This is a genomic window from Streptomyces sp. NPDC006332 (assembly GCF_040612855.1).
GTDB lineage: Bacteria > Actinomycetota > Actinomycetes > Streptomycetales > Streptomycetaceae > Streptomyces.
Genome location: NZ_JBEXRA010000029.1, coordinates 57,172 through 114,842, shown reverse-complemented (window position 1 = coordinate 114,842; position 57,671 = coordinate 57,172). Strand labels below are relative to the sequence as shown.

Annotated in this window: 43 protein-coding genes, 1 pseudogene and 1 riboswitch (1 of these 45 running past the window's edge); of the genes and pseudogenes, 21 read left to right on the top strand and 23 right to left on the bottom strand. The window is 71.3% G+C overall.

All coding sequences use genetic code 11. The features are described from left to right. The 6 genes from ABZ027_RS25195 to ABZ027_RS25170 all read right to left on the bottom strand — a co-directional run. A protein-coding gene (locus ABZ027_RS25195; protein WP_356772044.1) for an MFS transporter crosses the window boundary here: on the bottom strand, positions 1-1,439 show its 5' portion. It extends 64 nt beyond the left edge of the window; 1,439 of the gene's 1,503 nt are visible here — the first part of the coding sequence; it begins with the start codon at positions 1,437-1,439; its stop codon lies off the left edge, out of view. A gap of 159 nt (positions 1,440-1,598) precedes the next feature. Further along, entirely contained in the window at positions 1,599-4,415 is a 2,817-nt protein-coding gene (locus tag ABZ027_RS25190) for an NHLP bacteriocin export ABC transporter permease/ATPase subunit (protein ID WP_356772042.1), read from the bottom strand. A gap of 1 nt (position 4,416) precedes the next feature. Next, complete coding sequence (locus ABZ027_RS25185; protein ID WP_356772040.1) at positions 4,417-6,639, bottom strand: NHLP family bacteriocin export ABC transporter peptidase/permease/ATPase subunit; 2,223 nt, start codon at positions 6,637-6,639, stop codon at positions 4,417-4,419. Continuing rightward, on the bottom strand, positions 6,636-7,442 hold the full coding sequence (locus ABZ027_RS25180) for an HlyD family efflux transporter periplasmic adaptor subunit (RefSeq protein ID WP_356772038.1): 807 nt from the start codon (positions 7,440-7,442) through the stop codon (positions 6,636-6,638). Before ABZ027_RS25180 ends, ABZ027_RS25185 begins: the two co-directional genes overlap by 4 nt. 121 nt (positions 7,443-7,563) lie before the next feature. Next, positions 7,564-7,779, bottom strand: a complete 216-nt coding sequence (locus ABZ027_RS25175; protein ID WP_356772036.1) for a type A2 lantipeptide — start codon at positions 7,777-7,779, stop codon at positions 7,564-7,566. 558 nt (positions 7,780-8,337) lie between these two features. Beyond that, the gene (locus ABZ027_RS25170) at positions 8,338-8,730 is read right to left on the bottom strand and encodes a thioesterase (protein ID WP_356772034.1); all 393 of its coding nucleotides are present in this window, start codon (positions 8,728-8,730) and stop codon (positions 8,338-8,340) included. Positions 8,731-8,920: 190 nt separating this feature from the next. Between ABZ027_RS25170 and ABZ027_RS25165 the strand changes: the two genes are divergently transcribed. Continuing rightward, entirely contained in the window at positions 8,921-10,381 is a 1,461-nt protein-coding gene (locus tag ABZ027_RS25165; protein WP_356772033.1) for a S1 family peptidase, read from the top strand. Between the two features lie 298 nt (positions 10,382-10,679). Here ABZ027_RS25165 and ABZ027_RS25160 read toward each other — a convergent pair whose 3' ends face one another. Then, positions 10,680-12,833 carry a SpoIIE family protein phosphatase gene (locus tag ABZ027_RS25160; RefSeq protein ID WP_356772031.1) on the bottom strand — a complete coding sequence of 718 codons (2,154 nt, stop codon included), beginning with the start codon at positions 12,831-12,833 and terminating at the stop codon, positions 10,680-10,682. Positions 12,834-13,130: 297 nt separating this feature from the next. Here ABZ027_RS25160 and ABZ027_RS25155 point away from each other — a divergent pair. Beyond that, positions 13,131-13,685 (top strand): annotated as a pseudogene (locus ABZ027_RS25155) (response regulator transcription factor); the annotation flags it as partial. Here the strand turns inward: ABZ027_RS25155 and ABZ027_RS25150 are convergent. From ABZ027_RS25150 to lanKC, 4 genes are all read right to left on the bottom strand, one after another. After that, positions 13,608-15,548, bottom strand: a complete 1,941-nt coding sequence (locus ABZ027_RS25150) for an ABC transporter ATP-binding protein (protein WP_356772029.1) — start codon at positions 15,546-15,548, stop codon at positions 13,608-13,610. The pseudogene ABZ027_RS25155 and the gene ABZ027_RS25150 overlap by 78 nt on opposite strands. Next, on the bottom strand, positions 15,545-17,338 hold the full coding sequence (locus ABZ027_RS25145) for an ABC transporter ATP-binding protein (RefSeq protein WP_356772027.1): 1,794 nt from the start codon (positions 17,336-17,338) through the stop codon (positions 15,545-15,547). The genes ABZ027_RS25150 and ABZ027_RS25145 overlap by 4 nt, the downstream gene beginning before the upstream one ends. 164 nt (positions 17,339-17,502) lie before the next feature. Beyond that, positions 17,503-17,619 (bottom strand): SapB/AmfS family lanthipeptide, encoded by a 117-nt coding sequence (locus tag ABZ027_RS25140; protein WP_356772025.1) that lies wholly within the window; start codon positions 17,617-17,619, stop codon positions 17,503-17,505. A 41-nt stretch (positions 17,620-17,660) separates the two neighbouring features. Next, positions 17,661-20,357, bottom strand: coding sequence for a class III lanthionine synthetase LanKC (gene lanKC / locus ABZ027_RS25135; RefSeq protein WP_356772023.1), 2,697 nt, complete (start codon positions 20,355-20,357; stop codon positions 17,661-17,663). A gap of 189 nt (positions 20,358-20,546) precedes the next feature. On the opposite strand from lanKC, the gene ABZ027_RS25130 reads away from it, so the two are divergent. From ABZ027_RS25130 to ABZ027_RS25105, 6 genes are all read left to right on the top strand, one after another. Beyond that, positions 20,547-23,012: a SpoIIE family protein phosphatase gene (locus ABZ027_RS25130; RefSeq protein ID WP_356772021.1), complete on the top strand. Its 2,466-nt coding sequence runs from the start codon at positions 20,547-20,549 to the stop codon at positions 23,010-23,012. A 193-nt stretch (positions 23,013-23,205) separates the two neighbouring features. After that, entirely contained in the window at positions 23,206-23,385 is a 180-nt protein-coding gene (locus ABZ027_RS25125; RefSeq protein ID WP_356772017.1) for a hypothetical protein, read from the top strand. A gap of 96 nt (positions 23,386-23,481) precedes the next feature. Next, on the top strand, positions 23,482-24,549 hold the full coding sequence (locus tag ABZ027_RS25120) for a glucose-1-phosphate thymidylyltransferase (protein ID WP_356772015.1): 1,068 nt from the start codon (positions 23,482-23,484) through the stop codon (positions 24,547-24,549). Beyond that, complete coding sequence (gene rfbB / locus ABZ027_RS25115) at positions 24,546-25,523, top strand: dTDP-glucose 4,6-dehydratase (protein ID WP_356772013.1); 978 nt, start codon at positions 24,546-24,548, stop codon at positions 25,521-25,523. The genes ABZ027_RS25120 and rfbB overlap by 4 nt, the downstream gene beginning before the upstream one ends. Continuing rightward, positions 25,520-26,395: a dTDP-4-dehydrorhamnose reductase gene (rfbD, locus tag ABZ027_RS25110; RefSeq protein WP_356772011.1), complete on the top strand. Its 876-nt coding sequence runs from the start codon at positions 25,520-25,522 to the stop codon at positions 26,393-26,395. Before rfbB ends, rfbD begins: the two co-directional genes overlap by 4 nt. Beyond that, the gene (locus ABZ027_RS25105; RefSeq protein WP_356772010.1) at positions 26,392-27,195 is read left to right on the top strand and encodes a class I SAM-dependent methyltransferase; all 804 of its coding nucleotides are present in this window, start codon (positions 26,392-26,394) and stop codon (positions 27,193-27,195) included. The genes rfbD and ABZ027_RS25105 overlap by 4 nt, the downstream gene beginning before the upstream one ends. A 188-nt stretch (positions 27,196-27,383) precedes the next feature. Here the strand turns inward: ABZ027_RS25105 and ABZ027_RS25100 are convergent, their stop codons facing one another. Further along, complete coding sequence (locus tag ABZ027_RS25100; protein WP_356772008.1) at positions 27,384-29,327, bottom strand: glycosyltransferase; 1,944 nt, start codon at positions 29,325-29,327, stop codon at positions 27,384-27,386. 247 nt (positions 29,328-29,574) lie between these two features. Here ABZ027_RS25100 and ABZ027_RS25095 point away from each other — a divergent pair, with 247 nt between their 5' ends. The 3 genes from ABZ027_RS25095 to ABZ027_RS25085 all read left to right on the top strand — a co-directional run bounded on the left by ABZ027_RS25095 (position 29,575) and on the right by ABZ027_RS25085 (position 34,146). Then, entirely contained in the window at positions 29,575-30,075 is a 501-nt protein-coding gene (locus ABZ027_RS25095; protein WP_356772006.1) for a metallophosphoesterase, read from the top strand. A gap of 147 nt (positions 30,076-30,222) precedes the next feature. Then, the gene (locus ABZ027_RS25090; protein ID WP_356772004.1) at positions 30,223-32,193 is read left to right on the top strand and encodes a translation factor GTPase family protein; all 1,971 of its coding nucleotides are present in this window, start codon (positions 30,223-30,225) and stop codon (positions 32,191-32,193) included. 87 nt (positions 32,194-32,280) lie between these two features. After that, positions 32,281-34,146: a cellulase family glycosylhydrolase gene (locus ABZ027_RS25085; RefSeq protein ID WP_356772002.1), complete on the top strand. Its 1,866-nt coding sequence runs from the start codon at positions 32,281-32,283 to the stop codon at positions 34,144-34,146. On the opposite strand, the gene ABZ027_RS25080 is transcribed toward ABZ027_RS25085, so the two are convergent. Then, positions 34,139-35,395 carry a YncE family protein gene (locus ABZ027_RS25080; RefSeq protein ID WP_356772000.1) on the bottom strand — a complete coding sequence of 419 codons (1,257 nt, stop codon included), beginning with the start codon at positions 35,393-35,395 and terminating at the stop codon, positions 34,139-34,141. The genes ABZ027_RS25085 and ABZ027_RS25080 overlap by 8 nt on opposite strands. A 191-nt stretch (positions 35,396-35,586) precedes the next feature. Here ABZ027_RS25080 and ABZ027_RS25075 point away from each other — a divergent pair, with 191 nt between their 5' ends. After that, on the top strand, positions 35,587-36,249 hold the full coding sequence (locus ABZ027_RS25075; RefSeq protein ID WP_356771998.1) for a TetR/AcrR family transcriptional regulator: 663 nt from the start codon (positions 35,587-35,589) through the stop codon (positions 36,247-36,249). Positions 36,250-36,334: 85 nt separating this feature from the next. Here ABZ027_RS25075 and ABZ027_RS25070 read toward each other — a convergent pair whose 3' ends face one another. From ABZ027_RS25070 to ABZ027_RS25060, 3 genes are all read right to left on the bottom strand, one after another. After that, the gene (locus ABZ027_RS25070) at positions 36,335-37,183 is read right to left on the bottom strand and encodes a bifunctional 5,10-methylenetetrahydrofolate dehydrogenase/5,10-methenyltetrahydrofolate cyclohydrolase (RefSeq protein WP_356771996.1); all 849 of its coding nucleotides are present in this window, start codon (positions 37,181-37,183) and stop codon (positions 36,335-36,337) included. A gap of 20 nt (positions 37,184-37,203) precedes the next feature. Then, a riboswitch (ZMP/ZTP riboswitch) is annotated at positions 37,204-37,284 on the bottom strand. A gap of 18 nt (positions 37,285-37,302) precedes the next feature. After that, complete coding sequence (locus tag ABZ027_RS25065) at positions 37,303-37,668, bottom strand: nuclear transport factor 2 family protein (protein ID WP_356771994.1); 366 nt, start codon at positions 37,666-37,668, stop codon at positions 37,303-37,305. Positions 37,669-37,861: 193 nt separating this feature from the next. Continuing rightward, entirely contained in the window at positions 37,862-39,616 is a 1,755-nt protein-coding gene (locus tag ABZ027_RS25060) for an ABC transporter ATP-binding protein (protein WP_356771992.1), read from the bottom strand. Between the two features lie 149 nt (positions 39,617-39,765). Between ABZ027_RS25060 and ABZ027_RS25055 the strand changes: the two genes are divergently transcribed. The 4 genes from ABZ027_RS25055 to ABZ027_RS25040 all read left to right on the top strand — a co-directional run bounded on the left by ABZ027_RS25055 (position 39,766) and on the right by ABZ027_RS25040 (position 43,375). Further along, positions 39,766-40,854 (top strand): S-(hydroxymethyl)mycothiol dehydrogenase, encoded by a 1,089-nt coding sequence (locus tag ABZ027_RS25055; RefSeq protein WP_356771990.1) that lies wholly within the window; start codon positions 39,766-39,768, stop codon positions 40,852-40,854. Next, entirely contained in the window at positions 40,854-41,483 is a 630-nt protein-coding gene (locus tag ABZ027_RS25050; protein WP_356771988.1) for an MBL fold metallo-hydrolase, read from the top strand. Before ABZ027_RS25055 ends, ABZ027_RS25050 begins: the two co-directional genes overlap by 1 nt. 127 nt (positions 41,484-41,610) lie before the next feature. Beyond that, positions 41,611-42,525 (top strand): SDR family oxidoreductase, encoded by a 915-nt coding sequence (locus tag ABZ027_RS25045; RefSeq protein ID WP_356771986.1) that lies wholly within the window; start codon positions 41,611-41,613, stop codon positions 42,523-42,525. A gap of 154 nt (positions 42,526-42,679) precedes the next feature. After that, the gene (locus tag ABZ027_RS25040) at positions 42,680-43,375 is read left to right on the top strand and encodes a L,D-transpeptidase (RefSeq protein ID WP_356771984.1); all 696 of its coding nucleotides are present in this window, start codon (positions 42,680-42,682) and stop codon (positions 43,373-43,375) included. A gap of 88 nt (positions 43,376-43,463) precedes the next feature. Here the strand turns inward: ABZ027_RS25040 and ABZ027_RS25035 are convergent, their stop codons facing one another. The 4 genes from ABZ027_RS25035 to ABZ027_RS25020 are packed head-to-tail and all read right to left on the bottom strand — an operon-like array spanning position 43,464 to position 47,968. Beyond that, complete coding sequence (locus ABZ027_RS25035; protein ID WP_356771982.1) at positions 43,464-44,663, bottom strand: Gfo/Idh/MocA family oxidoreductase; 1,200 nt, start codon at positions 44,661-44,663, stop codon at positions 43,464-43,466. A 38-nt stretch (positions 44,664-44,701) separates the two neighbouring features. Continuing rightward, positions 44,702-46,045 (bottom strand): sugar ABC transporter substrate-binding protein, encoded by a 1,344-nt coding sequence (locus tag ABZ027_RS25030; protein WP_356771980.1) that lies wholly within the window; start codon positions 46,043-46,045, stop codon positions 44,702-44,704. 10 nt (positions 46,046-46,055) lie between these two features. Then, complete coding sequence (locus ABZ027_RS25025; RefSeq protein ID WP_356771978.1) at positions 46,056-46,985, bottom strand: carbohydrate ABC transporter permease; 930 nt, start codon at positions 46,983-46,985, stop codon at positions 46,056-46,058. A gap of 17 nt (positions 46,986-47,002) precedes the next feature. Then, positions 47,003-47,968 (bottom strand): sugar ABC transporter permease, encoded by a 966-nt coding sequence (locus tag ABZ027_RS25020; protein WP_356771976.1) that lies wholly within the window; start codon positions 47,966-47,968, stop codon positions 47,003-47,005. Positions 47,969-48,139: 171 nt separating this feature from the next. Between ABZ027_RS25020 and ABZ027_RS25015 the strand changes: the two genes are divergently transcribed. The 3 genes from ABZ027_RS25015 to ABZ027_RS25005 all read left to right on the top strand — a co-directional run bounded on the left by ABZ027_RS25015 (position 48,140) and on the right by ABZ027_RS25005 (position 50,506). Continuing rightward, positions 48,140-49,300, top strand: a complete 1,161-nt coding sequence (locus ABZ027_RS25015; protein ID WP_356771974.1) for an ROK family transcriptional regulator — start codon at positions 48,140-48,142, stop codon at positions 49,298-49,300. 113 nt (positions 49,301-49,413) lie between these two features. Next, entirely contained in the window at positions 49,414-49,575 is a 162-nt protein-coding gene (locus ABZ027_RS25010; RefSeq protein ID WP_356772064.1) for a hypothetical protein, read from the top strand. A 94-nt stretch (positions 49,576-49,669) separates the two neighbouring features. Further along, positions 49,670-50,506 carry a DMT family transporter gene (locus tag ABZ027_RS25005; protein ID WP_356771972.1) on the top strand — a complete coding sequence of 279 codons (837 nt, stop codon included), beginning with the start codon at positions 49,670-49,672 and terminating at the stop codon, positions 50,504-50,506. Between the two features lie 23 nt (positions 50,507-50,529). Here ABZ027_RS25005 and ABZ027_RS25000 read toward each other — a convergent pair whose 3' ends face one another. After that, positions 50,530-51,882 (bottom strand): S1 family peptidase, encoded by a 1,353-nt coding sequence (locus ABZ027_RS25000; protein WP_356771970.1) that lies wholly within the window; start codon positions 51,880-51,882, stop codon positions 50,530-50,532. Between the two features lie 91 nt (positions 51,883-51,973). Next, positions 51,974-52,969 (bottom strand): hypothetical protein, encoded by a 996-nt coding sequence (locus tag ABZ027_RS24995; RefSeq protein WP_356772062.1) that lies wholly within the window; start codon positions 52,967-52,969, stop codon positions 51,974-51,976. Between the two features lie 60 nt (positions 52,970-53,029). Between ABZ027_RS24995 and ABZ027_RS24990 the strand changes: the two genes are divergently transcribed. Together ABZ027_RS24990 and ABZ027_RS24985 are read left to right on the top strand one after the other, a co-directional pair. After that, a complete protein-coding gene (locus ABZ027_RS24990) occupies positions 53,030-54,214 on the top strand; it encodes an aminotransferase class I/II-fold pyridoxal phosphate-dependent enzyme (protein WP_356771968.1) in 1,185 nt (394 codons plus the stop codon). Positions 54,215-54,253: 39 nt separating this feature from the next. Beyond that, the gene (locus tag ABZ027_RS24985) at positions 54,254-54,640 is read left to right on the top strand and encodes a PPOX class F420-dependent oxidoreductase (RefSeq protein WP_356771966.1); all 387 of its coding nucleotides are present in this window, start codon (positions 54,254-54,256) and stop codon (positions 54,638-54,640) included. Positions 54,641-54,683: 43 nt separating this feature from the next. Here ABZ027_RS24985 and ABZ027_RS24980 read toward each other — a convergent pair whose 3' ends face one another. After that, positions 54,684-57,485 carry a hypothetical protein gene (locus tag ABZ027_RS24980; RefSeq protein WP_356771964.1) on the bottom strand — a complete coding sequence of 934 codons (2,802 nt, stop codon included), beginning with the start codon at positions 57,483-57,485 and terminating at the stop codon, positions 54,684-54,686. Between the last annotated feature and the right edge of the window lie 186 nt (positions 57,486-57,671).

Below are 57,671 nucleotides of genomic sequence, written 5' to 3'. Positions count from 1 at the left end.
CCCGCGATGAGCGCACCGGCGGCGAAGAAGCCCGCCGACCACCAGAAGGCGGTGGTGTAGCTCTCGATCGTCGCCTGGGCCCGCACCAGCTTGTCGGCCGGGTTCTTCCCGGCCAGGTAGTCGGCGGCGGCGCTGGCGGCCAGTGTGTTCAGCAGTGCCGTGCCGATCGAACCGCCCACCTGCTGCATGGCGTTGACCGTGGCGGAGGCGACGCCCGCGTCCTCGGCCCTTACTCCGCCGGTGGCCATCTGCATGGCCGGCGGCATCACCAGGCCGAGACCGATGCCGGTCACGATGAGCTGCGGCAGCACCGCGCTGGTGTAGGACGAGCCGACACCGATCCCGGTCAGCCACGCCATGCCGACGCCGGCGATCGCGAAGCCCAGCGGAATGACCGCCTTGGGCCCGATCCGCGGCACCAGCATCGTGGTGCCGACCTGCGAGGCCACCATCAGCGCGGCCACCATCGGCAGGAACGCCACACCGGTCTTGGTGGGACTGAAGCCCAGGTTCAGCTGGAGGTAGTAGGTGAGGAAGAGGAACACGCCGAACATGCCCGCGCCGGAGATCAGCACGGCGAAGAAGGAGGCCGCGCGGTTGCGGTCCAGCAGGATGCGCAGCGGCAGCAGCGGGTGCGCGGCACGGGTCTGCCACCAGGCGAACGCGGCAAGCAGCACACCGCCGGCGATCAGGAAACCCCAGGTGGCGGGCGAGTCCCAGTCGTGCGTCTCGGCGTTGGAGAAGCCGTAGACCAGGGAGAACAGACCGGCGGCGACCAGAACGGTGCCCGGCACGTCCAGCTTGGCGTTCGAGGCGTCGCGCTTGTTGGACAGCAGGACCCAGCCGCCCGCGAAGGCGAGGACGGCGATGACGACGTTGACGTACAGCGTCCAGCGCCAGTCGAGGGTGTCGGTCAGGACGCCGCCGAGCAGCAGGCCCACCGCGCCGCCCGCGCCGGCGATGGCACCGTAGACGCTGAACGCCTTGGCGCGCTCGCGGGCGTCGGTGAACGTGGTGTTCAGCAGGGAGAGCGCGGCGGGCGCGAGGAGTGCGCCGAAGGCACCCTGCAGGGCGCGAGCCGTGACCAGCATCTCGAAGTTGGTCGCGGCGCCGCCGACCGCGGAGACCGCCGCGAAACCGACGATGCCGATGAGGAAGGCCGGCTTGCGGCCGAACAGGTCGGCTATGCGTCCGCCGAGCAGCAGCAGTGAGGCGAAGGCCAGCGCGTACGCGGTGACGATCCACTGCCGGTTGCCGTCGGAGAACCCGAGGTCGGCCTGTGCGGACGGCAGTGCGATGTTCACGATGGTGGCGTCCAGGACCACCATCAGCTGGGCCAGGGCGATGACCGCGAGGATCCACCACTTCTTCGACGAGGCGCCGTCCGGCGCAGTCGCGGCGCCCTCCGCGCTTCTTTCAGTCAGCGTTTTCTGTGACATCGGGGAACCCACACTCCAGGGAAGTTGGTCAAGATGACAGGCACGTAAACGAAACTGTTTCGTACACCTGGAGAGTAGAGCACTTCCAGCGAAACGGCAACGTTTCGCTGCAAGGGGGGAAGCTCGGCCGTGTCCGCCTCGGTCCCGACGCCTGACGCGTCAGGCCATCTGGCGGCGCACCAGCTCGTGCAGCCGACCGCCGGTGTCCGCGAGGAGCTGGGCGGGCGGGCCCTGCTGGGCGACCTTGCCGTCCTCCATCACGATCACGCGGTCGGCGTCCATGACGGTCGACAGGCGGTGCGCGATGACGACGCGGGTGGCGTTCAGGGCCTTGGTGCTCTCGATGACCGTGCGCTGGGTCTCGTTGTCGAGGGCGCTGGTCGCCTCGTCGAAGAAGAGGATGCGTGGACGGCGGATCAGTGCCTGCGCGATCATGAGGCGTTGCCGCTGGCCGCCGGAGACCGCGCCGCTGCCCGAGACGATCGTGTGCAGGCCCATCGGCATCCGCTTGATGTCCTCGGCGAGCCCCGCCATCTCGGCCGCCGCCATCGCCTCCTCCGGCGTGTACGGCTCGGTGCCGCAGATCACGTCCAGGATCGAGCCGGTGAACGGCTGCGCGTGCTGGAGCACCACCCCGCACTGCCGGCGTACGGCGGACTGGTCGAGCGCGGCCAGGTCCTGACCGTCGTACAGCACACTGCCCAAGACCGGCGGGTCGAAGCCGATCAGCAGCCTGAGCAGGGTCGACTTGCCGCAGCCGCTCGGGCCGACGACCGCCACGAACTCACCGGGCCGGATGTCGAACGAGACGTCGTCCAGGACCAGCGGACCGTCGTCCGAGTAGCGGAACGACAGCCGGCGGGCCTCGATGCCCCCCGAGAGCGTGCCGGGCCGGGTGCTGGCCGTACGCACCTCGGGCGTGGCCTCCAGGACCGGCTTGATCTCCTCGAACAGCGGCAGCGCGGCCACCGCCGAGACGAAGGAGCCGGTCAGCTGGGTGACGGCCGTCAGCAGCATCGTCACCGAGGTGTTGAAGGTGAGGAACGCGGACGCCGACATCACCCCGCGCGCCGGGCCCGCCAGCAGCATGAACATCAGCAGGGTGCACAGCGGCAGGTACACCGCGCCCATCACCGTGGTGAGGTTCTTGATGCGCCCCACCTTCTGCTGGAGTTCCCGGCTGCGCGCGAACTCCGACGCCCAAGCCGCGTAGGCGTAGTTCTCGGCCGCCGCCACCCTGAGCTTCGGCAGGCCGCGCAGGGTCTGGAAGGCCTGGTTGTTCAGCTTGTTGCCGAGCACCACCAGCCGCCGCTGCCACCGCACCTGCCACAGCCCGAGCCCCAGGAACACCGCGGCGATGACGACGAGCATGCCGATCGCCGCGAACGCCATCGAGGCGCTGTACCAGAACAGCAGCCCCAGGTTCATCGCGCCCACGGTCACCGACTGGGCGAGCACCGGACCGATGCCCGCCATCATCCTGCGCATCGCGCTGATGCCCATGGCGGCGCTCGCCAGCTCGCCCGTGGAGCGCTCGGTGAAGAACTTCGTCGGCAGCCTCAGCAGCCGGTCCCACACCGCCGGTTGCAGCGTGGACTCGATCCGGCCCTCCAGGCGGAGGATCGTCAGGTTCTCCAGCAGCATGAAGGCCGCCGCCACCACACTGCTGACCATCACGGCGAGGCAGACCTGCACGATCAGCGCGGTCTGCGCCTTCGGCACGAACTCGCCCAGCACCTTGCCGGTCGCGATCGGCACCAGCGCACCGATCGCGACCGTCACCAGACCGCTGATCAGCAGGTTCCGCAGGTCGCCGCCGGTGCCGCGCATGCTGAAACGCAGCAGCCCGAGCGGCGTCAGCGGCCGGTCGGGCAGCGGACGGTAGAACATCACCGCACGCGGTTCGAACTCCTCCGCGTTCGCCTTCTCGATCGGCGTCTCCCGGCCGGTCGCCGGATGGACGGCCACGTACCCGCCGCGCCGCCACAGCAGCGCGACCGGCGCGCCGGACAGGGCCCGGTGGCCCACCAGCGGGCCGACGTTGTCGTGCCACCACCGCCCGTCCAGCCGGACGGCCCTGGTGCGCACGCGGGACGCGATCGCGACCCGTTCGACCGGGTCGAGACGGTCGCTCTCGGTGCCGGACTGCGCCGGCTCGGCGAGCGTGATCCCGGCCGCCTCGGCGACCAGCTTGCACGCGGCGTGACTGGCGTCCGCGTCGGCTGCCGTGGTGCGTCGGTCGGACCGCTTGCCGATCGACGCCAGCAGCGTCCGGTCGGCCTGCGCGCGGACCGCCTCACCGGCCTTGATCCCGGCCGCCGTGCGGGTCTCGTGGGTGTGCTCCAGCTGCTCGATCCAGCGATCCAGCGTGGTCAGCAGCCGGTACTGCTGATCGACCATGCTCTGCCACACCGCAGGGTCCATCAGCAGGTCGGCGGCCGCCTCGGCGCCGTACAGCGAGCCGTACTGCACACTGCCCGGCGGGACCTGCATCCAGAACACGTCGTCATCCGTGAGCGCGGCGGCCCGTTCGGTGGCCATCGGCGCCTGGAAGAGGATCGACAGGCTGCGGCCGACGCCCAGGGCGAGGGCGTACTCCAGCGGGCTCGTCGTCGGCGGCACGTACTGCGGGTTGCCGTACTCGTCATAGGACCAGGTCTCGGTGTTCGCGGGCTGGTACAGCTCGCGCAGACCGATCCGGCGCACCACACAGTCCCTGAGCGGCCGCGCCACCAGGGTGTGCTCGGGCCCGGCCACCGGACCCAGCAGAAGTGAGCCCGCCTCCAGGCGGCCCAGGTGGTGCCAGTGGCCCTGCTCGTCGGCGTCCACCGCGAACAGGTCGACGGCGCCGGCCGCCACCAGCCACAACACCTGCGGCCCCTCCAGATCGAGGCGGCTCAAGCCGGTGCAGTCCAGGGGCGCGCCCATGGACCCGAGCGCGCCCAGAACGAGGTCCGGCTCGTGTGCGGTCGTCATCTCACCGCTCCCTGACCAGCTCGGCGTACGCGCCACCGCGCGCCACCAGCTCCTCGTGCCGCCCGCGCTCCACGATCGTGCCGTGCTGCAGTACGACGATCTCGTCGCTGTCGCGCACGGTGCTGAGCCGGTGCGCGATCACCACACAGGCACAGCCACGCCTGCGCAGGTTGTCCATCACGATCAGCTCGGTCTCCGCGTCCAGCGCGCTGGTCACCTCGTCGAGCACCAGGATGCTGGGCCGGCGCACCAACGCCCGCGCGATCTCCAGGCGTTGCCGCTGACCGCCGGAGAAGTTGCGCCCGTCCTGCTCGACCTTGCTGTGGATGCCGCCCGGTCGCCGCACCACGACGTCGTACAGGGCGGCGTCCCGCAGCGCGTCCTCCACCGCGTCGTCCGGGATCGACGGGTCCCACAGCGCCACGTTGTCGCGGACCGAGCCCTCGAAGAGGAACACGTCCTGGTCGACGAAGGAGACGGACGCCGCGAGCGCCCCGCGCGGAATGTCGTCCAGACGCTGCCCGTCGATGCGGATCACGCCCTCCCATGGGGTGTACAGGCCCGAGATCAGCCGGGACACCGTCGACTTACCGCTGCCCGAACCGCCGACCAGCGCGACCTGCCGGCCCGGGCCCACGGTCAGGTCGAAGCCGGACAGCAGGGGCTTGTCCAGCGGGTTGTAGCCGAAGCTGATGTTCTCCAGCTCCACATGGCCCTGCAGACGGCGCGTCGACTCGCCGCCGCCGGGACGGCCGTAGAGCGGATCGGCCTGGAAGTTCTCCACGTCCTTCAACCGGGCCACGTCGGCGGCGAAGTCCTGGATGCGGCCCGCGACACCGTTGAGACGGGTGATCGGGGCGGTGAAGCGGGTGACCAGCGCCTGGAACGCGACCAGCAGACCGACCGAGATGCCGCCCTCCACCGCCCGCATCCCGCCGATCCACAGGATCAGCGCACTGTTCAGCGACGCCAGCGTCGGCGCGACCACGCCCAGCCAGGCGCTCGGCACGCCGAGCCGCTGCTGCTCCTCCAGCGTGGTCGCGTGCTGCCCCGCCCACTTGCGGAAGTAGCCGTCCTCACCGCCGGTCGCCTTCATCGTCTCGATCAACTGCAGCCCGGTGTAGGCGGTGTTGGTGAGCCGGGCGCTGTCGGCGCGCAGTTTCGCCGTACGGGTGGCGCGCAGCTTGATGACGACCCGCATGGCCACCACGTTCAGCAGGGCCACGCCGATGCCGACATAGGTCAGTTGCGGGTCGTAGGTGTAGAGGAGCACCGCGTACAGGACGACGACCACCGCGTCGACGCCCGCCGCCGCGAGGTCGCGGGCCAGGGTCTCGGCCACCTGGTCGTTCGACTGCAGGCGCTGCACCAGGTCGGCGGGGCTGCGCTGGGAGAAGAAGGTCACCGGCAGCCGCAGCAGATGGCGCAGGAAGCGGGCGCTGGAGAGGGTGGAGGAGATGATGCGGCCGTGCAGCAGGTTCGCCTGCTGCAACCAGGTCAGCACAAGGGTGAGCAGCACGGACGCCCCCATCGACGCGAACAGCACGCCGAGCAGGGAGGTCTGGCCCCCGATCAGGAACATGTCGATGTAGGTGCGGCTGAGCGCGGGCACCGCCGCGCCGACCAGCACAAGGAGCAGGCTCGCCAGCACCGCCGCCGGCATGGTGCCCGCGGTGCCGCGCAACCGGGCCGGCATCGCGCCCAGCACACCGGGCTTGCGTCCGCCCCGGGTGAAGTCCTCGCCGGGCTCCATCACCAGCACCACACCGGTGAAGCTGCCGTCGAAGTCCTCCATGGGCACGAAGCGGCGGCCCTTGCCGGGGTCGTTGATGTACACGCCCCGGCGGCCGAAGCGGCGGCCCATCCCGTCGTAGACGACGTAGTGGTTGAACTCCCAGAACAGCACGGCCGGCGTCCGCACCCCGGCGAGGGCGGCCGTGTCCATCTGCATGCCCTTGGCGGTCAGGCCGTAACTGCGGGCCGCCTTCAGCAGGTTGCTGGCCCGCGACCCGTCCCGGGACACACCGCACGCGATGCGCAGCTCCTCCAGCGGGACGTGCTTGCCGTAGTGGCCCAGCACCATCGCGAGGGAGGCGGCGCCGCACTCGACCGCCTCCATCTGGAGCACGGTGGGCGTACGGACGGTCTTCGCCTTGCCCTTGGGTACGGGGCGCTTCGGCGGCGCGGCACGGCGCCTGCCGCGGGTGTCCTGCGCGGTGGTCACGGCAGCAGCCAATCGACGGGATGCTGATCGGCCAGCCGGATCGAACCCGTGGCCGACGTCATGGAGGTGAGGGCGAACGGCGGCCCGTCCGCGGACGACCACTCGTAACCGCTCTTCGTGCCTGACGACTTGTCCAGCTTCACCAGCACGGCCACCGGCCTGCCGTCCTTGGTGAACTGCTCGCCGAGCTGGCTGTCGCCGAGGAACGCGGAGATCTGCTGCGCCGACTGGGCGGAACGGTCCACCGTCTTCACCCGACCGTGCAGCACGCCGTACTCCTGCGTCGGCACCGACTGGACGGTCAGGTCCACGGCGGCGTCCGCCGGGATGGAGGCAGCGTTCTCGGCGGGTACGTACACCGTCGCGTAGAGGGGGTCGGAGGTGCGGGCGATCTTCTCCACGGAGGCGACGTTCGCGCCGGTCTGGATGATCTGCCCGATGGTCGCGGCGAGCCCGGTGATCCGGCCCGCGGCGACCGTGCGGACCACGGTCACGCCGTCGGCCGTACGGACATGCAGTACGGGCGCGTCGGCAGGCAGCCGTTGGCCCTGCTCGGCGACGACCTCGGTCACCTGGCCGGCGACCGGGCTCTGCAGGATGTAACTGCCCTGCCCGTGCGTGAGGATCGCCGGCGCGCTCACCGTCGAGGCCACCGAGCCGGTGACCGCCCACACACAAGCGGCCGCCATCACGACCACCGTCACGGCCAGCACGAGCCAGCCCTGGGGGCGGGCGTAGCGCACCGGAAGGTCCAGCTCTTCGGGCGACTGGAGCTTGGCGAGGGCCTGTTGGCGGAACTGCACGGAACTTTCCCTCACCAGCGAAAGAGAGAGGACCGGCTCGCGCGAGCCGGCTGGGTCGGAGCACCCGAGAGTCCCGGAACCGCAGAGCGGCTCCGGGACTGAAGGATCACAGAAAGTGCGATCAGACGCCGGCGACCAGGTCGGTGACCGGGGCGGTGTTCAGGCCAGTGGCGCCCTCGACCGTGCCGACAGCGGTGTTGACCAGACCGGAAACCGGGGCAACGCCGTCCACCAGGCCGGTGACGGTGCCGAGGGCGTTGACGGCCAGGCCGCCGGAGACGTTGTCCAGCTCGGCGTCGGAGATCTCGACGGTCGCAACCTGGGGGGTGGAGTTCATGGGGGAACTTCCCTTCATATGGGTATTCACAAGGGGGGAGCGGCCCCCTCTGGGGGACAGAGGAACCGCCGCGACCGCAGGTGCCGGGCACCCGTTGCCGAAGAACCCTTGGCGGTCCCTGCGGTGCGATGGATCAAAGCACGCGACGGGTCCGCGCTTCCAATCAACCACCCGCCTCACCAGCGCACTTGTGACTCACAAGCACCGTTCGGTGCAGGTGTGCGCACCTGTTGGTGGCGACTTCTTCACATGGTGGGCGGCTTTCATCCATACGAGCGCTTGCGGCCCCGGGGGCGAATCCGACACTCCGCGCCCAAGGGGCGCCCCGTGTCCCGGGCATGTGCGGAACTGTCCCGCGAGGTGATCACCTCGGGTGGTCGGTGTGGAGATTCCCTGGAGGGAGGATTCAGCGCCACGATCGCGACCCAGCGTCGCCGACGTGTCGCCGACCGTGTCAGTGCGGACGGTCGTGTCGACCCGACGAGGTGTCAGCCGGGACGGCCGTGTCAGTCCGGACGAGGTGTCAGCCGGGGTGGCCGTGTCGGTCCGGACGACGTGTCAACCGGACGGCCCTGTCAGCTCGGACGCGCGCGGAGCGAGCTCGCCGGTGTCGCGATGCGGAGGACGTTCATACGGCCCCGGCTCGATGGCAACCGCTTCGATCAAGACATCCGTACCCACCGTCGAACGCCGGCAGGATGCCGATCGCCGCACCGTCGGTATCGGTGCGACGACGCCCCGGGCCGCCGTCACGGCGATCACGGCCGCGGTGCCGACGGTGGCCGCCGGAACCCGCCCCAGCGCCCCGCCGCCCTCTCGGGGCATCCGGTCCGACCTGGGAGGACGCGCCGCCGAGCGGTCATCGGCCAACTCCTCGATGTGTGTGCTCGATTCGGGAACGCAAAGGGCGAAGTCGGCGGCGAGGGCCTTGTCGGTTTCGGCGGTTGTCATCGGGATATGGGGGGCTGTCCTCCACGCCTGACCGGTGGGTGCCGGCCATGGCCGATTCGGTGTCGTGCGCCAGAAGATTGAAAACGGAATTGAACGCCCCGCGTACCCCGTGCGTACCTCCAGCCATCCAGGCGCCCCATCAACTGCCGCACCAGGCACCGGACTCCGGTCCCTCAGGAGGTCGAGAAGTTTGAGTCACAAGCGAATTCCGAAGCGCAAGGCCGCTATCGCGGCGGGCGGCGTAGTGGCGCTCGGAGCAGCCGCGATTCTGCTCCCCAACGCCAACGCGTCCCAGGACGGCGCTTCGAACGACGCCGCCGCCGCGCCGAAGACTCTGAAGGCGGCGGATGCCTCGGACCTCGCCTCGCAGCTCGCAGGTCTGCTCGGTGACGCCTTCGCCGGTTCCTACTACGAATCCGACAGCAAGCAGCTCGTCGTCAACGTCATATCGGGCGACAACAACAACGTGATCGTCCAGGCGGAGAAGGCCGGCGCCAAGGTCCGCGAGGTCGAGAACAGCCTCCCCGAACTCGAGGCCGGCGCGCAGACCCTGAAGGCCAAGGCGACCATCCCGGGCACCTCCTGGGCCGTCGACCCGAAGACGAACAAGCTCCTGGTGACCGCCGACAGCACGGTGACCGGTGCCAAGTGGGACAGACTGACGTCGACCGTCGACGGTCTCGGCACGAACATGGCCACCATCAAGAAGTCGGCCGGCACCTTCAAGACGTTCGTCTCCGGCGGTGACGCCATCTTCGGCGGCGGCGCGCGCTGTTCCCTCGGCTTCAACGTCACCGCGGGCGACGGCAGCCCCGCGTTCCTGACGGCCGGTCACTGCGGTGTCGCCGCCGAGCAGTGGTCGGACTCGGAGACCGGCGAGCCGATCGCCACCGTCGACCAGGCGACCTTCCCCGGCGACGGTGACTTCGCGCTCGTGAAGTACGACGACCCGGCGACCGTGGCCGCCAGTGAGGTCAACGTCGGTGGCGGACAGACCGTCCAGATCTCGCAGGCCGCGGAGGCCGCGGTCGGCCAGGCAGTGTCCCGGATGGGCAGCACCACCGGGCTCAACGACGGTCAGGTCCTCGGACTCGACGCCACCGTGAACTACCCGGAGGGCACCGTCACCGGGCTCATCCAGACCGACGTCTGCGCCGAGCCCGGCGACAGCGGCGGCTCGCTGTTCACCCAGGACGGTGCGGCCATCGGCCTGACCTCCGGCGGCAGCGGTGACTGCACGGCCGGCGGCGAGACCTTCTTCCAGCCGGTCACCACCGCGCTGGAGGCGGTCGGCGCGACGCTCGGCGCGGGCGACGCGGCCGGCGGCGCGGGTGACGAGGCCGGTGGCGCGGGTGACGAGGCCGGTGGCGCGGGTGACGCGGCCGGCGGTGGCGAGGCCGGTGCCGGTGAGGAAGCCGGTGCGGGTCAGGAGGCCGGAGCCGGTGAGGAAGCCGGTGCCGGTGAGGAAGCCGGAGCCGGGGAAGAGGCCGGAGCCGGCCAGGAGGTCGGCGGCGAGGAAGCTGGAGCCGGTCAGGAAGCCGGTGCCGGTGAGGAAGCCGGAGCCGGGGAAGAGGCCGGAGCCGGTGACCAGACCGGAACGGGCCAGAACAACGGTGTCGAGGGCGGCTCGGGTCTGAACGAGTCCCACTGATCCCGCAGCCGACGGCGGTCCGGACCCCCAGTCCGGCCGCCTCGGCCCCGCCGGCCGAGTCGATAGCGGTTCGCCCCCACTGAGCCGCTCTCGACAGTGCGAACCCACCCCGGCCCCAACCGCGGGTTCCGGCCGGTGGGGACCGGTCCGGCCCTTCGGCGGAAGGGCCGGACCGGTCCGTTTCATGACGCCCCTCGTCCCGCACCCGCTCGGGTGCCGGACGAGGGGCGTCGGTGTGCGAGCCGCCCCCTGAGAACTACGCGGCGGCCGCCCGGCCCGCGAGACGCGTGCGTCCGGGTCAGTCGGCCCGGTGGGCCCTCAGCAGCAGCAGGGCCACGTCGTCGACTCGCTCGCGGGTGGCCGCGCTGTGCCGGACGAGGTCGTCGGCCAGCCCGTCCAGCGGCCGGTCCCCGGCCCCGGCCAGGCGGCGCCCGAGATCCGCGAGCGCGTCCTCGATGTCGACGCCGGGCGACTCGATCAGACCGTCGGTGTAGAGGACGAGGACGGAGCCGGGGGCCAGGCTCACCTCCGTCGTCGGATAGGTGGCAGTGCCGTCGATGCCCAGCAGCGGTCCGCCCGCCAGGTCGAGCACCCGTACCCGCCCGTCCGGTCGGCGCAGCAGCGGCGGCGGATGCCCCGCCCGGGCCATCACGGCCCGCCCCCGCCCCGGGTCGAGCCGCAGATACAGACAGCTGGCGAACAGATCGGAGCCGAGGTCGATCAGCAGCCGGTTGGTGCTGCGCATGACCTCCGCCGGCGGCTGCCCGACCGCGGTGTAGGCACGTACTGCGGTACGGATCTGCCCCATCAGTCCCGCCGCGGTCACGTTGTGGCCCTGCACGTCCCCGATCACGGCCGCCGCGAGTCCCCGCGTCGGCACCAGGTCGTAGAAGTCACCGCCGATCTCCATGCCCTGCGTGGCCGGCAGATAGCGCGCCGCCGCCTCGATGCCCGGCAACGACGGCACCGAGTGCGGCAGCAGCGCCTCCTGCAGACCGTGCGCGAGTTGCTGCTTGGCGTCGTAGAGCATCGCCCGCTCCAGCGCCTGGGCGATCAGCCCGCCCAGACTGTTCAGCACCGCCCGCTCGTCCGCCGGGAAGGGGTGCGGCTCGGGATAGGCCAGCACACAGATGCCCACCGGGCGGCCGGAGGCGATCAGGGGTAGGTACGCCCAGGCGGCGAAGTCGTCGGGAGGCTCGTGCCGACCCGGGTACAGGCGCTCGACCTGCTCCCGGGACTCGAAGAAGCCGGGCACCCCGTTGGCCAGGACGTGCGTGCCCGGGGTTCGTTCCGTCAGCGGCAGCCCGTCGAGCCGCTCCACCACGTGCGGATCCGGGTATCCGCGATGCCCCAGCACCTGCAGCCGGCCCGCCCGGGACCCGAGGAGCACCAGGGCGTGACTGCCCACGGCGGGCGCGATCTCGTCCGCCACCAGCTGCACCACGTCCTGCACGCCTGCCGCCTCGGTGAGCGCGCCGGCCAGGCTCAGCACCTGGGAGATGGTGACCAGCCGGGGCGAGGCGTCGCCGGGCAACGGTCCGGACCGCTCCATCTCCGCCACGGCCCGTGCCCGGCTGATCCGCACGCTCAGCCCGTTCGTGCTCGGATACATCCGGAACGAGAGCCACTCACCGGGCGGCCGCAGCGCCACGAACGACGTGCTGTGCTGGCTGATCAGCGCGGCCCGGTATCGGTCCTCGTACACCGGGTCGTTGAGCCAGGGCACCGAAGCCCACAGCTGGGAACCGAGCAGATCACGGGCCGGGACGCCGATCAGCTCGGCCGCGGCCGTGTTGGCGAAGGTGATCCGGCCGTGCAGATCCAGCGAGCACAGCCCGTACGGCAGTCGCGCCACCATCCGCGCGGCCTCCACGGTGCCGAGCGTTGCCGCCGCGCCGCCCAGCGCGGGCGCGGCGGGCAGGTCCTGTTCGGTGTGCGGCGGGACGCTCTCCTCGGCGGCCCGCTCCAGCCGCACGGCGAGCCGGTCGCAGGATGCCGTCAGATGGTCCCGCTCGCGGTCGGACAGCTCCGGCGGATGTGCCCCGGGCCAGGTCACGAACACCGACCCGTACACCTTCGACTCGGTGGCGACGGGAACGGCGGCCAGCGCGAAGGGATACGGCAGCACCACCGCGATCCGCGGAAAGCGGGCCGCCATCTCCTGCTCCCCGCCGACCCACACCAGCCGCCGTTCCCGGGCCGCCTCGGCCACCGGGATCGGCGCGCTCAGCCCGACCCGTTCCCAGGGCGCGGCGAACGCCCGGGGCAGTCCCGCCATCACCGCCATCTCCAGCACCTTGCCGTCGGGCGCCAGCAGGTAGACCGCGCCGGAGTGCGCGTGGACCTCGTCCATCATCGCAGTGAGCGCCAGCGACAGCAGCGGTCGGCCGACGCGGGTCCTGGCGCTCACCGGCGGGTGGGCGGACGTCTGCCCCTCGGACACGCCGACCACCTCCTCGCAGGGCCCGCGCGACGGGTCTGTGGGATCAAATCTCCCCCTTGGCGGCCCGTCGTGCACGGCGAGGGCCCAGCCGGGCTGTCCGAGACCGGCCGCGGGAGGCCGAAACCCGTACCCGGGCACGGTAAGACGCCGTGACTACCCCGTTGCGCCCGGCACATGCCCCCACATTCGATGTGCGCGGAAGTGCGCGGGCGCCGTGCATGCGCCCCCGCGCCCCCTGATGGCCGATTCTCCGCCCTCACGAAGGGGCAGGGGCGCGAACAATGGGGCACGCGTTCCCCACCATGAATGGGTGTACGGCGAGCTGAAGGGGTGGCAGTGATCCGGGTGCTTCTGGTGCACGACGAGTGTCTGATGCGATCGGTACTGGCGGAATGGTTGTGCCGGGACCCGGAGTTGCGGGTGTTCGACACCCCGTGGCGCGGCGCGCGCGACCGGGTGCGCTCCGTCCGCCCGGACGTCTGCGCGGCCGACCTGGAGTGCTCGGACACCTACGGCATCCCGCCGCTCGGCGACCTCTCCGTGCGGGGCCCGGACCCCCTCTCGCCGGGGCTGCTCGTGCTGGCCTCCGCGAACCGGCCCGGACTGCTGAAGCGGGCTGCCGAGGCGGGGGCGCTCGGCTACGTCGCCAAGGAGGGCTCGCCGGAGAACCTGGTCCGCGGAATCCGGCTGGTCGCCGAGAGGAAACGTTTCGTCGACGACTCGCTCGGCTTCGGTTTCCTCAAGGCCGCGCAGATGCCGCTGACCCGAAGAGAGCTCAGTGTGTTAACCCTCGCGGCGGAGGGAGCCTCCGTCGCGGAGATCGCCGGGAACCTGCACCTGTCCCACGGGACCGTGCGCAACTACATGGCGGCCATCACCCGCAAGACCGGGGCCCGCAACCGCATCGACGCGATCCGGATCTCGCAGGGAGAGGGCTGGCTGTGACCGCTCCGGCCACCCGGGCGTCCAGCCGCCGACCAGTTCGCGGTACGGCGTCGAGCGGCGTACCAGCTCGTCATGGGTGCCGTACGCCGTGTGCCGCCCGTCCATGACCAGCACCCGCTCGGCCCGCCGGGCCGAGCTGATGCGGTGGGCGACGACGACCAGGGTGCCGCCCGGGCGCGCCGCGAAGGCCCGCTCGGCTCGTTCCTCCGCCACCGGGTCCAGGTGACAGGTGGCCTCGTCGAGCAGGGCGAGCGGGGCGTACGACAGATAGGCCCGGGTCAGGGCGACGAGTTGCCGCTCACCCGCGGACAGCGCCGCCGGATCCACCGGGGCCGAGGGCCCGCCGAGCGCGTCGAGCAGCGGGAGCAGTCCGACCGCCTCCGCCGCGGCGAGCAGCTCCCGCTCGGGGACGGGATCCGGCCGGAACAGATCGAGGTTCTCGGCGAGGGTGCCGGTGACGACGTAGGCCTCCTGCGGGACGAGCACCCGCAGCGCGGCGGCGTCCGGTCCTGGGACCGGCTTCCCGTGGATACGGATCGTGCCGCGGCGGGGGGTGAGCAGTCCGGCGACCAGTGCGGTGAGCGTGGACTTCCCGATGCCGCTCGGACCCACCACGGCCAGGTGCCCGCCGGACGGAAGCATGAGGTCGAGGTCCTCGACGACGGGCGCGCTGTGCGGGCCGTAGGCGAAGGCGATGGAGGTGAGGGACAGGGCGGGGTGGGGTGGCGGTGTCGGGGGGCCGGGTGGGCCGGGGAGCCCCGAGGGCGCCGGGAGAACCGGGAGATCCGTGACGGGGTCCGCGGTGGGCCCGTCGGGAACCGGCCGTCCGTGGCTGTTCGCGTCCGGTGCGGCGCTGCTGTCCCGGACCAGTCGTCGCAGTACCACCACCAGGCGGGAGCCGCTGGTGCCCAGGCCGTGCACCAGGTCGCGCAGGGCGGGAAGGAGGGACTGGGTGACGTAGGCGAGGGCGCCGACCAGGGCGCCCGTGGTGACACCGTGGGCGAGGAGCCAGGGCGCGGCGGCGAGCAGCAGCAGGATCGGCAGCTGGCCGCCGAGCGCGAGGGAAGCCACCCGCAGCACGCTCCAGCGGGCCAGTGAGCGCGCGGCCCGCAGCTCGGCGTCGATCCGGTCACCCGTCCCTGCCGCGATCTGCTGCTCGGCGCCGGTCGCGGTGATGTCCCGCAGGCCCGGACAGACGGTCCCGAGACCGTCGGCCAGCGCCTCGTCAGCGACGAGGAACGTCTCCTGGCGGCGGGCCAGCGGGCGGAGCGTCGCCGCGAACAGGGACGCTCCGGCGAGCAGCGGAGGGCCTACGACCAGCAGGAGCAGCGGGTCGAGCGAGAACAGGCCGACGAGCGCGCCGACCGTGGTGAACAGGAAGGAACGCGACACCATCACCAGCCCGGCGAAGGTGTCCCGGGCGATCTCCACCTGCTGGGTGAGCCCGGACAGCGCCCCGCCGTCCGCCTCCCGCACCCCGCGCGCCACGACCCGGGTGACGAGCCGGTCCCGGAGCGGTTCCACCAGCGCGGCCACCGCCGCGTACACCCGGGCGGTACCGTACGCGCCGACGACCACCCCGATCCCGGCCACCGCGAGCCAGCCGAGCCCGGTCTCCGTCCGTCCGGCCAGGAATCCCTCGTCCAGGGCGCGCGCGGGCGCGTACCCGGTGAGGAAGGTCTGCCCGGTCTCCAGCACGGACCAGCCCCCGAGCCGTCCGAGAACCCGCCGCCTGTCCCGCAGGAAGCGAAGCCCGAGCCGGAACAGCCCCTCGGTCACGACGCCACCGCCTTTCCGGGCGCACCGGGCGCACCGGGCGCGCCGGGTGCGCGGAGCTCGTCGCCCCCCGAGGGCGCCCCAGGCCCGTCCCCCTCCCCGAACACCGCCCGATAGCCCGCATCCCGCCACAGCTCCTCGTGCGGTCCCACCGCTCGCACGCGCCCCCCGTCCAGCCAGGCCACCAGGTCCGCGCGCGCCGCCGTCGCCGCGCGGTGGGCGATCAGGAGCCGGGTGGTGCCCGGGCCGTCGCCCACCAGGGCCCGGGTGATGTGCGCCTCGGTCACCGTGTCGAGGCTGGAGAGGGCGTCGTCGAGGATGAGCAGCCGGCCGCCGTGGGCGAACGCCCTTGCCAGGCCCAGACGTTGGGACTCGCCTCCGGAACGTGGCGCGTCGGCGACGGCGGTGGCGTAGCCGTCGGGCAGACGGCGGACGAAGTCGTCCGCGCGAGCCGTACGGGCCGCGTCCCGGATGCGGGCGGGGGAGGGGGAGGCCAGGCCGAGCCCGATCGCGTCCTCGACGGTGGCGCCGAGCAGCGCGGGGCGTTCGAAGGCGTGACTGATCGAGCGGCGCAGCTCGGCGTGGGTCAGTTCACGCAGCGGCACCTCGTCCAGCAGCACCTCCCCGGCGTCCGGATCGGTGAGCCGCCCGGCGACCGCGGCGAGCAGCGACTTGCCCGCGCCCGACCGGCCGACCACCGCGAGGGCCGTCCCGCCCGGCACCAGCAGGTCGACGCCGTCGAGCACTGCCCGCCCGCCGCGCCGGGCGACCACACCGCGCAGCTCCAGTCGGCCCGGGCCGGTAGGCAGACGTCGGGATCCGTAGGCGGGCGCGGGTTCCGTCAGGAGCTCGCCGAGGCGTCTGGTCGCCGCACGGGCCCGGGCCAGGCCCGAGAGCTGTCCGACGAGCACACCGACGCCGGCGGCGAGCACGGCGTACCGGGACGCGGCGAGCACCTCACCGACCGTCAGCCGATGCCGGGCGAGCAGAACGCCGGCCACGGCGACGATCCCGAGCTGGAGCAGCGGGGCCACGGCGACGGCCTGCCCGGCGGCCCGCCCCTGCACCTGCCACATCCGGTGGCCGGAGCGGGACAGTTCGGGCAGCGGCCGCAGGATCCGTGCCGTCTCCCGGTCCGCCGTACCGGCTGCCTGGATCGTGCGGTGGCCGCCGAGGGCCTCCGCGAGCGCGGACGCGATGCGCCCCTGCACCTCCTGGTAGCGGGTCACGCACTCCGTGGTGTCCCGGGCCAGGGTGCGCAGCAACACGGCGAGCACCGGAGCTCCGGCGAGGAACACGGCCGCGAGCCACGGGTCGAGCAGGGCCAGCGCCACCAGCGCGCCGACCGGTCCGGCGAGTGCGGCGAGCAGTGCGGCGCGCGCGGCCGGTGCCGTTCCGGCCTGTGCGGCGTTACCGACCAGACGGGCGACCAGGTCACCGGACCCGAAGCGGGCCGCCGATCGTGGGCCGACGGCCAGGACGTGTCCGGTGAGCCGACGCCGCAGCCAGGCGGTGGTCCGGGCGTCCACGGTGCCGCTCAGTACGGTCTGGCACGCGTCGAGAACGGCGAGCAGCAGGACGAGGCCGACGCAGTACAGCACCCAGCGGCTCGCCGGGGCCCCTGCGAGCAGCAGGTCGAGGGCCCGGCCCAGGGCGGTCGGCAGCAGCAGTGCGGCCCCGGTCGCGGCCGTGCTCACCAGGCACAGCACCACACAGCGGCCGCCGCTGTGCCTGGTGGCGTCCCGGCCGAGCGCTCCGAAAGGCACCGCGGAGTCGGCGTTCCGAGTCGTCATGCGGCTGCTGGCCTCGCATCCGATAGCGGAAGAGCGGAATAGCGGAAGAGCGGAGAAGCGGAAAGCGCAAGAGCGGAGAAGCGGAAAGGGCAGAGGCAGAAAGAAGGGACACCGGGCGGTCCCTCCCCCGTGGGAGCGGACCGCCCGGAGCCCTGAGACGATCGTCAGAGACAGAGCAGAACGCTGGCCGCGCTGATGCAGGACAGCAGGCTCAGCGTGCTGTTGCCGCCGCCGCCGGTGTGCTCGTCGGACTCCATCGTCTGCAGGTCGAGAAGTGCCATGTCGTTTCTCCTTCTGTGTCGTCCGTGGGGACGGGGTTGAATCACGACTCCGACAGGTCTGCGGAACCGTGCTGTGGGGGCCGCCCGAGCGGCGGCAGGAACGGCAGGTGAGCGGATTCCCGGGCGTCGAGGGCCGCGCCGAGCGCGAGCAGGCACCCTGCCGTTCCGGTGCCCAGGTCCATCGACAACCGCATCATCTGATGCCCGGGAAAGGCGAGTTGGCCCTGGTAGGACATCGCGAACCAGCCGAGCCCGGCGATCTGTGCGCCGAGCCGTTCGGTATCGGCGCCCGGCGTGCCGGTCCGGGCGAGGTGCAGGATCATCCCGGCGCGGCCCTGGAAGAGGCCGGGCTGTGCGTAGAAGCGTGAGGTGGCGGCCGTCAGTACGCCGGCGCGGGCCCGCTCGAAGGCGTCGACGACGTCGGCGAACTCCCCGTCGGTGTCGGTGATTTGGGCGAGCCAGTCGTCCAACACCATCCCGATGCCCACGCTGCCGTCGCCGAGGTAGGGCAGGGTCCGCCAGCCCTCGTCGACCTCCAGCGCGCCGCCCTCGCGGGTCGCGCAGCACTCCAGGTCCCGGCTCAGCGCCACCCCCGCCGCTGTCAACAGCCGTCGCTCGCCGGTGAGTTCGTACTGCCGCAGCAGGAACAGCGCGGGCCCGCTCGCACCCCGCAGCAGCCCCGCCCGCCGTCGCCGTGGGGTGTCCGGCAGCGGCTCCGTGAGCCGTCGTACGAGGAGGTCGGCGGCCTCCGCCGCACGCTCACGCAGCTCCGGTTCACCGGTCGTGCGGGCCAGTTCACCGAGGACCAGGCCGAGACCGGCCAGTCCGCCGTGCAGGTCGGAGGAGAGGTTCTGCCACCGTTCCCGCAGGATCTGGTCGACCAGGTCGAGGGCCCGCTGCCGGTGGCCGAGCCGGTCCAGGACGTGGGCGGCGCCCGCGAGACCGTCGTACAGGCCCAGCGGTGTGCCCGCGGGTGGCGGCGCGGTGCGGGCGAGGAGCCAGCGCTCGCCCTCCTCGTACCGCTCGGCGCCGACCGCGTCCAGTGTGTACAGCACACCGGCCGCTCCGTGCGCGAGGCCGAGCCCACCGCCGTCGGAGAACTGGGCGATGTCACCGGGGAAGAGCCGGTCGTCGCGTTCCGGGGTGGCCGAGGCGAGCAGCGCCTTGACCATCGAGTCACGGCTGTAGGGCCAGTCCCCGGGGTCCACGAACGAGGCGGCGTCCACGGAAAAGACGCGCTTCATGGGAGAGACCCGCTCCACGGGGGAGGCGGCGGACTGCGACGTGCGCGCGTCCACGTCCCGGGTGATCTCCGCGACCGCCTCGTCGAGGAACTCCCGTGGTACATCCGGAAACTGACGGGCGATCACCTCTGCCAGGTGGGCCGCTTTCCCGCGGTCGACCACGAACAGCGTGGTGACGGGCAGGAACAGGGCCAGCCGCAGGCAGGCCAGCGCGTAGCGGTCGACGTCGACGCCCGTGCGGTCCGGCGGGGCGAAGAACCCCGGGTGCGCCACCACCTGGCGGCCCTGCTCGGAGACGGGGGCCGCGGCCTCGAAGTCGAGCAGCGACACCGACTCCTCGTCGGGCGCCACCATGATGTTGAAGACATGCAGGTCGTTGAAGACGATCCCGCGCTCGTGCACCGCCCGCACGGCCCGTTCCACCGCCCCGTGGATCCGCACCGCCCACGCCGCGTACGCGGTCACCGCCGCCGGATCGGGATCCGCGGTCAGCAGCGGGTGCCGCTCGGCGAAGAACGAGTTGAGCGGGCGGCCCTCCAGGAAGTCCATGACCAGGAAGCGGTGGTCGCCGAGGGTGAACCAGTCCCGCACCTCCGGCACCACACCCGTCCCCGACACCTGCTCCAGGGCGTACTTCTCCCGCTCCAGGCGGGCGATCGCGTCGGCCCCGTCGGAGGCCAGCCCCGCGTGCGGCCGTCCCTCCTTCAGGACGACCTTGCTGCCGTCCCGGGAGTCGGTGCCCGCGTAGACCCCGCCGCCGTTGGAGAAGTGCAGCGCCTTCTCGATCCGGTACGGCAGCTCGCCCACCGTCGTGGTGTTCCGGGCCGCCAGATGCGGCTCCAGGAACGCCGGCAGGGTCACCCATTCCGGCACCTGGAACGACGGCGCCCGCCGGTCCGGCACCAGCCGGCCCTCGCCGTCCCGCACCGCCGGCACCAGCGAACCGCGCTCGTCGACGACGAAGGTACGCGCGAACGCGCCGTAACGGACGTACAGCGGACCGTCGTACCAGCGCAGATCGGTGAGGATGTACGGCCCCTCGTAGCCCTTCAGCAGATCGCCCAGCTCACGCAGGACGAGGTGCAGCTGCTCCTCGTCGGCCGGGTACACGGTGACGAACTTGCCGCTGCTGTCGCGGCCCGCGTACTTGGTGTTGCGCAGGTGCAGCAGGTGCGGGCCGGGCACGAACTTGAACGGGATGCGCCGGGGCACGCAGTAGTCCCACACGATCGCGGCGATCTCCTCGGCGTTCGCCCGGGTGGCCGAGGCGTGGATCTTCCAGCCCTGCGCCGGGCCGGACACCGGCGAGCCGTCCGCGTCGAGCGGCGTCAGCGTGAGCCAGTCGCCGATCCGCGCCGCGTCCCACCCCTCGGGCACCGGGCGCCGTGCCGTCTCGTACCCGGGCGCCGCCTCCTGTCCTCCCACGGACAGCCGGTCCGGCGTCTCGTAGAAGTGTCTGTCGGCGAGCGCGTACACCTCGTACCGCTTGTCCATGCGTCCCCCTCCCGTGGCGACGGCTAGAGCCTTTCAGTGAGGGGGTGGCGACGGACAGTCACGGCTGTCACGAGCTCGCCGTGCGGAACGCATGCGTCAAGTCATGTTCGGTCCGTTTCGAACGCCGGTGCCCCCGTGGACTCCACGGACCGCCCACAGGGGCTGCGCGGGTGCCGCATACGCGCTGTAATGGCGAATGTGGTCAGTGAGGGCGCTGCGGACGGAGGAAGGCGAACGCCGCATGCCGAAGTTGTGCTGAAAACGCTCACGGCCGATCCCGACTCACCCGAACGGCTGCGCCATGTACTCGAACTGGCGCTCGTCTTCGCCGGGGCGAGCTTCGCCGCCGTGTACGCCACGGGAGAGGGCGGCGACCCGCTGTGCCTGGTGGAGTCGGTCGGCCTGCCGAGGAGGCTGTACGGGCTGCGCGACAGCTATCCGCGCGCCGGCCGTTCCCCGGTGGCCGAGGCCCTGCGCGCCGGGCGGCCGGTGTGGCTCGGCCCGGACGAACTCGCCGACTGCCCGGAGTCCCGGCGGGCCGGGCCTCGGGAGTTCTTCCTGGCGGCGCTGCCCGTGCGGGGCGACGGCGGCGGGGCCTGCCTGCTCGCCGTGAGCGAGGAGCAGGCCGGCTTCGAACCCGACGAGCGAGCCTGCCTCGAACTGATCGCGGACGCCGTCTCCCACCCCGCCCTGGCCCAGCCCGCCGAGGGCGTCGAGCTGCCCTCGGGCGCCTTCAGCCTCTCCATGGACAGCGGCCGGGTGGAGGTCGGGGAGGAGGTCCTGGAGCTGTTCGGATTCGGTGCCGAGGACGCCGAGGAATTCGACGGCAAGGTCGAGACGCTGCTCAGGCTGACCGTGCCGGAGGACCTGCCCTCGCTGATGTCCGTCGTCGAGGCCGACCACATGTCCATCGGCGATCGTGAGCTGGAGTTCCGGGTGCTGCAGCCCTCCGGCCCGCCGAAGTGGCTGCGGCTGCGCGGGCGCCTCGTGCCGGGCGGCGAGGGGCGGCCGGTACGTCTGGTGGGCACCGTCAGTGACGCCTCCAAGCTGCGCTCCGACGTCACCGACGTGGCCCGGGTACAGCGCCTGGCCGCGGCCCTCGCCATCGCCGGCACGGTCCGCGACGTCGGCCAGGCGGTGGTCTCCGCGCTGCGGGGCCCGCTGCGGGCCGACCGGATCGCGCTCGCCGAGCTGGAGAACGACCGGCTCGTCGTCACCGTCCTAGACCCGCCCGAACAGGAGGCCTGGCCCGATCTGTGGCGCCGGGAGTGGCGCAGCGAGTGGCCCGACGCCCCGGTGCGCACGATGCCCACCCTCGCCGCCGCCCTGCGCGAGGGCCGCGCCCAGATCTGGCCCGCCGGGACCGTCCTGGAGCCCGCCCTCGCCGACGTCGGCCCCGGCGGCCTGGCCGTACTGCCCCTGCCCGCCGTGGGCCGCATGGCCGGAGCCTGCCTGATCGGCTGGGACGCCCCGCACGACTTCGGCCCCGACGAACGCGCCCTGCTCACCGCCTCCGCGGGTCTGGCCGGGCAGGCCCTGATGCGCGCCCACGCCTTCGACGCCGAGCACGAACTCGTCGGCATGCTCCAGCGCCAGCTGCTGCCCCGCCGGCTGCCCGAGCTGCCCGGTGCGGTCGCCGTCACCCGCTATCTGCCGAGCACCGCCGGTCTGGAACTCGGCGGCGACTGGTACGACGTCATCCCGCTGCCCGACAACCATGTCGCCCTCGTCATCGGCGACGTCCAGGGCCACAGCGCGGGCGCGGCCACCCTCATGGGCCAGATGCGGACCGCGCTGCGCGCCTACGCCGTGGAGGGCCACCCGCCCGACGTGGTGGTCTCGCGCGCCAACCGGCTCCTCGCGGACCTGGAGACCGACCTCTTCGCCACCTGCGCCTATGTCGACGTCGACCTGGAGGAGGGCTCCGCCTGGTGCGTACGCGCCGGTCACCTGCCACCGGTGCTGCGTCACCCGGACGGCGCAACGGAGATCGCCGAAGCGGAGGGCGGACCGCCGCTCGGCGTGCTGACCCAGGCCGACTTCCCGATGAGCCCCCTCAGGCTGCAACCCGGGACGGTCCTCGCGCTGACCACGGACGGCCTGGTCGAGTCCGTGGAGGCCGACATCGACGAGGGCATGGAACGCCTCGCCGGCGATCTGGCCGCCTGCGACACCGCCGACCTCGGACTGGTGGCCGACGCCCTGCTCGGCAACGCGCGCCGCAGCGACGACGTCGCCCTGCTCCTGGTCCGCTACGACGGCATGGCCTCCCGCCCGCAACGCGAGAGCTGGACGGTGTGGCGCGTCCCCCAGGCGGTAGGACACACCCGCCGGTTCACCCGCCGCACCCTGCGTGCCTGGGGCGTCCCGGACGACGCCCTGGACACCGTCCTCCTCGTCGTCTCCGAACTCGTGACCAACGCCCTGGTGCACACCGACGGCCGGGTCCGCCTCGACCTCACCCGCGTCAACCACCTGCTGCGCGTAGCCGTCGCCGACTCCTCCCCGCGCACCCCCGTGAAGCCGACCAGCATCAGCTGGGAGGCCACCGGCGGCCGCGGCATCCTCCTCGTCGAAGCCATGTCGGCGGCCTGGGGGGCCGTGCCCGTCAGCGGCGGAAAACAGGTGTGGAGCGAGATCGCACTGACCGGGTGACAACGCCCGGCCGCCCCCCGGCCCCTCACCTGAGCACCTGATCGGGTACATCCCGGACCCGCTCGGACGTTCGACACCACGGGTTTGCGCGGGCCGTCGGTGGGGACCCGGATGCACGGCACCGAAGGACGAAGCCGCCCCGGTCCGCAGTGGGCCGGAGGCAGGACGGCACACAGAAGGAAGATGAAGCGCCGTGACCGCGCAGACAAGTGAGCAACCAGTAGTCCGCAGGCCCGAGACGGGCTGGTCGAGGGCCCGCCGCCTGCGCGGCGTCCGTGCTCTGCGTACCTGCCTCCCGGCGGTCGAGGAGACCAGCGCGCCCCGCCCGGCGCAGACCGGCTCCGAGCAGAACATTTTCCGGGGCGAGGACTGAACCCTCCCGCCCGTCATGTCGTCTTCTTGACCGACGAGCTGCCCCACCGCCATGGTGCGTTCCCCGTACGTCGGGCAACGCACTAAGGTGAAGCAGATGAAGGCACTCGTGCTGTCCGGGGGCGCCGGCACCCGGTTGCGACCGATCACGCACACCTCCGCCAAACAGCTGGTCCCCGTGGCGAACAAGGCCGTCCTCTTCTACGGCCTGGAGTCCATCGCGGCAGCCGGGATCACCGAGGTGGGCATGATCGTCGGGGACACCGCCGCGGAGATCCAGGAGGCCGTCGGGGACGGCTCGAAGTTCGGGCTGGAGATCACCTATATCCCCCAGGAACGGCCGCTGGGACTCGCCCACGCGGTACTGATCGCCCGGGACTTCCTCGGCGACGACGACTTCGTCATGTACCTCGGCGACAACTTCATCGTCGGCGGCATCAGCGACCTCGTCGACGAGTTCCGCGGCAACCGGCCCGACGCCCAGATCCTGCTCACCCAGGTACCCGACCCGCGGTCCTTCGGCGTCGCCGAACTCGGCCCGGACGGGCAGGTCATCGGCCTGGAGGAGAAACCCGAGCACCCCCGCAGCGACCTCGCCCTGGTCGGCGTGTACCTGTTCACGCCGCTGATCCATGAGGCAGTGCGCGCGATCGAACCGTCCTGGCGGGGCGAGTTGGAGATCACCCACGCCATCCAGCACCTCATCGACAACCGGCGTGACGTCCGCTCCACGGTCATCAACGGCTACTGGAAGGACACCGGGAACGTCGAGGACATGCTGGAGGTGAACCGGCGGGTCCTGGAGACCCTGGACCGCCGCATCGACGGCGAGGTCGACGAGCGTTCCGAGACCATCGGGCGGGTTGTGCTGGAGGAGGGAGCACGCATCTCGAACTCGCGTGTCGTCGGGCCGGTCGTCATCGGCTCCGGCACAGTGGTCAGTGACTCCTACGTCGGCCCCTTCACCTCTGTCGCGGAGAACTGCCGGATCACCGACAGCGAGTTGGAGTTCTCGATCGTGCTGCGGGACTCGTCGATCTGTGGCGTGGGCAGGATCGAGGCCTCGCTGATCGGCCGCCATGTCGAGGTGACCCCGGCGCCCAGCGTGCCCAGTGCCCACCGTCTCGTCCTCGGAGATCACAGCAAGGTGCAGATCCATTCATGAACCTCCTCGTCACCGGAGCCGCCGGGTTCATCGGCTCCACCTACGTGCGAACGCTCCTCGCGTCCGACGAACCCGACGCCCCCCGCATCACCGTGCTGGACAAGCTCACCTACGCCGGCACCCTCGACAACCTCGAACTCGACCATCCCCGGCTGGAGTTCGTGCAGGGCGACATCCGTGACGCCGAACTCGTCGACAAGCTGACGGCGGACGCCGACCAGGTCGTGCACTTCGCCGCCGAGTCGCACGTGGACCGCTCGATCTCCGGCGCGGACGACTTCGTCCTCACCAACGTGGTGGGTACCCAGACCCTCCTGGACGCGTCCCTGCGCCAGGGCGTGCGGACCTTCGTGCACATCTCCACCGACGAGGTCTACGGCTCCATCGAGCAGGGATCCTGGCCCGAGGAGCACCCCCTGCGGCCCAGCTCCCCGTACTCCGCCTCCAAGGCCTCCTCCGACCTGCTGGCCCTGGCATACCACCACACCCACGGGCTGGACGTGCGCGTCACCCGGTGCTCCAACAACTACGGGCCGCACCAGTTCCCCGAGAAGGTCATCCCGCTGTTCGTCACCAACCTCCTCGACGGGAAGAACGTCCCGCTGTACGGGGAGGGCCTCAACGTCCGCGACTGGCTGCACGTCGAGGACCACTGCCAGGGCGTCGAACTGGTACGCACCAGGGGCCGCGCGGGCGAGGTGTACAACATCGGCGGCGGCACCGAGCTCAGCAACAAGGAGCTGACCGGCCTGCTCCTCGAAGCCTGCGGCGCGGACTGGGACCGCGTCGACCGCGTCACCGACCGCAAGGGCCACGACCTGCGGTACTCCGTCGACTGGACGAAGATCCGCGACGAGCTGGGCTACCGGCCCCGGCACGACTTCGCGGCCGGGCTCGCCGACACAGTCGCCTGGTACCGGGACAACCGCGCCTGGTGGGAGCCCCTGAAGCGACGCGCGCAGGGACTGTCATGAGGTGGCTGGTCACCGGCGCCGGCGGCATGCTCGGCCGTGACGTCGTCGAGGAACTCCGTGGCCGCGGCGAAGAGGTGACCGGCCTGGACCGTGCGGCCCTCGACATCACCCGGCCCGACGCCGTCGAGGACGCCTTCGCCGAGCACCGGCCCGACATCGTGGTCAACTGCGCGGCCCACACCGCCGTCGACGACGCCGAGACCGACGAGGAACGCGCCCTCGCGATCAACGGCGACGGCCCGCGCCTGCTGGCCCGTGCCGCCGCCGGACAGGGCGCCCGGCTGGTCCACGTCTCCACCGACTACGTCTTCTCCGGCGAGGCCCGCACGACCCCCTACCCGGAGGACCACGAGCCCGCACCCCGCACCGCGTACGGCCGCACCAAGCTCGCCGGGGAACGCGCCGTGCTGCGGGAACTCCCCGGCGCGAGTGTCGTCCTGCGCACCGCGTGGCTGTACGGCGTGCACGGACGCAGCTTCGTCCGTACGATGACCGAACTCGAAGCCCGTCGTGACACCGTCGACGTCGTCGACGACCAGCGCGGGCAGCCGACCTGGAGCGCGGACGTCGCCGAGCGCGTCGCCGACCTCGGCCCCCGGATCGGCACGGACGCGAGCGGTATCCTGCACGCCACCAACTCCGGCGAGACCACCTGGTACGACCTGGCCCGCGAGGTGTTCCGCCTCCTCGGGGCCGACCCGGACCGGGTGCGCCCCGTCGGCAGCGCGGCCTTCGTCCGGCCCGCACCCCGACCCGCCTACAGCGCCCTCGCGCACGGCCGCTGGCAGCACCTGGGCCTGCCGCCGCTGCGTGACTGGCGTTCCGCCCTGCCCGAAGCCCTTCCCCGGATCCGCAAGGAGTCACCCGCGTGAAACGCCACGAGTTCCTCCGGGAGCTGCACAAGGTCAGCGCCAACCGCAACTACCTGGAGATCGGCGTCAACGACGGCCGCAGCCTGACGTTGTCCCGCGTCCCCAGCATCGCCATCGACCCCGCCTTCAAGGTGGTCAGCGAGATCCGCTGCGACGTCCACCTGGTGAAGGCCACCAGTGACGACTTCTTCGCCCGCGAGAACCCCCTCGCGCACCTCAAGGGCGGCCGGCACCCGGTGCGCAACCTGCGCCGCGGCCGCAGCCCGATCGGCTACTGGCGGGGCACCACCCTCGACCTGTCGTTCATCGACGGCATGCACCTGTTCGAGTACGCGCTGCGCGACTTCATGAACGTGGAGAAGCACTCCGACTGGGGGAGCGTGATCGTCCTCGACGACATGCTGCCGCGCAACATCGACGAGGCCGCCCGCGACCGGCACACCGGCGCCTGGACCGGTGACGTCTACAAGGTGGTGGAGATCCTCAACCGCTACCGCCCCGACCTGGTCACCGTCCTGGTCGACACGCAGCCCACCGGTCAGCTCGTCGTCTTCGGCGCCGACCCGGACAACACGGTGCTGGACGAGAAGTACGACGAGATCATCGCCGAGTTCGAGGTACCCGACCCGCAGAAGGTGCCCGAGGCGATCCTGGAGCGGGTGCAGGCGGTGACCCCCGAGACGCTGGTCCAGGCGCCGTTCTGGCGTCCGCTGGTGAAGGCCCGCAACCTCGGCATCCGGCGCTCCCGGGGCTGGGAGCCGCTGCGCAAGGCGCTGGAGCAGGTCGCCGTCAGCCGCTGAACCCCGGGTCGCGCAGGCCCACGCACAGGCGGCGCGGGTACGGTACCGCAGCAGCGGTCCGGACCCGCCCCGCCTGTGTACGTGCGACGCGCCGTCGGGAAGGCGAGCGGTCGGCCCGCGCGAGGCGCGGGCCCTCCCCGGTGGCTTTGCGGAACTTCTCGCCGCCAAGCCACCGGGCAGGCGCTCGCTCAGGCCCTCTTCGCCCTGACCCGGGCCGCGGTGGTACGCACCCGGACCAGGACCTGCCGCGCCCGCCGTGCGAGCCGCCGACCGACGCTCGGCCCGGACGGGCGTACCATCTGCACTCCGCCCGCCCCGGCGCGCACCGCGACCGGCAGCGCGAAGAAGCGCCGCTCGTCCGCCTTCGGCGCCGGACAGAACATGACCTGCCGGGCCGAGCCCGTGAGGTCACCGGCGGGCAGTACGGCCTCCAGCCGCGCCCGGGAGCCGTCCGGGGACAGTGTGCCGGGGATGTCCGAGGAGGTCGGGCGGGTGAGCCGGAGCAGCACCTCGGTGTCGCCGGGCACATGCAGCGGCAGGGACGCGCGCAGCCGGTCGCCGGTGACGGTGACGTCGTCGGCGCCGAGCTCGAACAGGCCGAGGCGCTTGCTCGCGCGGTCCACGTCCAGGGCGAGATGACCCCGGTCGGTCCAGTACGGCAGCAGCACCCGGTCGGCCACCACACCGGCCGAGGTGGCCGCCTGGCTCCGACGCGGCACGGGGCCGAGCCGGCATTCCTTCGTCCAGCCGCCCAGCTTGACGCGGACGAAGACGTCCCACAGGCCGTTGCCCGGCGCGATGCCGCCGGCCGCGATGGCGGGATCGACGGTGGCGGTGGCCCGCAGCACCAGCCGGACCCCCTCGCCGTCCTCCACCGGGACGATCTCCCGGGTGAACTCGACCGGCTGGAAGTACTGCGCCGAGCTGGCACGTTCGCGGACCAGCAGGTCCGCCTTGGCCTTCCCGAACTGCTCGACGGTGTCGGCACCCACCCGTGCGACCGCGTCGGTCACGTCCCGCGGCGGACCTGCGGGCGCGGCGCCGGCCCGGGCGGCCGGGAACGTCATCGGCTGCCCGCCGAGCCGGTACTCGGCAGTCAGGTCGATCTTCAGCGAGCCGTCCTCCCACCGGACGGGCCCCGGCTCGGCGCGCACGGCGACCGAGGCCTCCCACTCGGCGAACGCCACCAGGTCGTCGAACCGGTCCGCGGCGATCAGGTCGGCGATGATCCGCTGGGTCAGCGGCAGCCCGGCCGCGACGCCGGGCTCGAAACGCTCCACGACGACACCGCGGATCTCCTCGAAGAGCTCCTTGCGGTAGTCCTCGGGTGCGTTCAGCAGGCGTCGGCCGCGCATCCGCTCGACCATCTCGTTGCGCAGCCAGCGCCGGTGGAGCCGGTCCCTCAGCGCGCCCGGCTGCGTGTAGCGCTCGACGACGTCGAGGGCCTCGCGCAGGTTCTTGAAGTAGCCGACCGGGTCGAAGCGCTGGAAGCCCGCGTTGGCGGCGTCGTCGCGTTTGACGTGGTAGTAGCAGACGTAGTCGCTGAGCACCGAGACGTTGTCCGCGCGCAGAAACGCCTCGGTGACGAAGACGTGGTCCTCAAGCCGCCGTCGCCCCTCGGGGAAGCGCAGCCCGATGTCGTCGAGGAACGCCCGCCGGAACATCTTGTGCGGGGTGAGGCTGTCGATCAGCGGGGCGTTCTCGACGCCGGCGTGCGGATGGTTGCGGCGGAACAGCTCCACCGGCACGGGACGGCCCTTGCCGGCCATCTTGCCGATGACGACGTCGGCGCCGTTGGCCACGCCGTAGTCGTACATCCGCTCCAGGGCCTCGTCGCCGAGGTAGTCGTCGTTGTCGACGAACATGACGTACGTGCCCTCGGAGGCGGCGATGCCGACGTTGCGGGGCTTGCCCGACCAGCCGGAGTTCTCCTGGTGGATCACCTTGACCTGCGGGTTCTCGGCGGCGAGCGCGTCGAGCCGGGCGGGGGTGTCGTCGGTGGAGCCGTCGTCGACGAAGACCATTTCGTACTCGTCGGGCGGTAGCGACTGCCTCAACAGTGAGGCGATGCAGTCCTCGATGTAGGTCCCCGGGTTGTAGACGGGAACAATGACGCTGACTTTGACCGGCATCGGCCTCTGGGCCCCCCTTGGGTCGCTGACCGCGTGGCGATATGTGCTGCTACGCGTGGGCAGATGCTAACGCCACCGGCCACGCCGTCCACCTCCGGCCCCCCGACAGCGCAACCAAGTGGCCCGGTCAGCCCAGTGGGTTGGCCGGTGGGTCCGGGAACGGAGCCGTCGCCCCCTCACCCGAACGAGAGAGGAACCGCCGGGGTCGTGCCAGGCCATGCCCCGCCCCTCGGCCTAGGCTGGCCCCGTGCGTCTGCTGTTGATGAGTGACACCCACCTCCCCAAGCGTGCCAAGGAACTCCCCGCGCCGCTGCTCGCCGAACTCCCGCGTGCCGACGTGGTGTTCCACGCCGGGGACTGGGTCGACACGGCCACCCTGGACCTGCTGGAGAGCCGCAGCCGCCGGCTCGTCGCCGTGTACGGCAACAACGACGGTCCGCTGCTGCGCGCCCGGCTGCCCGAGATCGCCCGTGCCGACCTGGAGGGCCTGCGTTTCGCCGTCGTCCATGAGACGGGTCCCGCCCAGGGCCGCGAGGCACGCTGCGCCGCCCGCTTCCCGGACGCGGACGTGCTGGTCTTCGGGCACAGCCACATCCCCTGGGACACCACCGCCCGCACCGGCCTCCGGCTGCTCAACCCGGGCTCCCCGACCGACCGCCGCCGCCAGCCCCACCACACCTACATGACCGCGTCCGTGGCCGACGGCACCCTCACGGACGTGACCCTGCACCCGCTGCCGCCGCGCTAGGCCGAGCGTAAATCCGTTGCCGCGCCGGCGCCGGACCTGCTGCACTTCACCTGACCTTGTCACCGCACATTCCAGGAGCACCCATGCGCGCATCGTCCATGTCCACCCCGGAAGGAATGACCCCCTCTTCAAAGGACATGACGCTTCGTGCACATGCTCAACCTCGGAATCCTCGCCCATGTCGACGCGGGTAAGACCAGCCTGACCGAGCGCCTGCTGCACTCGGTCGGTGTGATCGACGAGATCGGCAGCGTCGACACCGGAAACACGCAGACCGACACCCTCGAGCTGGAGCGCCGGCGCGGGATCACCATCAAGTCCGCCGTGGTGTCCTTCGCGCTCGACGACGTGACGGTCAACCTGATCGACACCCCGGGACACCCGGACTTCATCGCCGAGGTGGAGCGGGTGCTCGGGGTCCTCGACGGGGCCGTGCTGGTCGTCTCCGCGGTGGAGGGCGTCCAGGCGCAGACCCGGGTGCTCATGCGCACCCTGCGACGCCTGCGCATCCCCACCCTGGTCTTCGTCAACAAGGTCGACCGACGGGGTGCCCGCCACGAGGGCGTGCTGCGGGCCGTGTCCGAACGGCTCACCTCGGCCGTCGTCCCGATGGGAACGGTCGCCGGACTCGGCACCCCAGAAGCCCGCTTCGTCCCCGGTCTCGGCCCGGCCGCGCTCGATGTGCTCACCGACCAGGACGACGACCTGCTGGCCGCCTATGTCGAGGGGACGCTCTCCGACCTGCGGCTCCACGCCGCCCTCGCCGCCCGGACCCGGCGTGCCCTGGTGCACCCCGTGTTCTTCGGCTCCGCCGTCACGGGCGCGGGCGTGCCCGAACTGCTCACCGGGATCAGGGAGTTGCTGCCCGCCGTCGGCGGTGATCCCGACGGCCCAGTCTCCGGCACGGTGTTCAAGGTCGAACGGGGCCCGGCGGGCGAGAAGATCGCGTACGCCCGGATGTTCTCCGGGACCCTGCGCGCCCGCGACCGCGTGCCCTACGCGGACGCCCGCGAGGAGGGCCGGATCACCGCGATCAGCGTCTTCGACCAGGGCACCGACGTCCGCCGGGACGCGGTCCGCGCGGGCCGGATCGCCAAGGTGTGGGGTCTGGCGGACGTCCGGATCGGCGACGCCCTCGGTGAACCCCGCGGGGCCGACGGTCACTTCTTCGCACCGCCCACCCTGGAAACGGTCGTCGTCCCCGGGCCGGGCACCGACCGAGGGGCCCTGCACCTCGCGCTCACCCGACTCGACGAACAGGACCCGCTGATCGACCTGCGGCACGACGAGATCCGGCGGGAGACGTCCGTGTCCCTCTACGGCGAGGTGCAGAAGGAGGTCGTCCAGGCCACCCTCGCCGAGGAGTTCGGACTCGACGTCACCTTCCGGGAGACCACACCCCTGTGCGTGGAGAAGCCGGCCGGTACGGGCGCGGCGGTCGAGTTCAACGGGAAGGACGACAACCCCTTCCTCGCCACCGTCGGTCTGCGCGTCGAACCTGCCCCGGCCGGAGCGGGGGTGGACTTCGGGCTGGCGGTCGAACTCGGCTCCATGCCGTACGCCTTCTTCAAGGCCATCGAGGACACCGTGCGCGACACCCTCGGCCAAGGCCTGTGCGGCTGGCAGGTCGCCGACTGCACGGTCACCCTGACCGACTGCGGTTACTCACCCCGCCAGAGCCACGCCCACCAGGGCTTCGACAAGAGCATGTCCAGCACCGGCGCGGACTTCCGCGGGCTGACCCCGCTGGTGCTGATCGAGGCCCTGCGCCGGGCCGGCACCACGGTCCACGAGCCGATGCACCGCTTCCGCGTCGAGGCCCCCGCGGACACCGTCGGGGCTCTGCTGCCCGTGCTGGCCGCCCTGCGTGCCGTACCGCGGACCACCGGGACACACGGCGACTCCGCCGTACTGGAGGGTGCGATTCCGGCTGACCGGGTACATGAACTGGAACAGCGACTTCCGGGCCTCACCCGGGGTGAGGGTGAACTGGAGAGTTCCTTCGACCACTACGCACCGGTCACGCGAGGCGCGGTGCCGAGTCGGGCGCGCACCGACCACAACCCGCTGAACAGGAAGGAGTACCTGCTGAGGGTGACACGCCGGACCGGCGGATGACTCTCCGCTCCCTGTCGCGGCGGGCGAATGTGAAACTTACTCATCAGTCAGAAGCTGTTGACTGTTTCATGAAATCGCCGGACTGTAATGGACATGCCGAATATACGCGCGCGTCTGCTCGTTGTTCTGGTGGTCCTCTCCGGATTCCTGACGGCGGCGGGTGTCAGACCCGCCACCGCCGAAGCCCTCCCCGACTCCCTCTGGTTCGACGACACCCCCGTCACCGCGCAGAACGGCCGCTTCGCCGACGGTCTCGGCCGCGAGGTCGTCCTGCGTGGCTACAACGTCTCCGGTGAGACCAAACTGGCCGAGAACAAGGGCCTGCCCTTCGCCTCGACTGCCGACGCGAAGAAGTCGGCAACCGCGCTGAGAGCGCTCGGCGGCGGCAACTCGGTACGCTTCCTGCTCTCCTGGGCGTACGCCGAACCCGTACGCGGCCAGGTCGACACCGCGTACCTGGCGGCCGCCACCGAGCAGATGCGTGCGTTCCTCGACGCGGGCATCCGCGTCTACCCCGACTTCCACCAAGACCTCTACTCCCGCCACCTGTTCGATCCGGACAGCTGGTACACGGGCGACGGAGCCCCCAAGTGGGCCGTGGACGCCGGGAACTACCCGGACGAGAGCTGCGGGATCTGCCTGTTCTGGGGCCAGAACATCACCCAGAACGAGGCCGTGAAGAAGGCGACGTACGACTTCTGGCACAACGCGTACGGACTCCAGGACGCGTTCCTCACCACCGCCCAGAAGGCGATGGCGTACGTCAAACAGCACGTCAGCGCCGACGAGTTCGCGGGTGTCGTCGGCTTCGACCCCTACAACGAGCCGCACGCCGGTGTCTATGACTCAGGCCAGACCAGCCGCGCCTGGGAACGCGACGTGCTGTGGCCGTTCTACGAGAAGTTCCGCGCCCGGATGGACGCGGCGGGCTGGCAGGGCAAGCCCGCGTTCGCGGAGCCGAACCTGTTCTGGAACGCCAACATCAGCTTCCAGAAGCAGGAGGGTGGCCTGCTGGACGCCGGCACCCTCGGCCCGGACTACGTCTTCAACACCCACTTCTACGACCAGAAGGCCATCTCAGGGATCTTCCTGCCGGGCAAGGCGAAGGACGGTCAGTACTCGACCGACTTCGGTACGGTCCGCGACCGCGCCGCGGCCACCGGCACGGCCGGTATCGTCAGCGAGTTCGGGCACCCCCTGGCGGGCAGCGTCTCCGACAAGGCCCCCACGGTCCTCAAGGCGATGTACCAGGCACTGGACTCCCGGGTGTCCGGGGCGAGTTGGTGGGCGAACCCGACGGCCTCCGGCTCGGTGCTCTCCGGTACGCAGTGGCAGTGGGACATCTACAACGGCCGCCACCACGAGCTGATGAACGGCAACGCCGGCAAGGTGCTCACCTCCGGCGACGCCTGGAACGACGAGGACCTGTCGGCCGTACGACTCGACGACTCGGGAACGGCCGTGCTGCGCCAGGACGCCCGGCTGCTGGACCGCCTCTACCCGAGCGCCACGGCGGGCAGCACGGTGGCCTTCACCTACGAGGACCGCTCCCGGGACGGCTCGACGACCCTGACCTGGAACCCGGTCCCCAGTTCCCTGCCGAACGTCTCCCGGCTGGTCGGCACGGGCCAGTACGGCCTGCTCGTCTGGCGCTCGAACGGCTCCACCGCCCCCTCGGAACTTCACCTCCCGGCATCGTTCCCGACGGCGTCCACGACGGTGGTCTCCGACCTGGGCACGGTCTCGGGCCCGCCCTCGTACACGAAGACGACGCCGATCGCCGTGGCCGGCGAACCGGGCGGGAGCGCCACCCGGCGCCTCCTGCTGACCGCGTCCGACTCGGGCACCGTGCACTACGCGCTGGTCACGAACGGAGCGACGGCTCCGTCCGCGAGCCTGCTGAGCGCGGCGCGGGCGGAGCTGTCGTCCTGGGCGGCTTCGAAGATCAACTAGCGGACGGTCCCGTCCAGTCCGTCGGCACGTGGGCCAGGCGGACCCGCTGGGGGTGGTCGCCGACCGGGACGGACGCGACCTTCTGGCCTGTCGCGAAGTCGATCGCCGTGACCTGGTCGGCGCCGCTCTCCGAGATGACGCACCTCTTGCCGTCACCGCTCACCGTGGCCCAGTAGGGCTTGGAGGCGGTGACGAGCGGGCCCTCCTGGAGGGTGGAGCGGTTCACGACGGTCGCGTAGTCGTCCATCGTGCCCGCCACGCACAGCTTGCTGCCGTCGGGGCTCATCGAAAGGCCGTGGTGGCGCGAGTCGTTGACCCAGGTCGTGCGGTCCGTGCTGGTCGCCGGGTTCTTGGGGAGGGTCTTGACGCGGGTGATCTTGTCGGAGGCGATGTCGTACTCCAGGAAGCCGTTGAAGAACGACACCTGGAAGTAGAGCTTCGACTCGTCCGGGCTGAAGACGGCGGGGCGGACCGCGTCCGAGTAATCCTTCAGACCGATCGCGTCGAGCCGCTCGCGCATGTCGATCACCTTCACCTGCTTGAAGGTGGTCGCGTCGACGACCGTGATCTTGCGGTTGCCCTTCGTCCAGTCCTGCCACGGCTCGTCCATCGAGGTGTTGACGTCGCCGATGGCCATGTTCCAGATGTACTTGCCGTCCTTCGTGAAGATGTTCTCGTGCGGCTTGTCGCCCGTCCCGAACGAGCCCAGCTGCTTGCCGGTGTCGATGTCCAGCACGTGCACGGTGTTCGAGATCGAGGCGGAGACCGCCACCCGCGTGCCGTCGGGGGAGACGGCCATGTGGTCGGAGCGGTAACCCGACACGGGGAAGCGCCAGTTGATCTTCCCGGTGGCCAGGTCGATGGAGACGACATCGGCGAAGCTGGGGCGGGAGACGACCATCGACCTGCCGTCCGGCGTGGAGTACATGTCGTCGACGAGCTGGTCGTGGCCCTCGCCGACGCCGTTGCGGATGGCCGTGTAGTAGATCCACTTGATCGGATCGGCGTTGATCGCCGCGATCCGCTCCGCCTTGTCCGGGACGACGTTGATCCGGCCGATCTTCGCGAAGTCACCGCCGGACTTGATGACATCGGCCGTGCCGTCCCAGTTGTTGCCCACGAACATCACCTCGCGCAGAGCGGCGGCCGAGGTGTCCGGGACGGCCGTCGCGGCGGCGGCCGGGGCGGTGACGGTGAGCACGAGGGCGGCTGCTACGGAGCAAAGGTGCCTGGAGCTGAAAGCAGGCATGACTGCTCTTTCCTCTGAGGAGGGCTCATGAGTGGGGCATGCCAAAAGGCATGGCGAATCTGAACACGAGTGGATTCAGAGTCAACTTACTGCAAAGTAAGGAAGGGTGGCCCTTCTCCACAAGACTGCGTACACGACAAAATGGGAGGGCGAACGAAACGTCCGGGAGCCGGGCGGGACAAGGAGGCTCGGTGGCAGGCAGGCTCAGGGCGCCGACCGGCCGATACGGCGGAAAGTCGGCGGTGGAGCGCCAGGCCGAGCGGCGCCGCCGTTTCCTGGACGCCGCGCTCCAGCTCTTCGGCGACAGTCCCGGCTACCGCGCCACCACCGTCGCCGCGCTCAGCGAGGCCGCGGGCCTGTCCACCCGCCAGTTCTACGAGGAGTTCCGCACCCTCGAGGACGTCCTGACCGCACTCCACCTGGAGGTCAACGACTGGGCCGAGGAGGCGGTGGTGCTCGCCGTGAGCGCGGCGGAGAACCTGCCCCTCCCCGAGCGCGCGGCCGCGATCTTTCGCGCGTACGCCGCGAACGTCACCGGGGACCCGCGGCGCATCCGCATCACCTTCGTCGAGATCATCGGCGTCAGCCCGAGCCTGGAGGAGCAGCGCCTGGCACGCCGTGCCCGCTGGGTCGATCTGGTGTGCGCCGAGGCCGTGGCGGCCGTGGCCCGCGGGGAGGCGGCGCCCCGCGACTACCGGCTCGCGGCGACGGCGTTCATCGGCAGCGTCAACGGGCTCCTGCACGACTGGAGCGCCGGATGGGTGGACGCGACCCTCGACGAGGTCGTCGAGGAACTGGTCCGGCAACTGCTCGGAATCCTGCGCCCACCGGGCTGGGAGCCGTCCGCGGCGTGATCGTCCCGGATCAGACCTTCCCGCTGTCCGGGGCTCGGTCGCCGACCAAGCCGGGAGCCGACCGCCGACGAGGATCACCCGCCGCTCACGTCCCGAGCTGCCGGGCGGCGGCGGTCACGGTCTGCTCCAGCAGCGTGGCGATCGTCATCGGACCCACACCGCCCGGCACCGGCGTGATCAACGAGGCTCGCTCCACGGCCGAGTCGAAGTCGACGTCGCCGACGTTCCCTGGGTTGTAGCCGGCGTCGATCACCACCGCGCCGGGCTTGAGGTCCCGGCCGTGCACCAGCCGGGGGCGGCCCACCGCGGCGACCACGATGTCCGCCTCCCGGACGGCCGCGGGCAGGTCCCGGGTACGGGAGTGGCAGTAGGTCACCGTGGCGTCGCGAGCCAGCAGCAGCATGCCGACCGGCTTGCCCAGGATCGCGCTGCGGCCGACGACCACGGCCCGCCGGCCGGACGGGTCGACGTCGTACTCGTCGAGCAGCCGCATGATCCCGCCGGGCGTGCAGGACACGAACCCGGGCAGGCCGAAGCTCATCGTGGCGAAAGAGGCGAAGGTGACACCGTCGACGTCCTTCTCCGGGGCGATCGCCTCGAACGCGGCCCGCTCGTCGATGTGTCCGCCCATCGGGTGCTGCAGCAGGATGCCGTGCACACCGGGATCGTCCGACAGGGCCCGGAGCGTGCCGACGAGTTCCTCGGTGGTGGTGGCGCCGGGCAGGGCCACATGACGCGACTCCACGCCGGCCGTGCGACACCGGTTCTGCTTCATCCGTACATAGGTGACGGAGGCGGGGTCCTCGCCGACCAGCACGGTCGCGAGACACGGCCGCTGTCCCGTGCGTCGCGTGACGTCGACCGCCCTCTGGGCGGTGTCCTCCACGATCCTCCGGGCGAGCGCGGTGCCGTCCATGAGCCGGGCCTGAGACATGGTCCACTCCTGAGCTGATGTGGGATCGCCCAGGCGCACGGCAGTGTTCGCGGGCCGCTCCCCGGTGGTGCTCCACCTCAGCGCCAGTCACGGCCCACGGTCAGCCTAACCTCCGCCGGCTACTCGTCCCAGGCCTGGACCATGGTCTGCTTGACGATCTTCCCGTCCCGTAGCTGCAGCATCGACTCGGCGAGGACGCGCACGCCGTCCGGGTACTCGCAGGACTCGCTGAAGGCGACCTGGTCACCCTCTGCCACGCACCCTTCCATCTTGTGCGTCATGTCGCGGCTGCAGAGTTCGTGGAGCATGTCGGCGATCTCGGCACGGCCGTGCAGGACCATCGGATGGCTGGGCTGGGTGTTGCGGTCCACGATCCGAATCTCGGCGTCGTCGGCGTAGAACGACAACAGTGTCTGCTCGTTCGGGCCTTCGATGCCTCGGCGCAACGTTTCGGTGTCGAATCCGGAGCCTGTCGCGGTGCCCATGATGAACCTCCTTCGAGGGGCCGCGGCCCGACGAGGAGCGGGCCGCTGGGGCCTCCTTCTTTAGAGACTCCTCCGCCCCGGCGGTCAGGGCAAGCGCAGTGCACGCCCCGTCTCCGGCGAGTGTGCGGCGCCCGGCGCCGGTGCCCGCGACGGGCCCACCGGCACCGTGTCCGTCGCCGTCCGATTCACGGCGTCAGCCCGCGGTCGCCAGGAACTGTGTCGCCGCGAGCTCCGCGTACAGCGGGTCGGCGCCCACCAGTTCACGGTGGGTGCCCACCGCGCGGACCCGGCCCGCGTCCATCACCACGATCCGGTCCGCCATCGTCACCGTGGACAGCCGGTGCGCCACGACCAGCACCGTGGTGGTCCGGGCCACGTCCGCCACCGTGTCCCGCAGCGCCGCCTCGTTCACCGCGTCCAGCTGCGAGGTCGCCTCGTCGAGGAGCAGCAGCCGCGGGCGGCGCAGCAGGGCGCGGGCGATGGCGACCCGCTGGCGCTCGCCGCCCGACAGCTTGGTGCCGCGGTGACCCACCAGGGTGTCCAGACCGCCGGGCAGCCTGCCCACCAGCCCGTCCAGCCGGGTCGTCTTCACCACCCGGGTGACCATGTCCTCGTCCGCCTCCGGGTTGCCCAGCAGCAGGTTGTCCCGCAGCGAGCCCGACAGCACCGGAGCGTCCTGCTCCACATAGCCGATCGCGGAACGGAGCTGCGGCAGCTCCCAGTCCGCGAGCTCGCGGCCGTCGAGGGTGATCGCGCCGGACTCGGGGTCGTAGAACCGTTCGATGAGCGAGAACACGGTGGTCTTGCCCGCGCCGGACGGGCCCACGAACGCCGTCATGCCCTGCGCGGGCACGTCGAAGGTCACCCCGTGGTGGACGTACGGCAGGTCGTCGGCGTACCGGAAGCGGACGTCGGTGAAGGCGACGGCGGCGGGCCGTGCGTCCGGCGAGGGCAATGGCGCGGGACGCACGGCCGGTTCGGCGGGCAGCCGCAACGCCTCCTGGATCCGGGCCAGCGCCGCGGCACCCGTCTGGTACTGGGTGATCGCGCCGACGACCTGCTGGATGGGTGACATGAGGTAGAACACGAACAGCAGGAACGCCACCAGCGTGCCCACGTCGATCGCCCCGGTCGCCACCCGTGCCCCGCCGGCCGCGAGGACCGTGATGAAGGCGATCTGCATGGCCAGCCCCGCCGTGTTGCCGGCCGCGGCCGACCACTTGGCGGCCCGCACGCTCTGCCGCCACGACTCCTCGGCGGCCGCGTGCAAGGTCTGCTCCTCACGGTGCTCGGCACCGGACGCCTTCACCGTGCGCAGCGCGCCGAGGATCCGTTCCAACGAGGCCCCCATCACGCCGACCGCGTCCTGTGCCTGCCGGCTCGCCCGGTTGATGCGCGGCACGATCACGCCGAGGATCGTGCCCGCGCCCAGGATCACCGCCATCGTGACCCCGAGCAGCACCGGATCCACCAGCCCCATCATGACCACCGTCGCCACCAGCGTGAGCCCCCCGGTGCCCAGGCCCACGAGCGAGTCGGTGGTGACCTCCCGCAGCAGGGTGGTGTCCGCGGTGATCCGGGCCATCAGGTCACCCGGCTCGGTGCGGTCCACGGCCGTGATGCGCAGCCGCAGCAAGTACGAGGACAGCTCGCGCCGCGCACCCAGCACCACCGACTCGGCGGTGCGCCGCAGCACGTACGAACCCAGCGCCCCCAGCGCCGCGTTGGCCACCACCAGCCCCGACATGACGGCCAACGCGCCGGTGATGACGCGGTCGTGCGACAGGTCGTCGATCAACTCCCGTGCCACCAGCGGCAGCAGCAGCCCGGTGCCGCCGGTGACCAGGGACAGCGCCGCACCCGTCAGCAGCGCCCACCGGTGTGGCCGTACGTATCCGAGGATGAGCCGCCACGCGGGCGGGCCGGTCTCGGTCTCTGCGTTGCTCACGGCGCTCCCTGGGCCTGCGGCGGGCTGAGAGCTCAGGCTACGTCGGCGCCGGGCACACCGGCCCGCGGCGTCGGGAACGCACCCGCTACTGATCAGTTGGCCGTAGGGTCGCAGCAGGAAGGACACGAGCCGAGGAAGGGGCCGACCACATGGCGCAGGAAGTACGCGGCGTGATCGCACCGGGCAGGGACGAGCCGGTGCGGGTGGAGACGATCGTCGTGCCGGACCCGGGTCCGGGCGAGGCCGTGGTGAAGGTGCAGGCCTGCGGGGTGTGCCATACGGACCTGCACTACAAGCAGGGCGGCATCAGCGACGACTTCCCGTTCCTGCTCGGGCACGAGGCCGCCGGCGTGGTCGAGTCGGTGGGGGAGGGGGTCGAGGAGGTCGCGCCCGGGGACTTCGTGATCCTGAACTGGCGGGCGGTGTGCGGCAAGTGCCGCGCCTGCAAGCGGGGGCGGCCGTGGTACTGCTTCGACACCCACAACGCCACGCAGAAGATGACGCTGGCCGCCACCGGGCAGGAGCTGTCGCCCGCGCTGGGGATCGGCGCGTTCGCGGACAAGACGCTGGTGGCGGCCGGGCAGTGCACCAAGGTGGACCCGTCGGTGGCGCCGCAGGTGGCGGGGCTGCTGGGGTGCGGGGTGATGGCCGGGATCGGTGCCGCGATCAACACCGGGCAGGTCGGGCGGGGCGACTCGGTCGCGGTGATCGGCTGTGGCGGGGTGGGCGACGCGGCGATCGCCGGCGCGCGGCTCGCGGGCGCGGCACGGATCGTCGCCGTCGACATCGACGACCGCAAGCTGGAGATGGCCCGCGCGATGGGCGCCACCCACACGGTCAACTCCCGCGACACCGACCCGGTGGCGGCGATCCAGGAGCTGACCGGCGGCTTCGGCGCGGACGTGGTGATCGAGGCGGTCGGCCGCCCGGAAACCTACAAGCAGGCCTTCTACGCCCGCGACCTGGCCGGCACCGTCGTCCTGGTCGGTGTGCCCACCCCGGAGATGAAACTCGAACTGCCGCTGCTTGATGTGTTCGGCCGGGGCGGTGCGCTGAAGTCGTCCTGGTACGGCGACTGCCTGCCCTCGCGTGACTTCCCGATGCTGATCGACCTGCATCTGCAGGGCCGCCTGGACCTGGGCGCGTTCGTCACCGAGACCATCCAGCTCGACCATGTGGAGAAGGCGTTCGAGCGGATGCACCACGGTGACGTGCTGCGTTCGGTGGTGGTGCTGTGATGGCCGCCCGCGTCGAACACCTCGTCACCTCCGGCCACTTCACCCTCGACGGCGGTACCTGGGAGGTGGAGAACAACGTGTGGATCGTCGGCGACGACCACGAGGCGATCGTGATCGACGCCGCCCACGACGCGGACGCCATCGCCGAGGCGGTCGGGGAGAGGCGGCTCACCGCGATCGTGTGCACCCACGCCCACAACGACCACATCGACGCCGCCCCCGCTCTCGCCGAGCGCACCGGAGCCACCATCTGGCTGCACCCCGACGACCTGCCGCTGTGGAAGCAGACCCACCCGGGCCGCGACCCCGACGCCTGGCTCACCGACGGCCAGCTCATCGAGGCGGCGGGCGCCGACCTGCGGGTGCTGCACACCCCCGGGCACGCACCGGGCGCGGTCTGCCTGTACGACCCGCAGCTGGCCACCGTCTTCACCGGTGACACCCTGTTCCAGGGCGGCCCCGGCGCCACCGGCCGCTCCTACTCCCACTTCCCCACGATCATCACCTCGATCCGCGACCGCCTCCTGGCCCTGCCGCCCGACACCCGGGTCCTCACCGGACACGGCGACTCCACCACCATCGGCGCGGAGGCTCCCCACCTCGACGAGTGGATCGCCCGTGGCCACTGACGGGCCGGAGCCGAGCCCGGCCGGGTGACCTGACAGGAAAGCCGCGTGACTCGCCCCGAAAGGCGACAGCGGATGTCCTGATTACCTCCGATGCTCGTAGCGACAACCGGGCATCTGGAGGCAGCACATGGCACAGCCACTGAAGGACAAGGTCGCTCTGGTCGCCGGAGCGACCAGGGGAGCCGGGCGCGGGATCGCAGTGGAGCTGGGAGCGGCCGGCGCGACCGTCTACGTCACCGGCCGCTCCACCCGCGCCCGCCGCTCCGAGTACGACCGCCCCGAGACCGTCGAGGACACCGCGGACCTCGTCACCGCGGCGGGTGGCCACGGCATCGCCGTACCGACCGACCACCTCGACCCCACGCAGGTCCGCGCCCTGGTCGACCGCGTCGCCGACGAGCAGGGCCGCCTCGACGTCCTGGTCAACGACATCTGGGGCGGAGAGAAGCTCTTCGCCTGGGACACCCCGCTCTGGGAGCACGACCTCGACGACGGCCTCAGGCTCCTGCGGCTCGCGGTGGAGACGCACGCGATCACCAGCCACCACGCACTGCCCCTGCTGCTGCAAAACCCCGGTGGGCTGGTGGTCGAGATGACCGACGGCACCACCGAGTACAACCGCGACACCTACCGCGTCAGCTTCTTCTACGACCTCGCCAAGGCGTCCGTGCTGCGGATGGCCTTCGCCCTCGGCCACGAACTCGGCCCGCTCGGCGCCACCGCCGTGGCGCTGACCCCGGGCTGGATGCGCTCGGAAATGATGCTCGAGCACTTCGGGGTGCGCGAGGACAACTGGCGCGACGCCCTCGACCGCGTCCCCCACTTCGCCATCTCGGAGACGCCGCGCTATGTGGGCCGCGCGGTCGCCGCCCTCGCCACCGACCCCGACGTGGCGCGCTGGAACGGCGCGTCCCTCTCCAGCGGCGCTCTCGCCCAGGAGTACGGCTTCACCGACCTCGACGGCAGCCGCCCGGACGCCTGGCGGTACATGGTCGAGGTGCAGGACCCGGGCAGACCCGCGGACACGGCCGGCTACCGGTGAGGGCCCAGACGCGTGGGACGGCGTCACCCGGAGTGCCGAATGTCACCGTTTCGTCGCGGTGTGAGCGGCCCTACAACCGGATCCGCCGTGCAAGGGTCTAGCTGGTTAGAGATGGCAGGACCGTGCGAACGGGACCGTATGAAGGGGGAAGGTCATGGGGGACATCCGCAGACGGGGCGCCGTCGTACTCGGGATCACCGGACTGGTGGCACCGCTCACGCTCGCGCTGGGCACCGCGCCCGCGCAGGCCGCGAGCTGCACCACACAGACCGGGCCGTACCAGAAGAAAGTGGAGAAGTTCCTCGGCCGGCCGGTCGACGGCAAGCAGTCGGCCGCCGACTGCAAGGCCATCCAGGCCTTCCAGACCAAGCACGGCATCACCCCGAACGCCGGGTACGCGGGCTCCGTCACCTGGGGCGTGATGGACCTGATGAACAAGCAGAAGGCCGTCGGGAACAACCCCAACAAGGACGGCAAGTGCCCCGTCAACAAGGGCCGCATCGCCTGCGTCAACCTGACCCTCCAGCTGAGCTGGATCCAGGACGGCAAGACGCTCGTCTACGGCCCGGTACCGGTGCGCACCGGCCGCGACGGCTACGAGACCCGCACCGGTCTGAAGAAGATCTACTGGCGGGACATCGACCACGTCTCCAGCATCTACAACGTGCCGATGCCCTACAGCCAGTTCTTCGACGGCGGTCAGGCCTTCCACTCGGTCGGCCTCAGCATGTGGAACCCGCCGGGCTCGCACGGCTGCGTCAACATGACCAAGACCACCGCCAAGAAGTACTGGTCGCTCCTGAAGAACGGCGACGACGTCTTCGTGTACGGCCGCAAGCCGGGCACCTGATCGGGGTACCCGGCCCGGCGGCGCCCCCTTAGGGGTCCTTTCACTATGCCCGTCGGGGTCGCGCGGCCTGGCATAGTGAAAGGACCCCTTACTGGGGCGCGTCCCCGAAGTCCGGGATCTCCAGCCTGACCCCGCCCTGCCGGGCCGACTCGTGCGCGAGGATGCCCGGCAGGGTGTAGCGCGCGGCCACCCACGCGTTCACCGACGGCAGCGAGCGTGTGTTGACGGCGGTCACGAAGTCGTCGACCAGGAAGTGGTGGCTTCCCTCGTGACCGTTGTGCAGGTTGTCGAACTCCCTCGGCAGCCGCGACCGGTCGTGCACCGGCGCCGACCCCGAGGTGAAGGCGGCCCGCAGTTCCGGCGCGATGTGCTGCAGCGACGGGTCGTCGGGGGACATGGTGGGCTTGGGCTCGAGGAGCTCGCTGATGTCCTTGACCCCCTTCTTGTCCTGCCACAGCGCGAACGTGGCGAGCTGCTCCATGCTTGCCTCCGTCCCGAAGAACCGGAAACGGGACTCCCTGATGTGTGAGGGGTAGCCGACCCTGCGGAACTCGTTCGTACGGAACGACCCGCCCCCGGCCACCTCGAACAGCGCGGTCGCGTTGGAGAAGTCGTTGTCGAACTGGCTGACCTCCTTGTCGAACACCCCGTCGCCGCGGTCGTCCACCACCCCGATCGCCGACACGCTCACCGCATGCGTCTGCCAGGCGCCCAGTACCCCGCCCACCGCGTGCGTCGGGTACAGCAGCGGCGGATAGCTGGCCGTCGCCTTCCAGTTCTCGCCTCCGCTGTACTGGTACGCCTCGTAGAACCCCAGGTCCATGTCGTGGACGTAGTCGCCCTCGGCGTAGAACAGCCGCCCGAAGGAGCCCTCGGCTATCTGGTTGCGGGCGTGCACGGTCGCCGGGTTGTACTGGCTGGTCTCACCCATCATGTAGGTCAGCCCGGTCGCCTTGACCGTGTCGATGATCGTCGCGATCTCGTCGGCGGTGATCGCCATCGGTACGGCGGAGTACACGTGCTTGCCGGCGTTCAGGCCCTGCACGACCAGCGGGCCGTGGGTCCAGCGCTGGGTGAAGATCGCGACCGCGTCGACGTCCTCCGACTCCAGCATGGCCTGGTACGAGGGGAAGGTGCCCCTGAGGCCTTCGGCCGCCGCGAGTTGCTCGGCCCGCTCGGGGAGCAGGTCGGTGACGTAGACGTCGCTGACGCCGGGGTGGGCCAGGAACAGTTTGGCGAACTGGCCCGAGAACTGTCCGGCGCCGACGATGCCGAGGGAGAACGTCATGGGTGGCGTGCCCTTCAAAGGAGGTGAGACTGAGCGGTTCACTGGTCGAGGATCAGATTGATCTGGTCGTTGGTCTGGTCGAGGCTGCTCACGGACTTGCCGTTGCCGTAGATGTCCTCCATGGCGGGCTGCATCAGCGCGGTCACGTCCGCCGCGTAGTTGGTGATCGGGTAGGAGAAGGTCCGGGCGTGCTTCTTGTCGGCCACCGGGCCGGTGAAGGCCGACACGTCGATGCCCTTCTTCCGGTAGGCGGCGATGGCGGCGTCGGTTCCGGCAGGGGTGGCGGGGAAGACGACTCCGTACTTGCCGACGACGGTCTGGCACTTGTCGGAGGACAGGTACTTCACCCACTTGCGGGCGCCCGCCTTGTTCTTGGAGGCCTTGGTGATGGAGTCGGCGAGGCCGTTCATCATGGTGGCGCGCTTGCCACTCGGGCCGGCAGGGGTGAGGGCGGTTTTGACGTCCCTGCCCTTGAAGGCGCTGTACGTGGAGATCATCCATGCGCCGTCGAAGACGGCGGCGGCCTTGCCCGCGGCGACCTGCGTGTTGCCCTGGTTGGACTGGATGTTGTAGTCGGAGAAGGGGGCCATGTAGCCCTTCTCGGCCAGGCCGAAGTACCACTTGATGGTGGACTGGAAGGTCTTGCTGTCGTACTGGTACTTCGTGCCCCAGCGTGCCTTGTCCGTGTAGCTCCACCCGGCGGAGCCGGTGAAGGGGCTCCACTGCGTCTGGCCGTCGGCGAAGCCGCCGCCCTGGGTGCCCAGGCCGTACACCTTGACGTGCTTCTTGTCGAAGCCCGGCTCGTCGCCCCGTTTGCCGTTCCGGTCGACGGTGAGGTGGGCGATGGCCTTCTCGAAGGTGCCGCCGTCCTTCGGGTTCCACGAGAGACCGTTGAGCTGGTCCGCGGTGAGACCGGCGTCCTTCGCCATCTTGCCGTTGTAGAAGAGCGCGACCGTGTCCCAGTCCTTGGGGGCCCCGTAGCGGTGACCGTCCTGGCCGATCCAGTTGGCGGCGAGCCCCGGCTGGTAGTCGGACGCCTTGACGTCCAGGTCGTCGAGCGGCTCCAGCACCTTCAGGTCGGCGAACTGGCCGAACTTCTGGATGTGGTCGGTGAACACGTCCGGCTGGGTGCCCGCGATGAACCCGGCGGTGAGCTTGGTCCAGTAGTCGCTCCAGCCCAGCTGGGTGATCTTCACGTTCAGACCGGGGTTCTCCTGCTCGAACCCCTTCGCGCAGGCCTGGTAGGCGGGCAGCTGGTTGGCGTCCCACAGCCAGTAGGTCACGGTGTGCGCGGACGACCCTGTGGCGTCGCCCTTCGCGCAGCCGGTCAGCAGGGACAGCGCCAGCGCCCCGGACAGCGCGGTCAGCGTACGAAGTCGCATCAGAGGTCCCTCACTTGATCCCGGTGAAGCCGATGGAGCTGACGATGCGGCGGGCGAAGCAGGCGAAGAGCACCAGCATCGGCAGCGCGGCGATGAGCGTGGCGGCCGTGAGCCCGGACCAGTCGACGCCGGTCGCGGGGGTCTGGGCCCGGAAGATCGCCAGGGCCACGGTCAGTACGCGCGAACTGTCGCTGTAGGAGACCATCAGCGGCCAGAAGTAGTCGTTCCAGGCGGTGATGTACGTCAGCACGGACAGCGTGATGATCGGCGTCGACGCCATCGGCAGGACCACCCGGAAGAAGATCTTGACCTTTCCGGCGCCGTCGAGCAGCGCGGCCTCCTCGACCTCGCGGGGGATGTTCATGAAGAACTGCCGCAGGAAGAACACCGCGAACGGGGTCATGAAGAGGCTGGGCAGCGCGATCCCCAACAGCGTGTCCACCAGGTGGAGTTGCTTGATGAGGACGAAGTTCGGCAGCAGGGTGAAGATGGTCGGCACCATCAGTCCGGCCAGGAACAGGCCGAACACCTTGTCCCGTCCGCGCCAGCGCAGGCGTGCGAACGCGTACGCGGCCATCGCGGAGAAGAAGATCTGACAGCCGGTGATCAGCGTCGAGACGACCACCGAGTTGAGCAGGTAGCGCCAGAAGTCGAGTCCGCCGCCGGCGCCGCCCTGCGCGATGGCCTCCTTCGCCGACTGCAGCCCGAGCGCCCGCTCGAAGCCGCTGCCGGTGAGGCCGACGGGGAGGAGGCTGGTGGGGTCGGAGCTCAGGCCCGCGTTGGTGGACAGCGCGGTGCGCAGGATCCAGTAGAACGGCAGCAGGGTGATGAGGACGATGAGTCCCATCACGGTCCAGGCGGCGGCTCGCCCGAGGGAGAGCCTGCGCCTGACGGGTCGTACGGTCGGCGGTGCGGTCGTCGCGGTGGTCACGGCAGCCATGTCGGTGCTCCTTTCCGTCAGCCGAGGTCGCTCTGGCCGGCCCGGGTGAGCCGGTACTGCAGGACGGTGATCGCGCTGAGCACGACCAGCAGGGCGACGGACATCGCCGACGCGTAGCCGAACTGGAAGCGGCCGAAGGCGGATCCGTAGATGTAGAACTGGAGCACGTTGGTCGCGTTCGCGGGGCCGCCCGCGGTGGTCACGGCCACGGTGTCGAACACCTGGAAGGACCCGATCACGGTCATGATCAGCACGACCGCGAGCACCGGGCGCAGCAGCGGCATGGTGATCCGCCAGAACATCCGCCACTCGCTCGCGCCGTCCACCTTGGCGGCCTCGTACATGTCGTTCGGTATCGCCTGGAGGCCGGCGAAGAGCAACAGGGCGGTGTAGCCGACGTGGCGCCAGACGTTGATCAGGGCGATGGTGGGGATCGCCCAGGTCTCGTCGGCCAGGAACGGGATGCGATCGAACCCGATGGCGCTGATGATCTCGTTGCCGATGCCGAGCTGGGTGTCGAGGATCCACAGCCAGACCAGGCCCGCGACGACATTTGACATCAGGTACGGGGTGAGCACGATGCCCCGCAGCAGGGCCGACTGGGTCAGCCGCTGCAGCAGGACCGCGATGGCGAGCGCCGCCACCGTCTGGATGCCGATGTTGATGACCACGTACTCGACGGTGACCTTCAGCGAGTCCCAGAAGATCGGGTCGTGCACCATCCGCACGTAGTTGTCGAGGCCCACCCACTCCGCCGGTGTGAGCAGGTTGAAGCGGGTGAAGCTGAGATAGATACCTCGCAGGGTCGGCCAGAGCAGGAAGACCACGAACCCCAGGAACGCGGGTGCGATGAACACGGCGGCCAGGCGTCCGTCGCCCCCCGTCTCACCCGCCCTCGCCCGGCCGGTCCTCGGCTTGGTCCGTGCGCCCTCGGCGTCGCCCACGGGCAGACGCGACGGAGGGCTGCTGGAGGCGATAGTCATCGGGGGACTCCCTCGTCTACGGCGGCTCGTCCTCGGGCACTTACTTTTGTGGCGGAAGAATCCAGGCGTCAAGGGTTGCGGCAAACATCTTTTCCAGGCATCTGATCTGCCCTAGATTGGCCATGTTGTTTTCGTTGCAAAATAAACGGGCCCGGGGGGAGACTGACCTTCATGACCGCAGGTACCGCCAGCTGGCTACCGCTGAGTGCCGGCGAGCGCTCGGTGGCGATCGAGGTGCTCGTCCACGGCCCGCTGTCGCGCACCGAACTCGCGCGACGCCTGGACCTCTCGCCGGGAAGCCTCACCCGCCTGACCAAACCACTGATCGAGTCGGGCCTCCTGATCGAGGCCCCCGAGGCAGGGTCCCCGGCCGAGGCGCGCCAGGGGCGACCTTCGCAGCCCCTCGACGTCGTCGCCGAGTCCCGCTCCTTCATCGGTTTCAAGATCACTGAGGACATGGTCTACGGCGTGGTCACCACCCTCAGGAGCCACATCGTCGCCCGCCATGACCGCCCGCTCACCACCCACGACCCGGCCCGCGTCGTCGATCTGCTCGCCGAGATGACGGACGAACTCGCCCGCGAGCACCCCCGGCTCGCCGGGATCGGCATCGGCGTCGGCGGCCTGGTCCAGGACCGGGCCGTGGTGGGGGAGTCGCCGTTCCTGGACTGGAGCGAGGTCCCGCTGGCCGCGCTCGTCAAGGAGCGCACCGGCCTCCCGGTGGTCGTCGAGAACGACGTCGCCGCCCTCGTCGAAGCCGAGACCTGGTTCGGTGCCGGCCGCGACCTCGACCGCTTCGTGGTCCTCACCATCGGCGCCGGTATCGGCTACGGCCTCGTCCTGAACGGCACCCGCGTGCCCTACGCCGAGGAGGACCGCGGCTTCGGCCGGCACTGGATCGTCAATCCCAACGGCCCGCTCACGCCGGAGGGCGAACGCGGCAGTGCCGTCTCCCTGCTCACCATCCCCAACATCCGCTACCAGGTACGGGCCGCCACCGGGGGCGACCACAGCTACGAGGAGATCCTCGCCCTCGCCGCGGCCGGAGCGGTCATGCCCGCCCGGGTCATCGACGAGGCGGCACGCGCCCTCGGCGTCCTGGTGGCCCAGATCGCCAACTTCGTCCTGCCGCAGAAGATCCTGCTCGCCGGAGAGGGCGTCGGGCTGATGGACGTGGCCGGCAAGGTGGTGGAGGACACGGTCCGGGCCCACCGGCATCCGCTGGCCGCCCCGCTCGACCTGGAGACCAAAGTGTCCGACTTTCACGACTGGGCCCGCGGCGCGGCGGTGTTGGCGATCCAGGTACTGGTCCTGGGCTCGGCGGCGGCGTGAAGTCCCAGGCGGGAGTCGGTAGATGAGACGTGATCAGTAACACTGTCCGGAATGTCTGATTGGCTCGTGATTACTCACATCGCCTTCACCTCCGGAACCGTATGCTTCACATCATGTCCACCAGTGTTGAACCCGCTACCGAACGTTCGGCTGACGAGGTCAACGAGGAGATCCGGGCTCTGTGGCTCCGGTCGGGCGGGACACTGAACGGCGAGCAGCGCGAGGAATACCGGCGCCTCGTCCTCGAGTGGGCCGCCGCGGCCCCCAGTCGGTGAAGGCGGCCTGAACACCGCCGCTGACCCCGCCTGAGGCCGCTGCCCACGGCCGTCGCCCGGTATGGGACCCCGCCCCCGGGGCACCCCTGACCGGATGGGCCCTCTCCTCGCTCTCGCCTCGGCCGTCACCTACGGCATCGTCGACTTCGCAGGCGGTCTCCTGTCCCGCCGAGTCCACTTCGCCGCCGTCACCGCCCTCGGCCAACTGGGCGGGCTCGTCCTCGCCTGCGCCGCCGCGCTGATGCTGCCCGCCGACTCCGTACACTCCGCGGACATCCTGTGGGGCGCGCTCTCCGGCGTCGGCAGCGCCACCGCCATGCACTTCCTCAACCGCGGCCTGAGCCACGGGGCGATGAGCGTCGTGGTGCCCGTGAGCGCGGTCACCGGCGTCGCCCTGTCCGTGCTGTGCGGGGTGCTCCTCGGGGACCGGCCCGCACTCCTGGCCTGGGTGGGCATCGTCGTCACGGCGCCCGCGCTCTGGCTGGTCTCCGGCGGCGCGGGCACCGAGGACGGCGAGAGCGCCGGCGGCGGAGCGGCGGACGGCCTGCTGGCCAGTGCCGGCGTCGCCGTGCAGTACATCGCCCTGGCTCAGGCCGACGCGTCCAGCGGACTGTGGCCGGTGGCGGCGGGCCGGTTGGCCGCCGTCCTCGTCCTGCTGCCGGGCGCGGCCCGGCACACCGGCCGGCTGAGGATGCCACCGGCGGCGCTCCTCCAGGCGCTGATGGTCGGGGCGGGGGCCGCCCTCGGTCTCGTCCTGTACCTGCTCGCCGCGCAGCGCCAGATGCTGGCCGTCGCCGTGGTCCTGGCCTCCCTGTACCCGGCCCTCCCGGTGGTCCTGGGACTCGCCCTGCTGCACGAGAAGATCACCCCACGGCAGACCACCGGCCTGCTCGGAGCCGCCGTGGCCACCGTCCTGCTGACCATCGGATGAGGCCGGGCCCGCCATGGCCGAGATCAGTTCCACGTGGCCGAGTAGTACTGCCGGTACGCCTTGCGGTCCTGCTCGGAGCGGATGTACCGGGTGGCCGCCAGGGCGACCAGACTGCCCGCGATGACCAGCAGTCCCGGCCCCATGTTCCGGCTGTCCGTCAGCCTGGACAGCAGCGACTCGTCGTTCGCGCCCCCCGCCACCGTGGAGCCGGGCGAGGCCGAACCGGCCGCGCCCCGCGCGCCCGACGCGGTCGGCGCCGGACCGCCCGAGCCGGCGGCCGGTGTCGCCACCAGCAACTTGACGTTGAGATCCGCCAGCGCCTCCGTCACCGGCTCGAAGAACGTCGTACCGCCGGTCGTGCAGTCGCCGCTGCCGCCCGAGGTCAGCCCGAGCGCGACCCCCTCGGAGAACATCGGGCCGCCGCTGTCGCCGGGTTCGGCGCACACGTTCGTCTCGATCAGGCCGGTGACGGTGCCCTCGGGATAGTTCACCGTCGCGTTCAGCGCCGTCACCTCGCCGTCCCGCAGCCCGCTGGTGCTGCCGCTGCGGAACACCCGCTGGCCGACCTCCGGATCGGCGGCGCCCGTGATCTGCACCCCCTTGCCGTCCCCGATGGACACCACGGCGGCGCCGTCACCCGCCTTCCCGTCGGCGTACTGCACCAGGGAGAAGTCATTGCCGGGGAAGCTCTGCGTGACCGTCTTGCCCACCCGCTTGGTGGCCTTGGAGTCCTCGAACCAGATGGAGCCGGTGGGACCGCAGTGCCCGGCGGTGAGGATGAAGTCGCTCTGCCCGTTGGTCACGTTGAAGCCCGCCGAGCAGCGTCCGCCGGTCGACAGGATCGCCTGCGCGCCGTTGACCCGGGTCGTGAAGGTGCCCTCGGTGCGCTCCATACGCACGAAGCCGCCGATCCCGCTCGCCATCCGCGTCATCCGCGACCAGTCGTCGGCCGAGACCGTTCTGTCCCCCCGTACCACGATCTCGTTGGTCTTGTAGTCCATCGACCACGCCGTGCCCGCCACCCTGGGTGCCGAACGCAGCGTCGTGGTCGCCGACTTGAGCTCGTTCATGCTGTGCGACACGACCTTCGCCGTGGCGCCCGCCTGCTGGACCTCGGCCGCCGCGTCCTTGTCGGTGACCGCGACCACCGGCCGGCCGTCGGCGCCGATCCAGGTTCCCGCCGTGCGGGACGGACCGAGCCGTGAGACAAGACCCGAGGTCATGTCCCCGGCCTCCTGCGCGAAGGTCCGCGGAACAGTGGTGGCGGGAGGCTCACTGGCCATGGCCCGCGTGACCATGGTCCCTCCCAGGAGGAGTCCGCCGACGGCCGCCAGTCGTGTCACTCGCCGGACGACCCTTCGTCGTGCGTGCCTCATGCATGGCTCCCGAACCCCGAACTCGTCAACACCGCGGGGCGCTCCCGTCGTTGCGCACCCTCCTTCCATACGTGGGCGGGGCCGGGGGTGTTCACGCCACGGGTGATCTCTCCTCGCCGACCGGAACCAGACTCAGCCGGCTGCGCTCGTCGCCCCACACGGACGTCGCACCGACATAGGGCCGCAGCAGGGCGGTCAGCGGGGGATCGGCACGCCCGTTCAGTTCGTCCGAGGCGATCTTGCGGGCGATGCCGGCGAGGAAGTCGGCGACCTGCACCCGCGGATCCCGGCGCGCCTCCACCAGTGTGAGCCCAGCCAGGCCCACCCCCGCCCGACGGGTCATCGTGGCGATCCAGGCGATACGTTCCGGGGTCAGCATGTTCTGCCGGTCGTGGACCAGCCGCACCGGCCTGCCGCCCGCGCTCCAGTGGGCCGCCGTGGCGACGATGGCGGGCAGCAGCGGATTGAGGACCGGGACCAGGGTGGGGCCGTCCCCCAGGCCCGCCCGGTAGGCGACGGCGCGGGGCCGGGCCGACGCGAGCCGGTCGAGGAGGTCCGGCACGCCGGCACCGGGTTGCGCCTCCCGCAGCGCGTCGACCTCACGGAAGAAGGCCTCGACGGGCGCCTGCGGCTCCCCGTCGTTCCTGACCCGCAGCAGCTGGTTGGCCGCCGCCAGGAACTCCCGCCACCGCTCGTCGCCGAACGCGCCCCGGCCCGCGCGGTACAGCGTGACGGCCTCGGTCTGCGCCGATCCGGGGCCGAGCAGCAGGTCGACCGCACGGTCCACGACGAAGAAGGTCTTCTCGGTGAGGTGCACATGGGCGCGCCCATGGATCGGGCCGGCCGGTGCGAGCAGCCACTCCAGCACCGCCCGGTGTTTCTCCCGCAGCAGATGGTTCGCCTTGTACTCCTCCGCCGGGGAGCGGATCCGGTCCCGGATCTCCTGCACGGCCGCCGCGGCGTGCGCGACGGGCAGCCGCACACTCGCGTGCGCGAACACGTCGGTGTTCCCGCCGGTGAGGTTCTCCCCGTCCGAACCCGACTCGTCGCAGGCGACCTCCAGGAGCCCGCCCGTCGCCGCCGACATCGCTTCCCGTGCACCGTCCTCGTCACTCCAGGTCACGCCCGAGCCCCCTATCTTGTGCCCATGACCAGGATCCCGCACGAACCGTCCGGTGAACCGAATCCGCTGCGCGTCCTCACCCTCGACCGCCTCCGACGTCGTACCAGCATGAAGTGGCGCACCTATCCCGAGGACGTGCTGCCCCTGTGGGTGGCCGAGATGGACGTGCCGCTCGCCGAGCCCGTCGTCCGCGCGGTCACCGACGCGCTCGCGCTCGGCGACACCGGCTACCCCGCCGGGACCGCGTACGCCGAGGCGCTCGCCGAGTTCGCCGACCGGCGGTGGGGCTGGGACGGGCTCGCGGTGGACCGCACCGCGATCGTGCCCGACGTGATGCTCGGCGTCGTCGAGATGATCGAGCTGGTCACCGGGCCCGGCGATCAGGTGGTCGTGAACCCGCCCGTGTATCCGCCGTTCTTCCCGTTCATCGAGCACATGGACCGGCGGGTGGCCGAGGCGCCACTGGGCCCGGACGGCCGGATCGACCTCGACATCCTGGAGGAGACCTTCCAGCGGGCGGTGGCCGGCGGGCGGACGGCCGCCTACCTGCTGTGCAGTCCGCACAACCCGACGGGCACCGTGCACACCGCCGACGAGCTCACCGCCGTCGCCGCCCTGGCCGACCGGTACGGCGTGCGTGTCGTCGCCGACGAGATCCACGCGCCGGTCCTCGCCGCCGGCGTGCGCTTCGTGCCGTACCTCAGCGTGCCGGGCGGGGAGAGCGGGCTGTCACTGATGTCGGCGTCCAAGGGGTGGAACCTCGCCGGGCTGAAGGCCGCACTCGCCGTCGCCGGATCCGAGGCCGCCGCCGACCTCGCGCGGCTGCCCGAAGAGGTCGGGCACGGCCCGAGCCACGTCGGTGTCCTCGCCCACACCGCCGCCCTGCGGGACGGCACCCCCTGGCTGGACGCCCTGCTCGCCGGCCTCGACGACAACCGGCGCCTGCTCGCCGAGTTGCTCGGCGCCCGTCTCCCGGAGATCACCTGTCGTCCCGGCGAGGCGACGTATCTCGCCTGGCTCGACTGCCGTGCCCTCGGTCTCGGCGACGATCCGGCGGACACCTTCCTGCGCCGCGGCCGGGTGGCCCTCAGTTCCGGGCTCCCCTTCGGCACGGGCGGCGCGGGACACGTCCGCCTGAACCTGGCGACCTCCCCGGAGATCCTCGAGGAGGCGGTACGACGGATGGCGGCGGCGCTCGGCCGGACCTGACCTGCCCCGTCGCGGTCGCCGCGGGACTAGACTCCCGCCATGGACGACACGCCGCTCGGACGCCTGGGCTCGGGCAAGTATCTGCTGGTCACCAGCTTTCGGAGGAACGGCACCTCGGTCGCCACCCCGGTGTGGGTGGTGCGCGACGGCGACACGCTCGGCGTGTGGACGGTGGCCGACTCCTGGAAGGTGAAGCGGATCCGGGCGCGCGGCGATGTGCTGGTCGGCCCCTGTGACGTGCGGGGGAATCCGACCGGCGACCAGCTCCCCGCCACCGCCGAGATCACCGACGCGGCGACCACCGCCCGCTACCGCGAGCTCCTCGCCCGCAAGTACGGGATCCTCGGCCGTCTCAGCCTGCTGGGCAGCAAGCTGCGCCGAGGCCTGGACGGGACGGTCGGTATCCGGGTGACCCTGGAGCCGTGACGCGTGGGGCGGACCGTGCGGCCCGCCCCACGCGCTCGTCGGACTACGGCGCGTCCAGCACCGTGCCGGTCAGCTGGGGCCCGCCCTCCTGAGGCTGCCCCGACTCGTCGCCGAACCGGAAGCGCACGGACTCGGCGGGTTCGGACACCGCGTCCGTCACGGTGGGGAGGGTCACCTCCGTGCCGGTCTCACCGACCGGCACGGGCGCCTGCAGATACACGTAGTCCGCCTGGGACAGCGGGCGCTCCGGGTCCGGGTCGAGGCCGAAGGTGTCCGTCAGCCACTGCGGGTCGACGTCCTTGGTGGACAGCTCCGAGCCCTCGGTGACCGGGGCCGCCACGAAGAAGGGCCAGATCTCCACGTCCGCGGCCTCGGACAGGGACAGCCGCCACCTCAGGGGCTGCCCCTCGGTCACCCGGTCCGCGAGCGGCTTCGCGCTCACCGTCGGAAACCGGTCGTCGTTCCGCACGGTGACCCCGCCGTGCGGTGAACCGACGACCGCGTTGCGGACCGCCTTCACCGCGACGTCGTACCGCCGGTCGTCCGAGTAGCGGGTGTTGCCCTCCACCCGCACCGGTACGTCGATGTCCCGGCGGCCGGGCCGCACGGTCACGAGGCGGTCCTCGGCGGTGTCGGTGACCGGGTCGCTGACGTACACGCGCACCTGACCGCTGCCCTGTCCGGCCACCCGCACCGGAACGCGGTAGGTCCGGACGCCCGAGTCGCCCTCCCGCACCGACACGCGGCCGATGTCCACGCGCGGCAGCGCGGCCTCCCGGACCGCGGGCGTGCCCGGCCGCCAACCCCAGGCGTCCATCAGCCAGGCGTGCCCCGACCCTGAACGCGGCGTCAACTCAAGGGACTTGACGTGCTTGAGGTCGAGCCCCGCCCGTGCGGCGGCGGTGAGCGGGACCCGCACCTCGCGGGCCCAGTAGGACGCCGTACGGTCGCTGCCCGGGAGCCCGTCGACCCGGACCCGTCCGACGGTGGCCCGTCGGCCGGAGGAGTCGGCGAGGGCCACGTCGAGCTGTGTGCCGGTGGTGTTCGGCGGCACGATCACCCGCAGCGCCAGGTCCTTGGCGCCGGAGAGGGACAGCGGCGTGGCGGGACGCACTCGCGTCACCGAACCGGGCGACGACCACGAAAGCGCCACGGCACGGCGCGCGGTCTCACGGTCCGTGTCCCATCGTGCGAAGTGCGGGGAGACGGCGGCACTCTCCGGGCCCAGACAGGCGACCGCCGGATCGGGGTCCACCGCCGAGCAGAGCCGTCCGCCGGTCACCGTGACCGGCCCGTCGGGCAGGAACCCGGCGCCCCTTTTGGCGCCGACGGCATGCGTAAGGACGCGGGCGGGATCCGCCGAGGGTGCTCGGCGGCCCGAGCCGTCGACAAGCGGGCGCACCTTGTCGTCCCCGGCGACGAACAGCCGGGCCGCGGCGGCGATGTAGGTGGCGCCGGCCTTGTGCTGCTGGTCGGCGGTCAGCCGGGCCGGGGCGTCCGCCGAGCACAGCGGGTCCCGGGGCTGATCGGGCTGCTCCTCGTCCTCCCAGAAGTCGTCCCAGGAAGGGGCCACGGACTGCCCAGGGGTCCACTCGCTGTTGAAGTAGTTGTGGTTGGCGCCGATCATGTACACGGCGCTGTGCAGGGCCGTGCCCCGGCTCACCCCGCGGGTCCCGTCCACGTAGACCTCGCCCTGCAGATCGGAGACGTCACCGTCGCAGCCGGGCAGGATCGTCATCGACGGCACGTCCGCGACCGGGTTCTGGCCGAAGATCGTCGGCCCGATGAGCACATTTCCGCGGATGTGCCAGCGCACCCGGCCGCGGTAGCCGTCCTGGTCGGCGGGCGGCGGGTAGAGGCTGTCCATGGCGGCCCGGTTCACGCCCTCGCCGCCGCGGGAGTGCCCGACGAGCAGCACCCGGGACAGGTCGGCCTTCGGCGCGGCGCGTACGACGGCCGGTGCCGTGCCCGGGTGGGCGGTCCACTCGGCCCAGCGGCCGAGATGCCGCCGCACCAGCGAGGAGCGCGCCTGGGCGCCGGCGTCCTCGAGGTCCCCGTCCTGGCCGTTGATGCCGTTGGCCGAGATCGACACGGTGACATAGCCCTGGGAGGCGAGCAGCTTCTGGTCGCGCAGATAGCCCTTGTGGCTGGGGATCTCGGTCGTACCGGCCGGGCAGGGCCAGTCGATGTTCACGTCGTCCTCGGTGCCCCCCGGCTGGTAGCAGGTGGGGTGGCGGCCGTGCAGGAAGAGCGCGAGCGGGCGGCTGCCGGTGGCTCCCTTGGGGGCGACCACCTCGGCGCGCATCTCGACCGGCACGGCAAGGCCGGGCAGCCGTACCGGGTCGAGCTGGTACTCCCCGCTGACCGTGCGGTACGAGCCGGGCTTTCCGGGGTCGACGGCGCCCGCCGGGAGCGGGGCGGGCGGCTGCGCGGCGGCCCGGGAGTCCCGCCCACGGAGCCTGCCGGCCGGGTCTGGGGGAGCGTCCAACTGCCTTCCCCCGGACCAGACATGAAGGTCCGTCAGGTTGGACGTCCGGGCTTCGTCGAGGTCCAGACGGAAGGTCCGCCCGTCCTTCCCCGCGGTCGGCAGCCCGAGCAGCCGGTCACCGGCGTGGAACTCGACGCGCGCGTCTCCCATGGGCACGCGATCGGGCGCACGCCAGACCAGCTCGCGCTCGGTGCCCTCCCCGCTGAACCGCCAACCCGGCGGAAGCCCGCGGTCGGCGGTCGCGGCACTGGACGGCCCCGCTCCGGGCGGCTGCTGAGCCTGGGCCGGTCCGGGTGACCCCGCCAGGGCCGCCAGTACCGCCACGGCGGTCACACATATTCGCCGGGCACGGATCAATGTCCCCTCCTCGTAACTCACCGAGCGGACCAGCGACGCGCCATCAGCCGCCGGTCGCCCACCACTTGCCGTATACGCGGCGCAACTCGCGGGCCCAGGCGCCCCGTTCGCCACTGAGGCCTCGCGTCACGGAGGACGGGCAGGGCTCGCTGTGGGTTGTCTGTGGAGCGGAACTCGTCGGTGACC

Bases quoted from the DNA above. Each gene is read 5' to 3' on its own strand.
- ABZ027_RS25190 (WP_356772042.1), bottom strand. From the start codon at position 4,415: ATGACGACCGCACACGAGCCGGACCTCGTTCTGGGCGCGCTCGGGTCC.
- ABZ027_RS25175 (WP_356772036.1), bottom strand. From the start codon at position 7,779: ATGAACTCCACCCCCCAGGTTGCGACCGTCGAGATCTCCGACGCCGAG.
- ABZ027_RS25170 (WP_356772034.1), bottom strand. From the start codon at position 8,730: ATGACAACCGCCGAAACCGACAAGGCCCTCGCCGCCGACTTCGCCCTT.
- ABZ027_RS25145 (WP_356772027.1), bottom strand. From the start codon at position 17,338: ATGACGACTCGGAACGCCGACTCCGCGGTGCCTTTCGGAGCGCTCGGC.
- ABZ027_RS25140 (WP_356772025.1), bottom strand. From the start codon at position 17,619: ATGGCACTTCTCGACCTGCAGACGATGGAGTCCGACGAGCACACCGGC.
- lanKC (WP_356772023.1), bottom strand. From the start codon at position 20,357: ATGGACAAGCGGTACGAGGTGTACGCGCTCGCCGACAGACACTTCTAC.
- ABZ027_RS25130 (WP_356772021.1), top strand. From the start codon at position 20,547: ATGGCGAATGTGGTCAGTGAGGGCGCTGCGGACGGAGGAAGGCGAACG.
- ABZ027_RS25120 (WP_356772015.1), top strand. From the start codon at position 23,482: ATGAAGGCACTCGTGCTGTCCGGGGGCGCCGGCACCCGGTTGCGACCG.
- rfbB (WP_356772013.1), top strand. From the start codon at position 24,546: ATGAACCTCCTCGTCACCGGAGCCGCCGGGTTCATCGGCTCCACCTAC.
- rfbD (WP_356772011.1), top strand. From the start codon at position 25,520: ATGAGGTGGCTGGTCACCGGCGCCGGCGGCATGCTCGGCCGTGACGTC.
- ABZ027_RS25100 (WP_356772008.1), bottom strand. From the start codon at position 29,327: ATGCCGGTCAAAGTCAGCGTCATTGTTCCCGTCTACAACCCGGGGACC.
- ABZ027_RS25085 (WP_356772002.1), top strand. From the start codon at position 32,281: ATGGACATGCCGAATATACGCGCGCGTCTGCTCGTTGTTCTGGTGGTC.
- ABZ027_RS25080 (WP_356772000.1), bottom strand. From the start codon at position 35,395: ATGCCTGCTTTCAGCTCCAGGCACCTTTGCTCCGTAGCAGCCGCCCTC.
- ABZ027_RS25070 (WP_356771996.1), bottom strand. From the start codon at position 37,183: ATGTCTCAGGCCCGGCTCATGGACGGCACCGCGCTCGCCCGGAGGATC.
- ABZ027_RS25065 (WP_356771994.1), bottom strand. From the start codon at position 37,668: ATGGGCACCGCGACAGGCTCCGGATTCGACACCGAAACGTTGCGCCGA.
- ABZ027_RS25055 (WP_356771990.1), top strand. From the start codon at position 39,766: ATGGCGCAGGAAGTACGCGGCGTGATCGCACCGGGCAGGGACGAGCCG.
- ABZ027_RS25050 (WP_356771988.1), top strand. From the start codon at position 40,854: ATGGCCGCCCGCGTCGAACACCTCGTCACCTCCGGCCACTTCACCCTC.
- ABZ027_RS25045 (WP_356771986.1), top strand. From the start codon at position 41,611: ATGGCACAGCCACTGAAGGACAAGGTCGCTCTGGTCGCCGGAGCGACC.
- ABZ027_RS25040 (WP_356771984.1), top strand. From the start codon at position 42,680: ATGGGGGACATCCGCAGACGGGGCGCCGTCGTACTCGGGATCACCGGA.
- ABZ027_RS25035 (WP_356771982.1), bottom strand. From the start codon at position 44,663: ATGACGTTCTCCCTCGGCATCGTCGGCGCCGGACAGTTCTCGGGCCAG.
- ABZ027_RS25030 (WP_356771980.1), bottom strand. From the start codon at position 46,045: ATGCGACTTCGTACGCTGACCGCGCTGTCCGGGGCGCTGGCGCTGTCC.
- ABZ027_RS25025 (WP_356771978.1), bottom strand. From the start codon at position 46,985: ATGGCTGCCGTGACCACCGCGACGACCGCACCGCCGACCGTACGACCC.
- ABZ027_RS25020 (WP_356771976.1), bottom strand. From the start codon at position 47,968: ATGACTATCGCCTCCAGCAGCCCTCCGTCGCGTCTGCCCGTGGGCGAC.
- ABZ027_RS25015 (WP_356771974.1), top strand. From the start codon at position 48,140: ATGACCGCAGGTACCGCCAGCTGGCTACCGCTGAGTGCCGGCGAGCGC.
- ABZ027_RS25010 (WP_356772064.1), top strand. From the start codon at position 49,414: ATGTCCACCAGTGTTGAACCCGCTACCGAACGTTCGGCTGACGAGGTC.
- ABZ027_RS25005 (WP_356771972.1), top strand. From the start codon at position 49,670: ATGGGCCCTCTCCTCGCTCTCGCCTCGGCCGTCACCTACGGCATCGTC.
- ABZ027_RS25000 (WP_356771970.1), bottom strand. From the start codon at position 51,882: ATGAGGCACGCACGACGAAGGGTCGTCCGGCGAGTGACACGACTGGCG.
- ABZ027_RS24995 (WP_356772062.1), bottom strand. From the start codon at position 52,969: ATGTCGGCGGCGACGGGCGGGCTCCTGGAGGTCGCCTGCGACGAGTCG.
- ABZ027_RS24990 (WP_356771968.1), top strand. From the start codon at position 53,030: ATGACCAGGATCCCGCACGAACCGTCCGGTGAACCGAATCCGCTGCGC.
- ABZ027_RS24985 (WP_356771966.1), top strand. From the start codon at position 54,254: ATGGACGACACGCCGCTCGGACGCCTGGGCTCGGGCAAGTATCTGCTG.